This window comes from Burkholderia sp. SRS-W-2-2016 (assembly GCF_001931485.1).
GTDB lineage: Bacteria > Pseudomonadota > Gammaproteobacteria > Burkholderiales > Burkholderiaceae > Paraburkholderia.
Genome location: NZ_MSDV01000026.1, coordinates 113,336 through 171,006, shown reverse-complemented (window position 1 = coordinate 171,006; position 57,671 = coordinate 113,336). Strand labels below are relative to the sequence as shown.

General features: G+C 64.5%; 48 protein-coding genes and 1 pseudogene (1 of these 49 cut by a window edge). 19 read left to right on the top strand and 30 right to left on the bottom strand.

The window, feature by feature from the left end; genetic code table 11:
• The 6 genes from BTH42_RS13450 to BTH42_RS13425 form a co-directional block, all read left to right on the top strand.
• A protein-coding gene (locus BTH42_RS13450) for an intermembrane transport protein PqiB (protein WP_075300008.1) crosses the window boundary here: on the top strand, positions 1-758 show its end. The gene continues 853 nt to the left of window position 1, outside the view; the window shows 758 of its 1,611 coding nt (coding positions 854-1,611); the start codon falls outside the window, past its left edge; the stop codon is at positions 756-758.
• Positions 755-1,369, top strand: coding sequence for a membrane integrity-associated transporter subunit PqiC (locus tag BTH42_RS13445; protein WP_075300006.1), 615 nt, complete (start codon positions 755-757; stop codon positions 1,367-1,369). The genes BTH42_RS13450 and BTH42_RS13445 overlap by 4 nt, the downstream gene beginning before the upstream one ends.
• A gap of 98 nt (positions 1,370-1,467) precedes the next feature.
• Positions 1,468-3,795 carry a DUF3141 domain-containing protein gene (locus tag BTH42_RS13440; RefSeq protein WP_075300004.1) on the top strand — a complete coding sequence of 776 codons (2,328 nt, stop codon included), beginning with the start codon at positions 1,468-1,470 and terminating at the stop codon, positions 3,793-3,795.
• A gap of 95 nt (positions 3,796-3,890) precedes the next feature.
• Positions 3,891-4,673 carry an enoyl-ACP reductase FabI gene (gene fabI / locus BTH42_RS13435; RefSeq protein ID WP_075300002.1) on the top strand — a complete coding sequence of 261 codons (783 nt, stop codon included), beginning with the start codon at positions 3,891-3,893 and terminating at the stop codon, positions 4,671-4,673.
• 46 nt (positions 4,674-4,719) lie between these two features.
• Positions 4,720-4,977: a hypothetical protein gene (locus BTH42_RS13430; protein WP_075300000.1), complete on the top strand. Its 258-nt coding sequence runs from the start codon at positions 4,720-4,722 to the stop codon at positions 4,975-4,977.
• A 19-nt stretch (positions 4,978-4,996) separates the two neighbouring features.
• Entirely contained in the window at positions 4,997-6,037 is a 1,041-nt protein-coding gene (locus BTH42_RS13425; RefSeq protein WP_075299998.1) for a hypothetical protein, read from the top strand.
• Between the two features lie 50 nt (positions 6,038-6,087).
• Here the strand turns inward: BTH42_RS13425 and BTH42_RS13420 are convergent, their stop codons facing one another.
• From BTH42_RS13420 to BTH42_RS13390, 7 genes are all read right to left on the bottom strand, one after another.
• Entirely contained in the window at positions 6,088-6,960 is an 873-nt protein-coding gene (locus BTH42_RS13420) for a GNAT family N-acetyltransferase (RefSeq protein ID WP_075299996.1), read from the bottom strand.
• Positions 6,961-7,176: 216 nt separating this feature from the next.
• A complete protein-coding gene (gene galU / locus BTH42_RS13415) occupies positions 7,177-8,091 on the bottom strand; it encodes a UTP--glucose-1-phosphate uridylyltransferase GalU (RefSeq protein ID WP_075300190.1) in 915 nt (304 codons plus the stop codon).
• Between the two features lie 76 nt (positions 8,092-8,167).
• Complete coding sequence (locus BTH42_RS13410) at positions 8,168-9,319, bottom strand: hypothetical protein (protein WP_178392166.1); 1,152 nt, start codon at positions 9,317-9,319, stop codon at positions 8,168-8,170.
• 115 nt (positions 9,320-9,434) lie between these two features.
• On the bottom strand, positions 9,435-11,687 hold the full coding sequence (locus tag BTH42_RS13405; protein WP_075299994.1) for a polysaccharide biosynthesis tyrosine autokinase: 2,253 nt from the start codon (positions 11,685-11,687) through the stop codon (positions 9,435-9,437).
• Positions 11,688-12,066: 379 nt separating this feature from the next.
• Entirely contained in the window at positions 12,067-13,356 is a 1,290-nt protein-coding gene (locus BTH42_RS13400; protein WP_256702010.1) for a glycosyl hydrolase, read from the bottom strand.
• A 59-nt stretch (positions 13,357-13,415) separates the two neighbouring features.
• Positions 13,416-14,672, bottom strand: coding sequence for a lipopolysaccharide biosynthesis protein (locus tag BTH42_RS13395; RefSeq protein ID WP_075299992.1), 1,257 nt, complete (start codon positions 14,670-14,672; stop codon positions 13,416-13,418).
• Positions 14,673-14,819: 147 nt separating this feature from the next.
• Positions 14,820-15,977 (bottom strand): glycosyltransferase, encoded by a 1,158-nt coding sequence (locus BTH42_RS13390; protein ID WP_075299990.1) that lies wholly within the window; start codon positions 15,975-15,977, stop codon positions 14,820-14,822.
• Between the two features lie 1,071 nt (positions 15,978-17,048).
• Here BTH42_RS13390 and BTH42_RS13385 point away from each other — a divergent pair.
• A complete protein-coding gene (locus tag BTH42_RS13385) occupies positions 17,049-18,140 on the top strand; it encodes a glycosyltransferase (protein ID WP_075299988.1) in 1,092 nt (363 codons plus the stop codon).
• A gap of 148 nt (positions 18,141-18,288) precedes the next feature.
• Entirely contained in the window at positions 18,289-19,518 is a 1,230-nt protein-coding gene (locus tag BTH42_RS13380) for a GNAT family N-acetyltransferase (protein ID WP_083654783.1), read from the top strand.
• A 22-nt stretch (positions 19,519-19,540) separates the two neighbouring features.
• Here BTH42_RS13380 and ydiK read toward each other — a convergent pair whose 3' ends face one another.
• From ydiK to BTH42_RS13365, 3 genes are all read right to left on the bottom strand, one after another.
• Positions 19,541-20,725: an AI-2E family transporter YdiK gene (gene ydiK, locus BTH42_RS13375; RefSeq protein WP_075299984.1), complete on the bottom strand. Its 1,185-nt coding sequence runs from the start codon at positions 20,723-20,725 to the stop codon at positions 19,541-19,543.
• Between the two features lie 70 nt (positions 20,726-20,795).
• Complete coding sequence (locus BTH42_RS13370) at positions 20,796-21,383, bottom strand: hypothetical protein (RefSeq protein ID WP_075300184.1); 588 nt, start codon at positions 21,381-21,383, stop codon at positions 20,796-20,798.
• A gap of 84 nt (positions 21,384-21,467) precedes the next feature.
• On the bottom strand, positions 21,468-21,941 hold the full coding sequence (locus tag BTH42_RS13365) for a glycine zipper family protein (RefSeq protein ID WP_075299982.1): 474 nt from the start codon (positions 21,939-21,941) through the stop codon (positions 21,468-21,470).
• A gap of 273 nt (positions 21,942-22,214) precedes the next feature.
• On the opposite strand from BTH42_RS13365, the gene BTH42_RS13360 reads away from it, so the two are divergent.
• The 6 genes from BTH42_RS13360 to BTH42_RS13335 all read left to right on the top strand — a co-directional run bounded on the left by BTH42_RS13360 (position 22,215) and on the right by BTH42_RS13335 (position 28,596).
• Positions 22,215-23,552: a DUF3300 domain-containing protein gene (locus BTH42_RS13360; protein ID WP_256702009.1), complete on the top strand. Its 1,338-nt coding sequence runs from the start codon at positions 22,215-22,217 to the stop codon at positions 23,550-23,552.
• A 26-nt stretch (positions 23,553-23,578) separates the two neighbouring features.
• Entirely contained in the window at positions 23,579-24,553 is a 975-nt protein-coding gene (locus tag BTH42_RS13355) for a DUF2950 domain-containing protein (protein WP_143752036.1), read from the top strand.
• Between the two features lie 68 nt (positions 24,554-24,621).
• The gene (locus BTH42_RS13350) at positions 24,622-25,020 is read left to right on the top strand and encodes an RT0821/Lpp0805 family surface protein (protein WP_075299978.1); all 399 of its coding nucleotides are present in this window, start codon (positions 24,622-24,624) and stop codon (positions 25,018-25,020) included.
• 121 nt (positions 25,021-25,141) lie between these two features.
• Complete coding sequence (locus tag BTH42_RS13345; RefSeq protein WP_075299976.1) at positions 25,142-25,327, top strand: DUF2964 family protein; 186 nt, start codon at positions 25,142-25,144, stop codon at positions 25,325-25,327.
• A gap of 46 nt (positions 25,328-25,373) precedes the next feature.
• A complete protein-coding gene (locus tag BTH42_RS13340; protein WP_075299974.1) occupies positions 25,374-26,798 on the top strand; it encodes a DUF2252 domain-containing protein in 1,425 nt (474 codons plus the stop codon).
• Positions 26,799-26,835: 37 nt separating this feature from the next.
• On the top strand, positions 26,836-28,596 hold the full coding sequence (locus tag BTH42_RS13335; RefSeq protein WP_075299972.1) for a SulP family inorganic anion transporter: 1,761 nt from the start codon (positions 26,836-26,838) through the stop codon (positions 28,594-28,596).
• 145 nt (positions 28,597-28,741) lie between these two features.
• On the opposite strand, the gene potE is transcribed toward BTH42_RS13335, so the two are convergent.
• The 5 genes from potE to arcD all read right to left on the bottom strand — a co-directional run bounded on the left by potE (position 28,742) and on the right by arcD (position 35,978).
• On the bottom strand, positions 28,742-31,009 hold the full coding sequence (gene potE, locus BTH42_RS13330) for a putrescine-ornithine antiporter (protein WP_075299970.1): 2,268 nt from the start codon (positions 31,007-31,009) through the stop codon (positions 28,742-28,744).
• A gap of 113 nt (positions 31,010-31,122) precedes the next feature.
• Positions 31,123-32,058: a carbamate kinase gene (gene arcC / locus BTH42_RS13325; protein WP_075299968.1), complete on the bottom strand. Its 936-nt coding sequence runs from the start codon at positions 32,056-32,058 to the stop codon at positions 31,123-31,125.
• A gap of 108 nt (positions 32,059-32,166) precedes the next feature.
• Entirely contained in the window at positions 32,167-33,177 is a 1,011-nt protein-coding gene (locus BTH42_RS13320; RefSeq protein WP_075299966.1) for an ornithine carbamoyltransferase, read from the bottom strand.
• 56 nt (positions 33,178-33,233) lie between these two features.
• Complete coding sequence (arcA, locus tag BTH42_RS13315) at positions 33,234-34,487, bottom strand: arginine deiminase (RefSeq protein ID WP_075299964.1); 1,254 nt, start codon at positions 34,485-34,487, stop codon at positions 33,234-33,236.
• Positions 34,488-34,502: 15 nt separating this feature from the next.
• The gene (gene arcD / locus BTH42_RS13310; RefSeq protein ID WP_083654782.1) at positions 34,503-35,978 is read right to left on the bottom strand and encodes an arginine-ornithine antiporter; all 1,476 of its coding nucleotides are present in this window, start codon (positions 35,976-35,978) and stop codon (positions 34,503-34,505) included.
• A 439-nt stretch (positions 35,979-36,417) separates the two neighbouring features.
• On the opposite strand from arcD, the gene BTH42_RS13305 reads away from it, so the two are divergent.
• A complete protein-coding gene (locus BTH42_RS13305; protein ID WP_075299962.1) occupies positions 36,418-37,365 on the top strand; it encodes a lactate dehydrogenase in 948 nt (315 codons plus the stop codon).
• 84 nt (positions 37,366-37,449) lie between these two features.
• Positions 37,450-38,925 (top strand): DASS family sodium-coupled anion symporter, encoded by a 1,476-nt coding sequence (locus tag BTH42_RS13300; RefSeq protein ID WP_075299960.1) that lies wholly within the window; start codon positions 37,450-37,452, stop codon positions 38,923-38,925.
• A 217-nt stretch (positions 38,926-39,142) separates the two neighbouring features.
• Here the strand turns inward: BTH42_RS13300 and BTH42_RS13295 are convergent, their stop codons facing one another.
• A complete protein-coding gene (locus BTH42_RS13295; protein WP_083654781.1) occupies positions 39,143-39,991 on the bottom strand; it encodes an IclR family transcriptional regulator in 849 nt (282 codons plus the stop codon).
• Between the two features lie 45 nt (positions 39,992-40,036).
• On the bottom strand, positions 40,037-40,708 hold the full coding sequence (locus BTH42_RS13290; RefSeq protein WP_075299958.1) for a hypothetical protein: 672 nt from the start codon (positions 40,706-40,708) through the stop codon (positions 40,037-40,039).
• A 196-nt stretch (positions 40,709-40,904) separates the two neighbouring features.
• Here BTH42_RS13290 and BTH42_RS13285 point away from each other — a divergent pair, with 196 nt between their 5' ends.
• Positions 40,905-42,167, top strand: a complete 1,263-nt coding sequence (locus tag BTH42_RS13285; RefSeq protein WP_075299956.1) for an MFS transporter — start codon at positions 40,905-40,907, stop codon at positions 42,165-42,167.
• Between the two features lie 60 nt (positions 42,168-42,227).
• Here the strand turns inward: BTH42_RS13285 and BTH42_RS13280 are convergent, their stop codons facing one another.
• The 6 genes from BTH42_RS13280 to BTH42_RS13255 form a co-directional block, all read right to left on the bottom strand.
• Positions 42,228-42,944, bottom strand: coding sequence for a pentapeptide repeat-containing protein (locus tag BTH42_RS13280; RefSeq protein ID WP_075300176.1), 717 nt, complete (start codon positions 42,942-42,944; stop codon positions 42,228-42,230).
• Positions 42,945-43,003: 59 nt separating this feature from the next.
• Positions 43,004-43,681 carry a carbonic anhydrase gene (locus BTH42_RS13275; protein WP_075299954.1) on the bottom strand — a complete coding sequence of 226 codons (678 nt, stop codon included), beginning with the start codon at positions 43,679-43,681 and terminating at the stop codon, positions 43,004-43,006.
• Positions 43,682-43,702: 21 nt separating this feature from the next.
• Positions 43,703-45,016 (bottom strand): DUF2254 domain-containing protein, encoded by a 1,314-nt coding sequence (locus tag BTH42_RS13270; RefSeq protein ID WP_075299952.1) that lies wholly within the window; start codon positions 45,014-45,016, stop codon positions 43,703-43,705.
• 143 nt (positions 45,017-45,159) lie between these two features.
• Positions 45,160-45,309, bottom strand: coding sequence for a hypothetical protein (locus BTH42_RS35450; RefSeq protein WP_178392164.1), 150 nt, complete (start codon positions 45,307-45,309; stop codon positions 45,160-45,162).
• Positions 45,310-45,435: 126 nt separating this feature from the next.
• A complete protein-coding gene (locus BTH42_RS13260) occupies positions 45,436-46,011 on the bottom strand; it encodes a cytochrome b (protein ID WP_075299948.1) in 576 nt (191 codons plus the stop codon).
• Between the two features lie 154 nt (positions 46,012-46,165).
• The gene (locus BTH42_RS13255; RefSeq protein ID WP_075299946.1) at positions 46,166-46,993 is read right to left on the bottom strand and encodes a helix-turn-helix transcriptional regulator; all 828 of its coding nucleotides are present in this window, start codon (positions 46,991-46,993) and stop codon (positions 46,166-46,168) included.
• 97 nt (positions 46,994-47,090) lie between these two features.
• Here BTH42_RS13255 and BTH42_RS13250 point away from each other — a divergent pair, with 97 nt between their 5' ends.
• Positions 47,091-47,978: an SDR family oxidoreductase gene (locus BTH42_RS13250; protein ID WP_075299944.1), complete on the top strand. Its 888-nt coding sequence runs from the start codon at positions 47,091-47,093 to the stop codon at positions 47,976-47,978.
• Positions 47,979-48,193: 215 nt separating this feature from the next.
• Here BTH42_RS13250 and BTH42_RS13245 read toward each other — a convergent pair whose 3' ends face one another.
• Together BTH42_RS13245 and BTH42_RS13240 are read right to left on the bottom strand one after the other, a co-directional pair.
• Positions 48,194-49,183: a TauD/TfdA family dioxygenase gene (locus BTH42_RS13245; RefSeq protein ID WP_256702007.1), complete on the bottom strand. Its 990-nt coding sequence runs from the start codon at positions 49,181-49,183 to the stop codon at positions 48,194-48,196.
• Between the two features lie 484 nt (positions 49,184-49,667).
• A complete protein-coding gene (locus tag BTH42_RS13240) occupies positions 49,668-50,270 on the bottom strand; it encodes a helix-turn-helix transcriptional regulator (protein WP_075299942.1) in 603 nt (200 codons plus the stop codon).
• 252 nt (positions 50,271-50,522) lie between these two features.
• On the opposite strand from BTH42_RS13240, the gene BTH42_RS13235 reads away from it, so the two are divergent.
• Entirely contained in the window at positions 50,523-52,091 is a 1,569-nt protein-coding gene (locus tag BTH42_RS13235; RefSeq protein ID WP_075299940.1) for a methyl-accepting chemotaxis protein, read from the top strand.
• A 45-nt stretch (positions 52,092-52,136) separates the two neighbouring features.
• Here BTH42_RS13235 and BTH42_RS13230 read toward each other — a convergent pair whose 3' ends face one another.
• The 5 genes and pseudogenes from BTH42_RS13230 to BTH42_RS35445 all read right to left on the bottom strand — a co-directional run bounded on the left by BTH42_RS13230 (position 52,137) and on the right by BTH42_RS35445 (position 57,669).
• Positions 52,137-52,367 carry a hypothetical protein gene (locus tag BTH42_RS13230; protein ID WP_075299938.1) on the bottom strand — a complete coding sequence of 77 codons (231 nt, stop codon included), beginning with the start codon at positions 52,365-52,367 and terminating at the stop codon, positions 52,137-52,139.
• 387 nt (positions 52,368-52,754) lie between these two features.
• Positions 52,755-55,727 (bottom strand): response regulator, encoded by a 2,973-nt coding sequence (locus BTH42_RS13225; RefSeq protein ID WP_075299930.1) that lies wholly within the window; start codon positions 55,725-55,727, stop codon positions 52,755-52,757.
• 98 nt (positions 55,728-55,825) lie between these two features.
• Positions 55,826-56,419, bottom strand: coding sequence for a ParB-like protein (locus BTH42_RS13220; RefSeq protein ID WP_075299928.1), 594 nt, complete (start codon positions 56,417-56,419; stop codon positions 55,826-55,828).
• A 161-nt stretch (positions 56,420-56,580) separates the two neighbouring features.
• Positions 56,581-57,324 (bottom strand): annotated as a pseudogene (gene phbB / locus BTH42_RS13215) (acetoacetyl-CoA reductase).
• Positions 57,325-57,525: 201 nt separating this feature from the next.
• Positions 57,526-57,669, bottom strand: a complete 144-nt coding sequence (locus tag BTH42_RS35445; protein ID WP_178392163.1) for a hypothetical protein — start codon at positions 57,667-57,669, stop codon at positions 57,526-57,528.
• Between the last annotated feature and the right edge of the window lie 2 nt (positions 57,670-57,671).

The following is a 57,671-nucleotide window of genomic DNA, read 5'->3' as shown; positions in this document are numbered from 1 at the left end:
TGAAACAGCACGACCGGATCGTCGACCGCTACGTGGTCGTGTTCAACGATTCGGTGCGCGGGTTGACGGTCGGCGCGCCGATCGATTTCCGCGGCGTCGTGATGGGCGAGGTGAAGGCGATCTACACGCGCTTCGATCCGGCAACCAACCGCTTCAGTATTCCGGTCGAGATCGAAATCTATCCGGAGCGCTTCACGTCGCGCTACCAGGACGGCCAGGCGGGCGGCCGGGTTACCGACGATCCGCGCGGAATGGCGAACTATCTGATCGAGCATGGCTTCCGCTTCCAGTTGAGAAGCGGCAATCCGTTGACGGGCCAGCTCTATCTCGCGTTCGATTACTTCCCGGATGCGCCGAAAGCGTCGATCGACTGGAGCAAGACGCCGCCCGAACTGCCTGCCACGCCGCGCACGCTGCAGTCGTTGCAGGACTCGGTCACGCGGCTGATGACGAAGCTGAACAACATACCGTTCGAGGCGATCGGCAAGGATGCGCGCAACACGCTGCGCACCACCAATTCGATGCTGGCGCAACTCGACAAGGAAGTCGTGCCGAAAGCGCGCGACACGCTCGGCTCCGCGCAGAGCGCGCTCGATTCCGCGAACGCCGCGCTGCAACCGGATTCGTCGCTGCAGCAGTCGACCGAGGACGCGATGCGGGAGCTGACCCGCACCGCCGCGTCGCTGCGCACGCTGTCGGACTACCTCGCGCAACATCCCGAAGCGCTGGTGCGCGGCAAGTCGGAGCAGAAGCCATGAGATGGGGAACGCTACCTTGCATTGGGCTCGCTGTGCTGATCGGCGCGTGCGCGTCGCCGGCGACCAACTTCTACACGCTGGATCCGGACCCGTCGCTGAGCGCGTCGACGAGTGCAGCGACGAATGCGCCGACGAATGCACCGACAAGCAGCCGGCCGATCGTCGCGGTGATCGGTCCGGTGACGATTCCCGACGTGGTGGACCGTCCGCAGATCGTCACGCGGGTCGGCGACCACGGCGTCGCGGTCAATGAGTTCGACCGCTGGGCGCAGCCGTTGAATGGCGACATCGGCCGGGTGATTGCCGCCAATCTCGGCACGCTGCTCAATTCGCAGCAGATTTCGGTGTTCGATGCGACCCGCGATCCGGCCACGGTCTGGCACGTACGGATCGACGTGATGCGCTTCGACTCGGTGCCCGGGCGCGACGTCACCGTCGACGTGCTGTGGGCGGTGCGCCCGCCGGGCAAGGGTCGGGTGGTCACCGGCCGCTCGGTCGCGCATGAGACGGTGTCCGGGCCGGGCTTCGCGCCGCTGGTCGCCGCCCACGACCGCGCGCTCGCGTCGGTCAGCCGCGATATCGCGGCCGCGATGCAGGCGCCGCCGGCCTGAGCCGGCGCCCATACGACCTTGGTCCGATTGCCGCTGCGCGTGCCGCGCCGCACAATTGCGCATCGCCATCGTCTGTCGCCCGCTACAGGAGCCGCCTCATGGATGCGCAAACGCTGTTGTCCCGCAACCAGGACATCGCGACGAAAATCAATCGCGTGCTGCAAAAACGTACGCAAATCGCGCAGGAACATCTGAACCAGCGGCTGGACGAAGCGCTGCACGCCGACCGGCGCGGCGCCGCGGACAGTTCCCCGGCATCGTTCGATCCGTCGCATGCATGGCAATACGCGATGGACGTCGCGCAGCGTTCGCTGCTGTTCTGGGACACGCTGTATCAGCGCGGCAATGAATTCGTTCAACGAAGCATCGGCGAGCCGCCGCCGGTGCTGCACTTCGACTACGACGTCGTGCTCGACGGCCGCAACTTCGCGCGCCCCGTCAACTACGCGTTGCTGCAACTGCGTCCGCTCGAAGGTGTCGGCGTCGACGTGCGCAAACGCCCGTATCTGATCATCGATCCGCGCGCGGGCCACGGCGCGGGCATCGGCGGCTTCAAGGACGATTCGCAGGCGGGCGTCGCGCTGCGCGCCGGCTATCCGGTCTATTTCGTCGTGTTCCATCGCGAGCCCGAACCCGGCCAGACCCTGCTCGATGTCTGCGAAGCCGAACAGCAGTTCGTGAAGAAAGTGCGCGCGCTGCATCCGGACAGCCCGAAGCCGGCGCTGATCGGCAATTGCCAGGGCGGCTGGGCGGCGATGATGCTGGCCAGTTCGGACCCCGGCGATACCGGTCCGATCGTGATCAACGGCGCGCCGATGTCGTACTGGAGCGCCGCGTGGAGCGAAGGCGAGGGCGACAACCCGATGCGCTACGCGGGCGGAATGCTCGGCGGCACGTGGCTCGCGTCGTACGCGGCGGATCTGGGCAACGGTAAATTCGACGGCGCGCATCTGGTGCAGAACTTCGAAGGCCTGAACCCGGCCAATACGTTCTGGGACAAGTATTACCACCTGTTTTCGAACGTCGATACCGAACCGCCGCGCTTTCTGGAATTCGAGCGCTGGTGGGGCAGCTATTACCTGATGAATCGCGAGGAGATCGAATGGATCACCCGCAATCTGTTCATCGGCAACAAGCTGTGGAAGGGCGAGGTGAACAATGCCGCCGGCAACGCGTTCGATCTGCGCGAGATCCGCTCGCCGATCGTCCTGTTCGCGTCGATGGGCGACAACATCACGCCGCCGCAACAGGCGTTCAACTGGGTCGCCGATCTGTACGGCAGCACCGAGGAAATCAAGGCGCGCGGCCAGGTGATCGTCGGGCTGATGCACGAGGACATCGGCCATCTCGGCATCTTCGTGTCGGGGCGCGTCGCGAAGAAGGAGCATAAGCAGATCGTCTCGGTGCTGGAGACGATCGAGACGTTCCCGCCGGGGCTCTACGGGATGTCGATCAACGAGAGCAGGGGCGCGGACGGCGAGATCACTTACGAGGTGGAGTTCAGCGAACATCGGCTCGAAGACATTACCGAGCGGCTGAACCGCTTTCAGCGCACCGACGAAAAGCCGTTCGAGGCGGTCGCGGCGGTGTCGGACTTCAATCAGCGGCTCTATGAAGCGTTCGCGCAGCCGTTCGTGCAGGCGATGTCGAACGAGACCAGCGCGCGGCTGCTGCGTCAGTACCATCCGCTGCGCTGGCAGCGCTGGGCGGTTTCCGGGATGAACCCGTGGCTCAGCTGGCTGCCGGCCGCCGCGCAGTCGGTGCGCGACAACCGTCAGCGCGCGAGCGCGGACAATCCGTGGAGCGCGCTGGAGCACAGCGGCGCGAGCGTGATCAGCGCGTCGCTCGACTATTACCGCGCGATGCGCGATGCGGCGACCGAGGCCGGTTTCTTCGGGATTTACGCGAACCTGTATGCATCGTTTCTGGCCGACCGGCAGGCGGACGGCGCAACCGTCCCGGCGGCCGTCGCCGATCCGCGCGAGCTGCCGTTCGTGCGCACGGCGTTGCAGTCGATGAGCGCCGGCGGCTACACGGCCGCGTTGGCCCGCGCGGCGTTTCTGCTGTCGCGCAAGGGCGCGTCGCTGCCGCTCGCGCGCTTCGAGCTGCGTAAGGAACTGGCGGAGAGCTACGCGCACTATCTGCCGGAGATCGGCATCGACGAATGGCGGCGGATTCGCGGCGAGCAGGAAATCATCGTCACGTTCGCGCCCGACGAAGCGATTGCGACGCTGCCCGCGCTGCTCGCCGATGCGAAGGATCGCGAACGATTCGTCGAGCTGCTCGGCAAACTGTCCGCCGACGAGCGCGTGTTGCAGAGCGCGCCGGACGCGGCTCAACGGGCGGCGTTCGAACGGATTCGCGCGGTGCTCGCGACCAGCGCCGGACGCCGGCGCACCGCGCGGCTGGCGGACCAGGCGCGTTGACTAACAGCGTCCGGAACCGCCGCTAAGGCGCGGGCCGGCCGGCGTTGAGGTCGGCCAGGCACGGTCAGCGCCGCGTCATTTTCGAGGAGTGTCAGATGCCGATCGAACAACCGCGTCAGATCCTGCGAGGAGCGAAGGCGCTGATCACGGGCGTCGCCAACGAGCATTCGATCGCCTACGGTTGCGCGCGAGCGTTCCATGAACTCGGCGCGAGCGTCGCGCTGACCTACGCGAACGAGAAGACCCGGTCCTATGTCGAGCCGCTCGCGAAGGCGCTGGACGCGGAAATCTTCATGCCGTTCGACGTGACCGACGAGCAGCAGCTCGAGGCCGTGTTCGAGCAGATCCGCAAGCGCTGGGGCGGGCTCGACATCGTCGTTCACGCGGTCGCGTGGGCGCCGAAGGACGATCTGCATAGCGGGCTGCTGCAAACGTCGCGGGAAGGATTTCTGACCGCGATGGATATCTCCTGCCATTCGTTCGTGCGGATGGCGCGGCTCGCGGCGCCGCTGATGAAGGACGGCGGCACGCTGCTGACGATGAGCTACTACGGCGCCAACAAGGTCGTGCCGAGCTACAGCATGATGGGGCCGGTGAAGGCCGCGCTGGAGGCGTGCACGCGTTATCTGGCGTACGAGCTGGGGCCGCGCGGGATTCGCGTGCACGCGATTTCGCCGGGACCGCTGAAGACCCGCGCGGCCTCCGGATTGAAGGACTTCGACCTGTTGCTCAACGAGGCGGTGGAGCGCGCGCCGCTCGGCGAGCTGGTCGACATCATGGACGTCGGCTATACCTGCGCGTTTCTCGCGACACCGTACGCGCGGCGGGTTTCGGGTTCCACCCTGTATATCGACGGCGGATTGAACATCGTCGCCTAGGGTCGACGTTAAGCAGACCCTGGCATGACGGTCGAGGAGCGACATCATGGCTGAACTGTATCTGGGCAACGTCGAAGAAAGCGTCACGGAAGAGGAAATCGCCGAGTTCCTGATCCGCTATGGATTTCCGCGCCTGAGTTCGGTGCGGCGGGTGCCCGGCTCGGGCTCGCACCCGGCCGCCGTCGTGCTGTTCGACGACGTCAGCACGGACGGGCTGCGGCTGCTGCAGCCGCGCATTCATAACGTGTTCTGGAAGAACCACACGTTGGTCGCGCAGCTGTTGCCGGAGCGCAGCGAAGACTGACCGTCCACGGGAGCAGGTCATGGGTCTGCTGTCGAGATGGTTCGGACGAAAAGGCACGGCCGGCGCGAGCGATTCCGATCCGCATCGGGCGCGGGAAATCGTCGCGCGCATCGTCGCGCTCAGTCCGCCGTTGCGGCTCGCGCGCGATCATGAAGCGCGTCTGCTGACGGCCGCGCAGCAGGCGGCCGGCTATCTGGGCCATATCGTCGCCGAGATGCCGCCGGCGCGCGAAGCGAGCGCGGCCGCGTGGACCACCGACCCGTATATCCACGCGTTTTTCGGCGCGCCCGCGGACGTGTGCGTGCCGTTCAGCCGTTCGGCGGAACTGCTCGCGTACTTCGACGAGCACCTGGCCGCCGACCACGCGTTCGCGGTGCTCGGGATGGCCGTCGACGAGCGGCAAACCTTCGGCGTCGCGCAGCACGGCGACTCGACCCGCACCGACGTCGCGCAAACGACGATCAGTTTCAGCGATCACCAGGTGCGTTTGTGCGGCGAGTCCGAAGCCGCGCTGCGGCGCGAGATCGTGCTGCGCATCATCGACCAGCTGGTGCTCGAAGGTCTGCAGAAAATCGCCGCGGATACGCAGCGCTACGACTCGCTGGAGCACGAGCGCGCGCTGCTGAAAACCCGGCTGCAGATTCTCGAACGGCAGGGCGCCGGGGTGCGCTCGCTGACCGGCGACGCGGCCGGATCGAATTCCGCGGCGACGTTCGGCGAGGCGGCGCGGCTGCGCGCGCAGATCGAAGAGAACGATAAAGAGCTTGCGCAATTGCCTTTGAAGACCGAGGCGCTGGAGCGGCATCTACAGATTATTTGCGACGTGCTGGCGTCGTCGAATGCGCATTTTTACGTGCTGAAGAACACCTATCTGCTCGATGCGCTCAATGTCGTCGTGCCGCGCGGCGATCCGCGGCCCGCGCGCGAAATTGAGTTGCGAATCGCGCGGCTGCCCGCGCGGCAGGATGCATTGCGGGCGTTTTCGCTGGTGCGGTTTCAGCGCGAGAACCTGCTGCCGGCGCGCGATCTGCACGAGCGGGCGAGAGATCTGCCGATCTGAGCGCGGCCGTTCCACCCAAGGCCGAATTCCATTTCGCCGGCCGGCCCCGGTCACAGATTGGGGGAAGAAAACCCCGTGGCGGAATCCGGCACGAGTCGCCGCTTGAGGATACGCGCAAGGGAAAACATCGTACTCGCGCGCTCGACACAGAGACGCTGCTTCAGCGCACCGCCGAAACCTTCCAGGAACTTGCAGGTGCCCAGGCTATAGAAGCCGTCGACATCGAACGTCAACTTGCGTTCGAGCGCCTGCTGAATCGCGGTCCATACCAGCAGGCTGATCGCGCCGCTATGCGCGCCGGCTTCGCGCGACGACATCAGGTAGTACATCGAATGGTTATCCCAGACGAGGCCGATCGCGGCGACCAGCTTTCCCTGGCTGTCGTAAGCGCCCAGCAGGCGCCCGGCCTTGCGCTCGACAAACGCATTGACGAGTTCGCGCATCACGCCGCGTTCGTACGCGTTCTTGCGCGATCGTTCGAGCAGATTCGTGTCGTAGAACTGCACGAATTTATCCGGCGTATCGACCGGCTCGACAGTCAGACTCTTGCGGGCGCCGCGGATCACGTTGCGGGTTTTGCTATGCATCCGGTCCCACGCGTGTTCAACCGCGCACTGCGACGAGATCTGAAACGTATAGCGCACGGATACCGCGAAACCTTGCAGTGAGAAAGCGAGCGCATCGTCGATACGCGAGTCCAGCAGCTGGTAAAAGCTGTCGAAATGCGGCAACTGTTCGAGCAGCGCCGTCGTGACCGTGTGACGGTGATGCTGTTCGCGCGGGTCGTCGAGACCGAGCGGAGTGACAACGGGACCGAGGGTGTGCGTGAGCGGAGGCAGATGCGAAATCCGCCACCCGCTCCTGCGGTTGGTGCAATACGGCATCTGGCCCAGCAGCTGGTTGCCGTGCTCGACCTTAGCCATGCTCCAGTTCCCGCCGGTTGCAATATCCAGCCACCACGGCTCATGAAAAATGGAGAACGCGGCCGGCTCCGGAAGCGCACGCACGGACTCCGTGACGACCGGTACTACTCTGCCTTTGAGACCACAGCGGGCATCTTTTTTTTCATCGGCGAAAGTATTGAACATAGGGCTCGACGATCAGTTTTTACGGGCGCCTCTTTCGAACCGGGGCGCAGCTCAGATAACCGGCTCACATTCGGAAGTCATGGTCTTCGTCGTGTGGCCGTGCATGTAAGTCTGCAGATACGCTTCGAACTCCGCCTTCAGTTCCGGGTGACGCAGCGCGAACTCGACGGTCGCCTTCAGATAGCCGATCTTGCTGCCGCAGTCGAAGCGCGTACCGTAATAGCGATACGCGAGTACCTGCTCCTCGGTCAGCAGCGACTGCACCGCGTCGGTCAACTGCAGTTCGCCGCCCGCGCCCGGCTTGATCGCGCGGATGTGCTTGAAGATCGTCGGCATCAGTACATAGCGGCCCACCACGCCGAGATTCGACGGCGCGTGCTCCGGCGCCGGCTTCTCGACGATGCGCGACATCTTGATCACCTTGTCCGCCCACTCGCGGCCGTCGACCACGCCATACGAGCGGCTGTCCTCGCGCGCGATCGTTTCGACGCCGATCACCGAGCTGTGATAGTGGTTGAACGTATCGACCAGCTGACTCATTACCGGCTTCGAGCTGTGCAGCAGGTCGTCGGCGAGAATCACCGCGAACGGGCTGTCGCCGACCAGCTTTTCGGCGCACAGCACCGCGTGCCCGAGACCGAGCGCTTCGGGTTGACGCACATAGAAGCAGTCGACGTTGGCCGGTTTGATGCTGCGCACGAGGTCGAGCAGCTTCTGCTTGTTACGCGCTTCCAGCTCGGCTTCGATCTCGTAGGATTTGTCGAAGTGATCTTCGATCGCACGCTTGCTGCGGCCCGTCACGAAGATCATCTCGGTGATGCCGGCGGCAATCGCCTCTTCAACCGCGTACTGGATCAGCGGCTTGTCGACGACCGGCAGCATTTCCTTCGGACTTGCTTTGGTGGCCGGCAGGAAGCGTGTTCCGAGGCCCGCAACCGGAAACACGGCTTTGGTGACTTTCAGCATGGTTGGCATCCCCACATCGATTGAGAGGTTGTGTGTCCACGAACTGGCGTTCGACGGATAAGGTTGGCGAGCATCGTTAGCCGTTGGAGGACTTCAGCCATCTGCGCTCCTTCGGATTGAACTGTAGGCGGGCGTGCCCGGTTTCCGTCAGCTGGGACACGGCGGACTCGTGAGCCAGTCTCGACGACAGCAGCAGATACATCAACAGCGGCGAGATCGGTGAAAGGTGGCGCAGAAACGATCCATAGTCGGGTTCGAAGATCGCTTGAGTCGCGATAAAGCTGACGGCAAAGCAGAAACACAGCCGGTCGAAGCGGCCGGGTTCGGCGACCGCGGCTCGCTTCAGATAGCGGGAGAACGTCGCGCCGAGCGAGAAAAACGTACAGATGCCGCCCAGCGTCTGGGTCGCCACGCCCGACAGAATCAACGGCACCGGCAGCAGAAACGTGCCGAGAATCAGCATCGCATTGATCACATCCGAGACGAGGTTGCCGCCCGGAATGATCTGCACGATAAGCGATCCCACTTCGCTCGGATCCCGGAATTCGTTCACCGTCTGGCGCGCGAAGTCCAGCGGCTGACCGTACTGGATGCGAAAGTCGATCGCCATGCCGACGAACAGCACGACGGCCAGCACAACGAGAAAGGGCGGCTTGCGCACGAACGAAGGGCCGAAGTACAGCAACATGGTCGGCGCGAGCGTGATCGCCCAATAGGAGCGCAGGTACACCGCAATGAGCATCGAGCACACGGTGAAAATCACGATGATGAAGCGCGAATCCTTGCACAGCACGATCAGAAAAATCGCGAGAGAAATGATGATTTCCTTCGAAGGCAGCGCGATGTACACCGTCTGGTCGAATAGCCAGAAGCAGGCCAGCATGAATTCCATATAGCTCAGGCTGCGCACGCCCGAGCGCCAGATCGCGAACATCAGTCCGAACGTCGACGCAAAGAATCCGAGTAGCGACATCGACAGCGTGCCCAGGCCGAGTGTGCGGAAAAGCCATGCAAGGTTGTCGAACGAATCGCCGAATGCCTCGAAGCGGACATCCGCGGTCATCCGTTCGAGAATGAATAGCCCATCGAGCAGAAATCTCTCCGGCAGCACCGTTTCGTGATTGATCGACACGAAGCACAGAAGCCCCAGTACGAGCGCCCAGATGGCGGCGGAGACACCCGGGGTCGCGGTTTCCCCGATCAATCCAGGTAGTTTGACGATACGCACTTTGATTCCCTCGAATCGCGCGGAGTCCGACTGCTTTACAGCGGTTGTCCCGGGTTGCCCGGGTTGCCCTCATAGCTCTGGTAAAACGAGCCGCGAGGGCTGCCGTGGGTCGGCGTCAACTGGCCGATGCCTTGTCATCGGTCGCACTCGCGTACTGATACGAACCGTAGCGGCTGCGCAGCGCAGTCGAGCCCAGACTGTAGCGATAGGCCGACGGATCGAAGCCGTTGAAGATCACGCCCTTCAACTCGACGTTCGCCTGGCGCAGCTGCTTGGCCGACTCGCGCACCTCGTCGACCGAGGTCGTGCCGAAACGCGCGACGAGAAACACGGTGCCGCAACGATGCGCGAGGATCGCCGCATCGGAGACCGGCAGCACGGGCGGCGTATCGATCAGCACCACGTCGTAACTGTCGCCGACCGAATCGAGCAGCGCCGACATCTGGTCGCTCATCAGAAGTTCGGCCGGATTGGGCGGGATCTTGCCGTTCGCAAGAAAGTCGAGACCAGGCGCGACGTTACGTTGCAACGCCTGATCCAGCGTGACGCGCGAGGTGAGCACGTCCGCGAGGCCTGGTTGCGCCTGCTTGCCGAAATACCGGTGCAGGTGGCCTTTGCGCAGATCGCCGTCGATCAGCAACACACGCTTGTCGGCGCCCGTCATCACAGCCGCCAGATTCGCGCACAGAAACGATTTGCCGATCCGTTCGCTCGGGCCCGTGAGCAGCACCCGGTTGCTGCCCGACTCCTGAATCGACAGTTGCAACGCGAGGCGCAGACTGCGCAGACTCTCGACCGACGGATCGGCCGGCGAGTGTTTGGCGAGCAGCAGCAGGTTATCGCTGGACGCCGGAGCGTCCAGCGCGAGCGCGGCTTGCGTGCGGGAAACCGGCACGGTCGCGTAGACGCTCAGCCCGGTTTCGTGCTCGATGTCCTGAGGATCGGTCACGCCGCGGCGAACCACCTGGCGGACGAAGGTTGCGAGCACGCCCAGCACGAGGCCGACCACCGCGGCCGCGCCGATCAGGATTGGTTTGTTCGGCTTGATCGGCTCCTTCGGGACCACGGCGCGATCGAGCAGGCGCACGGTGCCCACCTTGCCGGCGCGCACGAGTTTCAACTGCTGCATGTTGTTGAGCATGCCGACGTAGAGGTCGTTGTTCACGCGCACGTCGCGCATGAGCCGCAGCGATTCCTGTTCGAGTTCGGGCAGCCCGGTCATTTTCCCCGACACCGCCGCGGCTTTGGCGCTCAACGCGGCAATCTGTTCGTCGACCGCGCGGACCGCCGGATACTCGCTCGTGAAATGCCCGGTGAGCTCCATGCGCTTCTGTTTAAGAGCGAGCAGGTTGGTCTGCAGATCGACGCTTTCTTTCAGATAGGTCTTGCCTTCTTCGCTCAGGTCGAACGTGCCGCGCTTGACCCGCAACGCGTTGTAGGTTGCCTCCGAACTTTCGAGTTCTCTCTTCATTTGCGGCAGCAGGTCGCTGAGGAAGGCAAGCGATTTTTCCGCTTCGGCTGCTTTGCGCGAGATATTCGCCGCCACGTATTCGTCGCCGAGATTGTTCAGGATCTGCGCGGTCAGATGGCGGTCCGTGCCGGTCAGCGATACATCGATAATTCCGCTCTGCTTGCCTTTCTCGAGGATGAACAGCTTGTTTTGCAGATCCTCGATCGTCTTCAGGCGCGAGTTGCGCACCAGCACGAATTCGGTGCCGGGATTCGCGTGCAGCGATTGCACGCGCAGCGTGATCGGCCCGTTGCTGCCGCCCGAGACGACGGTCTCGCCGACTTGTCCTTCGATCGGCGTGTCGAGAAACTTCTGCTCGACCCTGAAGCGCCCGTTGCCGAGTGCGATCAGTCTGAAGCTCTCGCCTTCGAGATCTTCGGGAACATCGAAAACGTCCACGCCGATCGATTCATTTGCCCACGCGTAACCGCCGGTGCCGAGCAGGCCGGGTCTGGAGAGTCCCTTGTTCCAGCGTGCAATCGAGTTGCCGATCAGCGGAAAGCGCACCGGGGCGGCATGGATGTAAAGCTTCAGCCTGTCCACCGCGTTGCCCACCACCATGCGCGAGCGCAGCACTTCTATCTGCGCGCTCGTTTCGGTTTTCACGTCGAACAGGCTCGATACGTCGCCTAGCAGACTTTTCGCATTCGTCGGATTTTCCTGTTCCACTTGCACCACGATGTCCGACTGATAGACAGGGCGCGCAAGAAAACTGTAAGCGACACCGAGCAGCAGAACGGTCGATGCGATCGCGAGGACCAGCCAACGATTCGCGAGCACGACATCGAAGTAACGGACCAGACCGATATCGTTCTGGCGTGAGCCGGCAGCCTGCGGGTTACGAGAAAACTCATTCATATAAAGCCCATCGAAGAGGTTTAACCGACTACCTGAATCAAACTGGCAACAGGCCAGCGCCAGCGCGAATCGTTGCATTCGATCCGTCTGCACGTCGAATCGACGGATGTTTCTGCTATCCGGTCGATCTCGTAGCACGCTTTGGAACTGCGGAAATACGGCAAGACGAACTTTCTGTCTCTTTAGTGCAAGCCGACGAAAGTCTTATTCATGATTGGATCGCTATGCGTATTGCAAGGAGGCGCAATCGTGACGGGCGCGTCCAATGGGGCATGTAAGTTTTGGAAAGCTTAACGGGGCAATAAGTGCAAGTTAGTTCGCAAACGCACAAGACTCGTTTTTTTTACTGTGTCGGTCATGCAAATACGGTAATGGTTGCTCACGGAATCGGTGTGAGATAGACGCCCGACAAAAATCGTTCGGAGGCCGGAATGGTCGCGGTGTAGGACTTGATCGCCGCAGCCAGTTGCGGCCTGATCAGGTTGCGGTGGTAGTCGTATATCGCGTAGGTATCGCCTTCGCCGTTTGCCGGATCGCCGTTGCGCACGACGAACCAGAACGCCTTTTGCACCGCATTGCTGCTCATCAACAGCTTCAATTGTTCAAATGCGCTCGTCATACCGGCATCCGTGTTGTCCGTGCCGCTATTGGTCTCCGTGATCCACAGCGCCTTGGTTCTATTCGGGGTGAGTGCCGCGAGCGTCGTGATAATCGATTGCACCATCGTCACGTACACGTCGCTTTTGAAATACGGATGAATATCCACCACGTCGATCACGTCATTTAATGGATTGCCCGCGGTTGCCGAGTGCTTTCCGATTGCTTCGAGAAGATCGGTTGCCTGGATGAAAGGAGCATGATCGGGCGGCTTCCATCCCGCGTTCGGATACGCGGTGTTGTAAAAGTAGGAGATCCCCTGACTATGCAGAACCGCCTTGTAACCGAGCCGTTTCTTGCTGTCGAGAACCCGTTTCGCTTCGGTATAGAGCTTCGCTTCGCGCCTCGGAATGTAGCCCGCAATGCCGTTCGCATCGCCGTAAGAGGGATCGTCCGCGGCGAAGCCCCAGTTCAACTCGTTGAACAATTCGATGTCCGCCGTATAGGGCAGCACGACGTCCATCAGTGCGCTCAGATAACTGACGAAGACAGCATCGCAGAAGTCGAGTCGCGGCGACGCGCGGCGTGGCGGGTTCACGACGCCCGCGCACTGATACGCGCCGGGAGGGGCCAACATGCCCACCTGGAAAAGGATCTTCATGCCGCGCGTGCGGGCGGCATCGAGAAGCGCCTTGGTGAAAGCGACCTTGCCCGGTTCGAGCGTACTGCGCAGACTCATGAAGTCCCAGCTCACGCCGAGACGAACGGTGCCGACGCCTAGCGCCCTGATCAGATCGAGATCCTTCGCGCACTCGTTCAACGCGGCGCGATCCACCGACCAGGGGCTGCAGTTCACGGCCATCGCAAAGCGGTCCGCACCATGTCCGGTCGGCGGCGGCTGCAACGCCGCCAGGTGCGCGGTGGTTCGCGCGCCGGCGAGTGTGCTGTCGAGTGTGCTGTCGAGTGTGCTGTCGAGTGTGCTGGCAAGCGTGCTCGCCTGCGCAGCGGCCGCGGGCGGAACCGGCGCGGCGAGGAGGAGCAGCGCCAGAGCCGCAACGCCATACGTTTTCAACCGGCGCTCGGCGTCAAACGCCGCGCGCGTCGATATCGCAATACGCGCGACGAGACGATTTATCCTCCCCATGTTTTACCCAACTGCGCGGCTTTGGGGTTCCGGCGGACTCCGCCTCTTGCAACGTCATACGCGTAGTAGATTCCCATGCTCGCGACCAGCGTGCCCGACACGCTGAGCAGCGACAGCACCAGCATCAGATCCAGCTTGAAAATGCTGGTCGCGCCAAATATCACGAAGATGCTCGCGGCGTTCATTGTCTGGAACACCACATCGAACTTTTGCCGGCGGAAAACGGTGAACACCTGAGCGAGAGTGCCGAATAAGGCCATGGACAGAAAATACGGCATGAAAAGCAGATAGATGTGCAGCGACGGTTGCCAGAGATCGCCCATCTTGAAGTTGATGATGAGCGCAAGGCCGACGTAGCCGGCGAGCAACAGCACGACGGTAAGAGGGATCAGAATCATCGAAAAAGAAGCGACCGGATTGCGCTCGTTCGCGGCGTTGCCCCTTCCGACAAAATCGATCAGGTCGCGGCGAAACACGGTGCCGAGACTTTGTCCGAGCAACGACGCGGGAAAATATCCAACCCGATATGCCAACGCAACCACGCCGGCGTCGTGCGGCGCGAACACGAGCGGCATCAGCATCGCGATCGAATAGATCACGATCGATTGAAGCAACGTGGCGGGCAGCGAAAACTTCGCGTAATCCAGCTGGAGCCGGGAGAACCTGAAGCACTCGCGCGACAGCAACGAGCGCGCATCGAACAGGTAGAGGAGCAACGGCGGGACGGCCGACGCGAGAAACAGCAGGCTGTATAGCGCGAATACCTCCGAGCCGCTCCACCCGTGTCCGCTGGCGGCCACGAGTACGATGAACAGGATGGTGAACGCGAGATTGGGAAATGCACGCTGCGCCGCGATGTTTGCGTATTTGCGCTCGCTCGCCAGCGCCTGGGAGAGCGCCTGTTGAAAGAAGACCCCCGCGGCGAGTAAGACGGTCAACGCATAGGTCTTATGTCCGCTCAGGACGGCGGCGCCGCTCAACAGTACCGCGAGCGCGGTGGCCACGCCGATCGAACTGACCAGCGCGTGAACGACTTGCTTTCTGTCCGCTGCCATGCAGGCAACGTCGAGCCGCAGGCCGAGCAATGAACCCGCGAAAAAGCCGATCGCAGTCAACTGGCTGAAATAGCCAAGCTCGTCAGGGCCGCAGAACTTCCCGATCAGGATGATCGCGACGAAGCTTGCGATCTGGCTTAAAAAGACGCCGGCGATGCTTAGGACCGAATGCTTTACGTTGACGATCATCTGGAATTGAGGTTCCGTTCGGAAAAATTGCACTTCGGTCCCTGCGGGAACCGGGGGGCTGAAACCCCATCGTGGAAAATGGGCTGCGAGAGGCCCTTCCCACGACTTCTTGTCGTAACAGCTTTTATGGGCAGTCCGTTGGGATAGCTACACAGTCTGATCGGGATTTGCCTGCACTTCCCTGGGGGTGGCCGCCAGACGCTCCCGCGTTCCCTTGCCGGGGTTTTCTTTGGCCGTTTCGTAGAGGCTGAGCCAGCTGCAAAAAATGGTGTCCATCGAAAATTTGGCGATGGCCAGTTCCCGTGCGGCGTTGCCCATTTTTTCCCTGAGCTGCCGGTCCTCGCGTAGGTCCGTCAGGTAGCGGGCCATCTGTTCCTGCGTCGAAGCGACGAAACCGGTGACGCCGTGAACGACGACGTCGCGATTGCCGACCACATCGGTCACCACCGCCGGGATCCCCGCGACCTGAGCTTCGATGAGTGCGACGGGCATGCCTTCCCAGCGCGAGGTCTGCACGTAGATGTCGAGTCCGGACACCAGTTCCAATGCGCGCGAGCGCGTGAGCCAGCCGCTGCACGTGAGCGCCGGGGTTTCGCGCTCGTCTTTCAGGTCGTCGCGATTGCCGCCGATCCACAGAAACCGCGTGCTCGAATCGTGCAGCGTATTCGCGAGCGCAATGAACATCTCGTGGTGCTTCTGAAACGAGGCGCGGCCATTCATGCCGATGACGATGTCGGTGTCTTCGCGGACCTGGCGCACCGGAATGCTTTCGATGTTCACGCCGTTCTCGATCAGCGCCGCGTCTTTCACATGCATCCCGCCTTTGATTTCATTCAATTCGCCGGGCGAGCAGGCGACGACGGTTCCTCCCATCAACGCCGCGACCCGCTCGAACGTAAGAAAGGCGAGTTGCTTGGCACGGGAAACGTCGCTGCGAAGAAATGCGAGGCCATGCGGCGAATAAAAGATCTTCGCGTGTTGCGTCGCGACTCTGGCGGCCGCCCGGCCGAGCACGCTCGCTTTCGACGAGTGCAGATGAATAACGGTCGGGTCGCAGCGCCGGATGTGCGCCGCCATTTCCCACATGCTCAGCCAGTCCTTCCTCGGATGAACCTCGCGGCACATCGATACGTAGACGAGGTCGACGTCGGGATGAAAGAGTTCGCGAAAGTTTTTTGGTGTCTCGGGTCGCATTGAAAAAAGCACTGTGACCTTTGCACCGGTCGCCGCGGTGCGGTTGCACAGCTCGGTGAGCATCGACAGCACGCCGCCCCCGAATGCCTCGGTAATGTGAACAACTCTCATGTGCCTCCCGCGCTTAATAATGACGTCTGGTGACTAACCGTGCTTGGATTTGGCGTTTATCATTGACACAACACCTGCTGACCGGACCTGACTCGACACGCGAATTGCCGGCATTGCGCGTAAAGCCGCAATGTGCCGGTCAAACGTGGCGGGAGATGCGTGGGTTGCTCAGGTAAGTGTTACGTATGACTTATGCGGTTCGGTATTTCTGGGCCACGATAGAAGTTCACAATAGATGGCTCTGTGCGGAAGCACACATCGAACCCTAATTCAAATGTATTATGATTTGAACCGAAGGCAATATTCGCTGACAGCGAATGGGTTTTAAGCTTTAAAACGTAGCTCAAATAAAAACTGACAAAAGCGGCCAATCAAGAGGGCATTAGGTCTGCGTCAATACGCGGGTTCGTAATTCGACTACCCAGCGCGTTTCGATGGGTAGTGCAAGATCGTTCGCTTCATGGCGTACGTGGCGAGGTGCAACATGGTAGATGGTCCGACATGGCAGAAGATACAGCGCGCAGGTTCAGTTGCCTGGGTGTTGTTTCTGTTTCTCACGGTGACCGTGAGCATGTGGGTGTTCCAGAGCGTGGGACGTGTTATCGCCCGGCTCAAACGTGCCCCGCTCAAACGCGCTGATTCTCTCCCCGAGTCGCCGAATAGTTGAGGGCCTGACGGCCTATATCGCATCCGGAAAAACGGCTGGCAAACGTTTGCGCCAGTCGTTTTTCTTGTCTTTTCTTTTCCAGTTCCAGTTCGTCTCCTCTCCAAACCGGAGAGCGGGGCTCTTTTCGTCCGGCCTTAAGGCAAACCAATTGGCCTTATTCCCGCGAATCAAATGTGCGTGAGGTAGAACTTGGTGTGCGCTTGCGCACGGAGCCGGTAAAAACGGAATGCCAGTCTACGCGTGCCTGCCGAATCCTTCGAGCGGCGTACAAAAAAATTCGTAGAACAAGAGGACGACCATGGACGAATGCGCGCACAACTTTCCGGAATTGAATAATTCCACGGCAATTGCCGTGACACTCGTAACGCGCCCGCTCGCGGCCTGACATCGTCCGAATAAAACCGATGAAAAACGCACTGTTTCTGATGCAGGACATCAGGGGTGGGGGCGCGGAACTCGTCACGCTAAATGTGGTGAGCGGGATCGTTGCGCGTGGCGGCGACGTGCGTATCCATACGTTCAACCCTAAGCGCGCGGATCACGCGCTGCCGGAGAACCTTGCGCGCGCGGGCAGATCGGTCTTCGCGGCACGCGGGGGCCAGCCGGTCTCGCTGTGGCGCGCACTGCGCGATGCGGGCGTGGTGATCGGCTCGCTCGAGATCAAGACGCATCTGGCCGCCGTCCTGCTCGGCGCGATCTTTCGCAAGCCCGTCGTGCTGTGGCTGCATAAGGATCTGAAGGTGTTTCTCGAGAACAAGGGCAGCGCGCAGCGCGTGATCTACAAAACGCTGTTCGGCCTGAACCTTCGCTTCGCGCAGCAGACCATCGGCGTGAGTGAAGGCGTAGCGCAGAGCCTGCGCACGATGTTCCCGCGTCACGCTGCCCGGATCGCCTGCATCTACAACCCGATCGACATCGCGCGCATCGACAGGCAGCTCGACCGCGCGCCCGCCGTCGCACCGTGGATGCAAAAGCCGTTTGTACTGTCCGTCGGGCGTCTCACCAGCCAGAAAGGTTTTGATCTGCTGATCCGCGCGTTCGCGGTGGTCGCCGAGCGCGTTCCGGGCGTGGATCTGGTGATCCTCGGGCAGGGTGAGGAGCGCGACGCGCTGGAGCGGCTCGTCGCGCAGTTAGGCATCGCGCAGCGCGTGCATCTGCCCGGCTTCATCAGTCCGCATCAGGCAATGGCGCGCGCTTCGCTCGTGGTTGCGTCGTCGCGCTTCGAGGGTTTGTCGCAGGTGCTGATCGAGGCGCTTTATCAGGGCGCACGCATCGTGTCGACGGATTGCCCGTCCGGACCACGGGAAGTACTCGATGGCGGCCGTCACGGCACGCTCGTCGCCAACGGCGCGATCGCCGATCTGGCCGACTCGATGGTGCGGGAGCTGACGACGGCCGATGCGGACGGCGCGAAAGCGACGCGCCGCGCGCGCGCCAAAGACTTCTCGTTCGATTGCATCGTGCCGGAATGGGAGCGTCTGCTGGGCCGCGTTTGACCTGTGTTTTCACATTGAAACGAGCACGCGCCGAAACACGCTTGCGGCTGCGATTCGTTCGCAAGCACACCGCTAGCGGGGCAGCGCGACCGACCAACAACCGATCAACAACCGATCAACAACCAATCAGCGCGGAGATGGCGCCACCATGGCAACACAGTTCGTAACCGATTTCTCGCATGCTGCGCAAGCCGGCCGATTCACTCACGAAGTCGTTGCCGTTGATTCCATCGACGGGCTCGGCGCGTTGCGCGGTGTGTGGAATACCTTAGCCAGTCAGGCGGAGAACCCCTCGTTATGCGAGGGCTACCAGTACTGCGAACTGGCGGCATCGATGGCCTTCGAGCAACGCCTGCCGGTGCGGGTGCTGCTGATTCGCGAGGGTCGCGAACTGGTCGCGCTCTGGCCATTCGTGATCGAACGCCGCGCGCTGCTGCGGGTCGCGCGGCGCCTGACCTGCGGCGCGCGCGAGGAGTACGGCCAGCCGCTCGTCAAACAGGGTGTCGGCGACGACATCTGGCCGGCGATCATGACCGCGCTCAAGCGGCTCGACGCCGATCTCGTCGAAGTAAGCCGGGTCGCCAACGGCACGAGACTCCAGGCGGCGCTCGACACCGCGCCGCAATCGCGGGCGCATCGTCTGCTGCCATCGAGCAAACGCGGCCACCCCGGTTACGCAATCGGCCTGCGGGGATTTGCGAGCTTCGTCGAGTTCGAGAACGAATCGTTGTCGTCGAGGTTTCGCCAGGTTTTGCGCAAATGTCGCCGGCGGCTCGAACAACTCGGGCGCGTCGAATCGGGTTGGTGCGATACGCCCGAGGAGACCAGGCGGATGATCAGTTGGATCATCGAACAGAAGCGCGCATGGGCCGCCGCGCGGAGCATCGAGAACGAATACCTGGAGGATGACCGGATCGTCGCGTTCTTCTCCGGGCTTGCGCAAAGACTGGACTTGTCGAAGACGCCGCTGGTCGCTTTTCTGACGGTGGATGGCGTGCCGGTCGCCGCGTCGTTGAACATGGTGGGTGGCCAGACTCTGGAGGGCTGCGTCACGACTTACGATCCGGCATTCGGCGAATATTCGGTCGGTTCCCTGCATCTCTACGAACTGCTCAAGTGGGCGCATGCGCGCGGGCTGGATTTCGATTTCCGGCCGGTGCACGTCGACTACAAGGAGCGTTGGGCGACTCACCGTACCTGGCACGAGACGCGGGAGCTGGTGGTCACCGCGCGCGGCCGGCTGGTCGACGTCGCGCACCTGCACAGCTACGCGCAACGAGGCGCGCGCAAGCTCCTGCGTGAGACGGTTCGCCGGATCCGGCCCGCCGCGAAAGCCGCGAATGCCGCGAATGCCGCGAAAGTCGCGCAGCCCGGCTAGGAACCGGCGCCGCCAGGGGGCGTCACTCCTCACGCGGCGCGGCATCGTCTTTAACACCGTCGGCGTCGGCGGCGACCCGGGCGGCGCCGGCCGCGCGGTCGAGCTCCGCCGTTCGATTCGTCTCGCCGACCCAATCCAGCAACAAATGATAAGTAACGGCCAGCAAGACCGGCCCGACAAACAACCCCACCGGCCCCATCGCAATCAAGCCGCCGATCACCCCGGCCAGAATCAGCACCAGCGGTAATTCGACGGCACGGCGAATCAGAAGCGGGCGCAGCACGTTATCGAGCGTCGACACGCAGACGGCCCACACCAGCAGCACCACGGCGGTAATCCGAAAGCCGTGCATGAACAGCCAGACCACCGAGCCGAGCATCGGCACCAGCGGCCCGAGCTGCACCAGACACAGCACCAGCACCAACGCGCTGAGCCCGCCCGCGAACGGCACACCCGCCAGCCAGATCCCCGCCGAGGCGAGCGACGCCTGCACCAGCGCGGTCACCACGACACCGAGCGCGATCGCCCGGATCGACTGGCCGGTCAGATAAACGACGCTGGCGCCGCTATCCGGCGCGACCCGCAACGCAAGCGCGATCAGCAACGCGACCACCGCCTCGCCCTGCGCATACAACAGCCCGCAGACGATGATCATCAACAGCAGATGCAACGCCAACGCGCCGACCACGCCGATATGCAGCAGCAGCCATTTCGCGGCGACCGCGACATAAGGCTCGATACGCGCGAGCAGGCCGCCAGGCCCGGCCTCCGACAGCCGCTGCCATTCGAGTGTCACGGGTTTCAACAGGCGCACGCTGCCGAACCACTGCGGCGGCGCCGGCAGCGTATCGTTCGGCAGCCTCTGAACGAAGCGCATCACTTCGTCCGCGCGGTCGGCGAGCGTATACACGGCGCCGAACGTCGGAATGCAGATCACGACGATCTCGAGCAGCAGCATCACCGACACCGCGAGCCAGCGCCGGCCGCCTAACGATTGCTGGAGCCTGAGCATCAGCGGCCACGTGGTGACCACGATCGTCGTCGCCCAGATCACCGCGGGCACGAACGGACTGACGATGTACAGACTGCCGCCGATCAGCGCGACCAGCACGCCGCCGCCCACGAGAATCTGCGCGAGGTCGAGCGGGGGCCGCGCGATCTTGCGCCGTGCCGCTGGCTCGCTGGGGCGCTGCGCCTGGTCGTTCATCGTCGTCGCCGCGACTCCGGTTCGGGTGGCGGCCGGGGCCGGAAGTCAGCGGCGCATACCCGCCACGCGGCTAATTGCCGGCCTTCGGTTCCACCGAAATAGCCACCGCCTCGTTGTACACCACTTCGAGCTGGTCGCCTTTCTTGATCCGCTTCAATTGTTCGGGATCCTGCACGACCAGCTGTACCGAGTTGCCTTGCGGTCCCTTCAGCGTGAGCATGCCGCTCTGGTGATCGATTGCGGTGACGTTGGCGATCACGGTCACTTCGCGCGCGGCCGAACCGCCGGGCTTCGCGCCCAGCGCGGCGCGCTCGATCGACTCGGTCGCGTTCGCGCTCGGCGCCGTATGGGTCTTCTTCAGCGTGACGGTCACCGCCTGCGAATATTCCGCGCTGACCTTGTCGCCGAGTTTGAGCTGCTCGAAGTTGCGCGCCTCCTCGCCGACCACCACCTGCACGACGCGGTCCTTCGCATCCTTGAGCCAGATCGTGCGCGTCGACGGTTCGATACCGACGATCGTCGATACCGATTTGATCGTGCCGGTCACGGTCACCTTGCCGGGTTCGCTTTGCGTGGTCACTTGCGGCGTGTCCTGCGCAAACGCCGTTTGCGCCGCGCACAGGAACGCCGCCGTACAAATCAGTCGGCTGTATTTCATGCTGTTCTCCTCGAGCGCCGCGCGCACGGAGTCCGCGCGGTCGCAGTTGACGGCACGCGGTACGGCGCGAGGCCGTGCCGCGCGTCAGTGGACTGTGTAGCCGCGCCCCTGCATGCACGCGGCCCATGCGCGATTGAAGGTGTCCATCGCGCCTTGCGTGTTCGCCTGGCTTTGCGCCGCCTGCGCGCGCCGGTTCTGCCGCGCGCGCGAGCCGCCGACCACGGTGCCGGTCGTCGCGCCGATCGCCGCGCCTTTGCCCGCGTCGCCGGCAATCGCACCGATCACCGCGCCGCCGGCCGCGCCGCGCGCGGCGCCCTGCACCCGCTCGCCGCCGCCGACCGCCGGGCCCGAAGGTGGCGGAGGCGCATTGGCGACCGCGGTCGGATCGACACCGGTATTGCTTTTCGCCCACGAATAACAGGCGCCTTCGTCCTGTTGCTGTTTCTGCGCGCTCTGGCCCTTCGCGGGGTACGCGATAGGCCGCGCCTGGCCGATGCCTTCGAGCGGCAGCGCGACGCTCAACGCCGCAACCACCAGATACTTCGTCACCTTTTTCACGACAGCTCCTTGCGTGAATGCACGCGGGTGCGGGTCGTCGGCTGCCGCCCGGCGCATGGCGCGCACAGCATGGCAGGTTCGCTTACATCATGGCGCGGGCGCCGTGGGCCGCGCATCGGACCATGGTCGTATTGGCGGCAACACGTGGCGCTGCTGAAATGATTTCTGAAAAACTGCAGGTATCGTTTCGGTCGCCGCGGTTCGCGATCTCGTCGAAGGTTGCAACGCGCGGTACCGGCCACGCGTGAGGGGGTAACAGCGATGGAGCGCATCATGCATGCTCTCGAACGGATCGTCCCGCTCGCCACGTCCGCGTCGGCGCTCGACGGGCGGCCGGCGGCCCACGCCGCGCGACGCCAGTTCGAGCCGAAAGCGCATCTGAAGACAACGCGCGGCGCGCTGACGCTGACGTTGTGCGCGGCGCTGCTCACGCTCTCCGGGACCGCGCTGTTCAGCCCGGCCGCGCTCGCGCAGGCGCCGGCCGCCAACGTCAACGCCGCGCCGCCACCCGCATCGCCGGCCGAACTGGACAAGCTGGTCGCGCCGATCGCGCTGTATCCGGACGACCTGGTCGCGATCATCCTGCCGTCCGCGACCTATCCGGTCGAAATCGTTCAGGTCGACCGCTTTCTCGATCAACGAAAAACCAACCAGTCGCTCAAGCTCAACGACTCCTGGCACGACCCGGTGAAGGCGCTCGCCAATTACCCCGAGGTCGTCAAGAAGATGAGCACCGATCTGGACTGGACCATCGATCTCGGCGAAGCGGTCGTCGCGGATCAGGGCGCGGTGCTCGAAGCGATCCAGCGCTTCAGGCGGCAAACGCAGTCGGCCGGCAATCTGAAATCCGACGACAAGCAGGTCGTGGTGGTCGAAAAGGAAGTGATCAAGATCCAGCCGGCCGATCCGCAGGTGATCTACGTGCCGCAGTACAACCCGACGACGGTCGTGGTCGCCGGCGCGCCGGCACCGTATGCGTACTATCCGGCGCCGTACCCGGCCTATTACTACCCGTACGCGCCCGGCGCGGCGCTCGCGACCGGCCTGATCTGGGGCGCCGCGCTCGGCGCCGCGTGGAACGGCGGGCACTACGAAGCGCACTACGGTGGCGGCGGCAACAACAACATCAACATCAACCGCGAGAACAACTTCGAGCGCAATGTCGATCGCGGCGACCGCACCGTCAATCGCGGCGATCGCACCAATATCAATACCCGCGACGTGAATCGCTCGGGCGGCAATCGCACGACCTCGTGGACGCCGGACAAGAAGCCCGGCCAGGTCAGCGGTATCTCGGATCGTTCGGCGCGCACGCAGCGGGTCGGCGATCCGCCCGCGCGCGGCGAGGGATCCCGCGGCGACGCGTTCAGCGGTTACGGCTCCGCGCGCGACACCCAGGCGAACAGCGCGCGCGGCGCGGCGAGTCGGCAGTCGTACTCGGAAGCGCGCGGCGGGCACTCGCCCCGCGCGTCGGCGGGCGGCGGCGGCTTTGGCGGTGGCGGTGGCGGTGGCGGCGCTCGCGGCGGCGGCGGCTTTTCGGGTGGCGGCGGTGGCGGTTTCGCGCCGCGTGGCGGCGGCATGGGCGGCGGTCGCGGTGGCGGCCGGCGTTGAGGAACCCTGAAGAACGAGAGACGACGATGACCAAGCGCACCATCAGCGGCGGCAACCCGGACGCGCGCAGCGCGCCGGGCCTTAGCCGGCTAGTCGCGTGGGCCGCCACGCTCGCCAGCGCGGCGCTGCTCGCGCTCACGCTGCCGGATCACGCATGGGCCGCCGGCCAACGCACGTTCGCCACCCCCGAGGACGCGGTCGCCGCGCTCGCCGACGCGCTGAAAACCGACAACGAAACCGCACTGGTCGAGATTTTCGGCGAAGCGCACAAGCGTCTCGTCGTGTCGGGCGATCGCGCGGAAGACGAAGCGAACTGGGCCAACGCGAGCGCCGAGATGCAGGCCTTCCACGCGCTCGACGAAGCGGGCCCGGATCGGCGCATCCTGCTGGTCGGCGACGAGGCGTGGCCGATGCCGATTCCGATCGTCAAGGAAGGCGGCAACTGGCGCTTCGCCACCGAGCTGGGCGAAGACGAGATGATCAATCGCCGCATCGGCGCGAACGAGCGCGCGGCGATCACGGTTCTCAATGCGTATCTCGGCGCGCAGCGCGAATACGCATCGCGCGCGCGCAACCAGGCCGGCGTGCTCGAATACGCGCAGAAGCTCGCCAGCACGCCCGGCAAGCAGGACGGCCTGTACTGGCACACGGATGAGAACAGCGACGAGGAAGCCAGTCCGTTCGGGCCGCTGGTCGCCGCGAGTTCCGAATATCTGAAGGGCCACCGGGCCGGCGATCCGTACCGCGGCTATCACTTCCAGATCCTGACGAAGCAGGGCCGTCACGCGCCCGGCGGCGCGTTCAGCTACGTGATCAACGGCCATATGCTGGCCGGCTTCGCGATGGCCGCCTATCCGGCCGAGTACGGCACCAGCGGCGTGATGACCTTCGTGGTCAACAACAACGGCGTGATCTATCAGAAGAACCGCGGCCCGCATGCGCCGCCGATCACCGAATTCAATCCGGACAGCACATGGCAGCGCGTCGACGATCGTTTGTGAGCCGCACGCCCGTCGCGTGGCCGCTGCGCCGCCGTCCGCATCCGTTATCGATTTCGAGGAGCCCATCCATGTCATTGCGATACCGCCAGGCCGCGCGCGCGGTCCTCGTCTGTTCCGGCGCGCTGGCGCTGCTCGGCGGCGCGGCCGCGAGCCATGCGGCCAACCTGAACTTTCTGAAGGACACGCCGATCACCTACATGCGCGACGCCGACCGCAAGGCGCTCAACAATGCCGCGCAGAAGGCACTGGAACAAGGTAAGGACGGCGAATCGTTCGACTGGAGCAACGCCGGCACCGGCAATCCTGTGACGATCTCCGGCACGGTGACGCCGCACGACACGTCGAAGCAGGGCGAGCGCACCTGCCGGCACGCGACGCTGGTCGCGACCGCGAAAGGGCAGACGCAGACGTGGATGCCGACCGTCTGCAAGACCGGCGACGGTCCGTGGAAAATCCTGCGCGAATGAGCCCCGCGACGGTACGCGGAGCGACGACGACATAACAGACACAGCAGGCGGGACGGCAATCGCAACGGACAGCGGAACGGACAGAGGAACGGCAGGCGCAACGGCAATCGGGACAGCAATCATGGAACGCGTGGAAGGCAGGATCGTACTCGCGGCGATTGCGATATTCATCGCGTTGGGCGGCATTGCGGCGGCGATTCGCGGCTTGCTGTACGAGGATGGCGCGCTGGTCCGGATCGGCGCGCTGGCGATGGTGCTCGGCGTCGCGGGCTTCGTGATCCTGCTCAATCCGTGGGCCAACAAGTGAATCGGTTCCCGCCGCCAGCAGCACGTTCACGCCGGGAGTGGCGATCATGGACAAAGCCGTTTCACGCAGCAAAGCCGCCCGCGCCGGGAAGCCGCCGGCCGCCGCCTATCTGACTCCCGACGAGCGGGCCGCGCAGGGGCGCGTGATTCGCGATTCGATTCCGCGCTCGTCGCAGGCGGGCTGGCGCACGCCCGAGCAACGCGGCGATCCGGTCGCGCTGCTGGAGCAATCGAACGAAGGCCGCTTGCCCGCTCTGGTGCCGCTGCGCTTCGGCCGCATGGCGGCCTCGCCGTTCGCGTTCTATCGCGGCGCGGCGGCCGTGATGGCCGCGGATCTGGCGACCACCCCCACCAGCGGTCTGCGCGTGCAGGCGTGCGGCGACGCTCACCTGATGAACTTCGGCGGCTTCGCGACGCCGGAGCGCAACGTGATCTTCGATATCAACGATCTCGACGAGACGCTGCCGGCGCCGTTCGAATGGGATCTGAAGCGGCTCGCCGCGAGTGTCGTGATCGCCGCGCAGCATCTCGAACTGGCCAATAGCGAGACCGCGCGCATCGCGACCGATCTCGCGCGCGTCTACCGCGAGCGGATGCACGACTACGCGTCGATGCGCGTGCTCGACGTCTGGTACGACAAGATCGACCTGCAACGCTATCGCGACGACGGCGGCGACCCGGACGTCGTCGATGCCGCGCGCAAACGGATCGCGCAGCGGATCGAAACGGAACGGCGCAAGACCGTTCCCGATCATCTGTATCCGAAGCTGGTCTCCGAGGATGGCGCGCAGCCGCGCATCAAGGACGAGCCGCCGCTGATTTTTCATCCGACCGAAGAGATGGCGCCGGGTCTGGGCAGCCGCTACGCGGAAGCGATCGCGGCGTATCGCGAGAGTCTGGCCGAACACGTGCGCGTGGTGTTCGACCGCTTTCATCTGGTCGACATGGCGATCAAGGTGGTCGGCGTCGGCAGTGTCGGCACGATGTGCGCCGTGGGTCTGTTCATGGCGAGCGACAACGATCCGTTGTTTCTGCAGGTCAAGGAAGCCAGAGCATCGGTGCTCGAACCGTACGCGGGCAAAAGCGTGCATCCGAACCACGGGCAACGGGTGATCGCCGGGCAGCGTCTGATGCAGTCCGCGAGCGATGCGTTTCTCGGCTGGACGCGCGGCCAGAACGGCCGGGATTTTTATCTGCGTCAGTTGCGCGACATGAAGATTTCGGTGCTGATCGAAGCGCTCGACGCGGCGCTGCTGCGCCAGTACGCGCGCATGTGCGCGCACGCGCTGGCGCGGGCCCACGCGCGCTCGGGCGACGCGGCGACGATTGCCGGCTATCTGGGCGCGGGCCAGACCTTCGACGATGCGATCGCCGAATTCGCGACCGAGTACAGCGCGCAAAACCGGCGCGACTATCGCGAGTTCGTGCGCGCGATTCGCGAGGGCCGGATTCAGGCGATCGTCGACGACTAGGCGCGCGCGCCGCCGCTCAGCGGACAAGGAGGGTGCGATGGCGCAACCGCGCAATCCCGGCGCCGAAGTCGACAGTCACGCGCCCGCGCGCGGCTGGCGCGCGTTCTTTCCGCCCGCGCAGTGGCTACCCGGATATCAGATGCAGTGGCTGTCCGCGGATGCGGTCGCGGGTCTGACGCTGGCGGCCTACGGAATACCGGTGTCGCTCGCCTACGCGACGTTGGCCGGCTTGCCGCCGCAATACGGGATCTACTGCTATCTGGCCGGCGGGCTCGCGTATGCGCTGTTCGGCTCGTCACGGCAACTGGCGATCGGGCCCACTTCCGCGATCTCGATGCTGGTCGGCGTCACCGTCGCCGACATGGCGGGCGGCGACCCGCTGCGCTTCGCGGCAATCGCCGCGCTGACCGCGATCCTGATCGCGGTGATGTGCGCTTTCGCGTGGCTGCTGCGGCTCAGTTCGCTGGTCAACTTCATCAGCGAGACGATCCTGCTCGGCTTCAAGGCCGGCGCCGCGCTGACCATCGCGTTGACGCAACTGCCCAAACTGTTCGGCGTGAAAGGCGGCGGCGAGCCGTTCTACGAACGCATCGCGGTGCTGGCCGCGCAGCTTCCCGACACCCATCTACCGGTGCTCGCGTTCGGCGTCGCCGCGCTCGCGTTGCTGCTGCTCGGCGAAAAGTTCTTACCCGGACGACCGGTGGCGCTGGGCGTCGTGGTGCTGTCGATCGTGCTGCTGTCGGTCACGCCGCTCGGCGCGCTCGGTTTCCAGGTCGTCGGCGCGTTGCCGCGCGGTTTGCCGGCGCTGCAGTTTCCGCCGCTGCATGTGCGCGACGTGGACGGCATCGTGCCGCTCGCGTTCGCCTGTCTGCTGCTGTCGTATGTGGAAAGCGTGTCGGCCGCGCGCGCGATCGCGCAGCAGCGCGGCTACGAGATCGACGCTCGTCAGGAGCTGCTCGGGCTCGGCGCGGCCAATCTCGCGGTGGGGCTGTTTCACGGCTATCCGGTCGCGGGCGGGCTGTCGCAGTCGTCGGTCAACGACAAGGCCGGCGCGCGCACGCCGCTCGCGCTGGTGTTCGCGTCGGTGGCGATCGGGTTGTGCCTGCTGTTCCTGACCGGTCTGCTCGCGAACCTGCCTAACGTCGTGCTCGCGGCGATCGTGCTGGTGGCGGTCAAAGGGCTCGTCGATGTGCGCGCGTTGCGGCATGTATGGCGGGTGAGCCGCTCCGAGTTTTTCGTCTCGCTGGTCGCGTTCGCCGCGGTATTGCTGCTCGGCATTCTGAAGGGCGTGATTTTCGCGGTGCTCGCGTCGATGCTGCTGCTGATCACGCGTGCCGCGCATCCGCACGTGGCGGTTCTCGGGCGCATTCCGGGCACGCACCGCTATTCGGATATCGAACGTCATCCGGAGAACGAAGCGGTGCCGGGCGTGCTGATTTTCCGGGTCGAGTCTTCGCTGTTCTATTTCAATTGCGACAACGTGCGCGCGGCGGTGTGGCAGCAAATACGCGCGAGCGCGGCGCCGCTCGGGCTCGTGATCTGCGATCTGTCCAGCTCGCCCGCGGTCGATCTCGCCGGCGCGCGGATGCTCGCGACGCTGCACGCCGATCTGGTCAAAGCGGGGATGCGGCTGCGGATCGTCGCCGCTCACGCCGGCGCGCGAGACATCCTGCGCGCCGAGGGGCTCGAACAGCAGGTCGGCGCGTTGGGGCGGCGGGTGGGGGTGGATGATGTGATCGACGCGTTTTTGCACGATGCGGGGCCGCATGGTGCGAGTGCTGGAACGCAGGGAACGTAGGGAACGTAGGGCACGTAGGGAATGCCGGGAATGCCGGGAATGCCGGGAATGCCAGGAATGCCGGGAATGCCGGGAATGCCAGGAATGCCGGCCGCGTAGCCCGGGGCAGGCGGCGAGCGTCCGGTGCGAGAAGCGCCGACGAGCGCTAACCCGGCGCGATCGCGCTTTGACGGAAAAACGCCCGGGTGCGCGCATCCATCGGCCCGAACCAGCGGCTATACAGGTTGTTCAGATCGGGCGACACGAACAGCTCGCTGAGCGTGCGGTCGACGATCAGCCGCAGATCGTCGTCGCCGCGCGCCACGCCGATCGCAATCGACGCATCGGTAAAGCGCCGTTCCAGCACCAGCAACTGGTCCGCCGCCGGACTCGTGCGGGCGAGCGAGACCAGCAACGCCCGCTCCGCAAAAAACGCGTTGACCCGCCGGTCGACGACGCTCGCCACCCCCGCCGTGACGTCCTGCACCGTGACCAAGCGCGCGTCGATATGCAATTCGTTCAGCCGCTTGCGCACCCACGCTTCGGCTTCGGCGCCCGCGATCACGGCGATCGTCTGTTGCGACAGGATCTGTGACGGCGCGCCGCGCCACAGCAGCGCGCTGCGCGTGCCGTTCAGCAGATCCCTGAGCCCTTGCGACGAGTCGCGGCGCACCAGCACGCCGATCCCGCCCGGATAGACGGGAATCGAGAAGCTCGCCTGGCGGCGCGCGGCCAGCGTGTCGTAGGTGCCGCACAGCAGATCGACGCGGCGGCTTTCGAGCGCGCTTTTGCGATCTTCCAGCGCAAGCGGCACCCATTGCAGCGCGAGCTTCGGCATCCCCGGTTCGCCGTGCAGCGCATCGACGATCTTGCGGCACAGCGCGATCGTGTAGCCGGTCGGCTGCCCGGCGGCGTCGCGCCATGCGAACGGCTGCGCGGCATCGATAAAGCCGAGCCGCACGGTCGCCGTTTGTCTGATGCGCGCGAGCGCAGACGTATTCGCACCGGCAGCCGCAACGCCAGGCGCCGCCGCATGCGCGCGATTGGAGCCGGCCAGCGCGAGCGCGCCGAGCAGGATCAGCAGCGCGGCCGGACCGGCCGCGGCGGCACCGGGACGGCGCGCCGCCGGTTGCGCGGCCGCGCGCGCGGCGATCAGCCCATACACGACGTAACCGAGCGCGATCACCAGCATCCCGCCGAGCACCGCATCCTTGCCCGACGCGTACAGCGCGTAGATCGAATAGACGAGCGCGACCACGGTGACGAGCGCGTTGCGCAGATAGACGCGCGCGGGCGTGCCGGCGTCGCGCATCATCACGAACAGTGCGGACAGCGAAATAATGTAGGGCACCACGTTGGTGACGACCGCCAGATTGACGAGCGCCGCGAACTGTTCGCTCAGGTTCGGACTGATCGTCGACAGCGCCATCAGCGACTGCACGATGCACATCATCACCATCCCCGCGAGCGGCGCGCCGCTCGGCGTGACCTTGCTGAAGACGGCGGGGAACAGCTGGTTGTCGGCGGCGTCCTTCGCGGTTTGCGCGAGCGTGAATTGCCAGCCGAGCAACGAGCCGACGCAGGCGAGCACCGCCAGCGCCATCACGACATGGCCGGCGAGCGGACCGATCATCTTCGCGTACGCGAGCCCGAACGGCCCGGTCGATTTCGCCAGCTCGGCGTTCGGCACGATGCCCTGAATCACCCACGTCGAGAGCACGTAGATCACGGCCGCGCCGAGCGTGCCGAACAGGCAGGCGAGCGGCACGTCGCGTTTCGGGTTCTCGACCGCCGACGAATTCTGCACCGCCGATTCCATCCCCAGGAACGCCCACAGCGTCAGCGAGATGCTCGAACCCATCCCGTGCAGCAGACTGAGGCCATTCGGATTCCACGCCTGCTCGAAGGTCGCGCCTTTGAACCAGAACCAGCCGAACAGGGAGATGAAGCCGACCGGCAGGATCACGCCCCACACGGTAATCGAGCCGATCCGGCCGGTGAGCCGCGGGCCGCCGAAATTGGCCGCTGTGGTCAGCCACAGCAGCGCGATCACGCCGATGCAGGTATTGAGCGGCGATGCGGTCAGCGCGGGCACGAACGCCGCCAGATAGCCGAGCGCCGAACTCGCGACCGCGACGTTCGCGATCGCCACCGAAAGGAAGTACAGGAAGAACACCTGGAAGTAACCGGAGCGCCCGTACGCGTCCTCGGCATACGCGGCCATTCCGCCTTCGCGCTGGTTGAGGATGCCGGCCTGCGCGAAGCCGTACGCGATCGCCATCGAGCCGACCGCGGTGACCAGCCACGACAGCAGCGAGATCGCGCCGACCCGCGCCATATTGGTGGGCAGCATGATGATGCCGGAGCCCATCATGTTCACCGCGACGATGAACGTCAGTTGCACGACGTTCATCTTGTGCTGTTGCTGTGCCATGCGATCTCTCCCCGCGCATGAACGGCTTGCCGCGGCCCGGCCGGTCCCGCCGGGACTGAACGCTCACACGCTCGCGCCGCCCATCGCGCCGGGCGCGGGCGGGCGGCGGCGTGCTACGGGTAGTAGCGAATCCCCGGCTGCGCGGTGCTGACCCGGGTGCCCGCTGCGTTATTCGTAATCGCGACGATGTCGGGCAGCGCGCCGATCACCGCGTCGCGGCCGGTATTGCGCGCGAATTCGCAGGCGGCCATCACCTTCGGACCCATCGAGCCGGCCGCGAAGCCGAGCTTCTCCAGCTCGTCCGGGTGCGCCTGCGCGATCGCTTTCTGACCGGGCTTGTTCCACTCGACATACGCGGCGTTCACGTCGGTCGCGATCAGCAGCAGGTCCGCGTCGAGCTCCTGCGCGAGCAATGCCGCGCATGCGTCCTTGTCGATCACCGCCTCGACGCCGTGCAGCTTCTTGTGGTCTTTGTCGTACATCGTCGGAATGCCGCCGCCGCCCGCGCAGATCACGATCGTGCCGTGCTCGAGCAGCCATTTCACCGGCCGGATCTCGAAGATGTGCTTCGGGCGCGGGCTTGCCACCACGCGGCGGAACATGTCGCCATCGGGCGCGATGCTCCAGCCTTTCTCGGCCGCGAGACGTTGCGCTTCCTCCTGCGGATACACCGGGCCGATCGGCTTGGTGGGGTTCTGGAACGCGGGGTCGTTCGCGTCCACTTCGACCTGGGTCAGGATCGTCGCGAACGGCACCTCGTACGGCAGCAGATTGCCCAGTTCCTGTTCGATCACGTAGCCGATCATCCCCTCGGTCTGCGCATCGAGCACGTCGAGCGGATAGCCGGGCACGTCCTTGTAGGCGGCGCCCTGCAACGCCAGCAGACCGACCTGCGGCCCGTTGCCGTGCGCGATCACCAGTTCGTTGTCCGCAGCAATCTGCGCGATCTGTTCGGCCGCGAGCCGGACGTTGTCGCGCTGGTTCTCGGCGGTCATCGGTTCGCCGCGGCGCAGCAACGCGTTGCCGCCGAGCGCAATCACCATTCGCATGATTTACCCCTTTCGCAGTGCAGACGTGACGGGCCGCGTGACGCGCGGCGGCCGCCCCATGCAGGGCGCCACGCCACGCGCACGCGGCCGGAACCCGCTTCGTGATCCTTACAGATCGGCGAGCGTCGAGACGAGGATGGCCTTGATCGTATGCATCCGGTTTTCGGCCTGTTCGAACGCGAGATTCAGCGGCGATTCGAACACCTCTTCGGTCACCTCGACGCCGTTCGCCAGGTTCGGATATTTCTCGGCGATCTGCTTGCCGACCGTGGTCTCGCTGTTATGGAACGCGGGCAGGCAGTGCATGAACTTGGCCTGCGGATTGCCGATCGACTTCATGATCTCCATGTTGACCTGATACGGCAGCAACTGGGCGATCCGTTCGCCCCAGGCCTCGACCGGTTCGCCCATCGACACCCACACGTCCGTATGCACGAAGTCGGTGCCCTTGACCGCTTCCTTCGGGTCTTCGGTCAGCAGCATGCGCGAGCCGCTTTCGTCAGCGAACTTTCGGCACGCGGCGATGTGCTCTTCCGACGGCCACAGGCTTTTCGGCGCCGCGATCCGCACGTCCATGCCGAGCTTCGCGCCGATCAGCAGCAGCGAATTACCCATGTTGTTGCGCGCGTCGCCGAGATACGCGTAGCTGATCTGGGTCAGCGGCTTGTCGGTGCTCTCGCGCATGGTCAGCACGTCGGCCAGCATCTGGGTGGGGTGGTATTCGTCGGTGAGCCCGTTGAACACCGGCACGCCGGCGAATTTCGCGAGGTCCTCGACGATCTCCTGACTGAAGCCCCGGTATTCGATCGCGTCGTACATCCGCCCGAGCACGCGGGCGGTGTCCTTCATGCTTTCCTTATGGCCGATCTGGGACGAGTGCGGATCGATGTAGGTGACGTTGGCGCCCTGATCGTACGCGGCGACTTCGAACGCGCAGCGCGTGCGGGTCGAGGTCTTCTCGAAGATCAACGCGATGTTCTTGCCTTTCAGATGCTGCTGCTCGGTGCCGGTGTACTTCGCGCGCTTCAGGTCGCGCGACAGGTCGAGCAGGTAACGCAATTCGCGGGTGGAGTGATGCATCAGGCTCAGCAGGCTGCGGTTGCGCAGGTTGAATGCCATGTCGGTTCTCCAATGCAGGTTCGGGAAGACTGCGCTGAATTCGGCGGGCGATGCGATCAGTAGTCTACCGGGTCGCGGATGATCGGGCACGTCATACAGTGGCCGCCGCCGCGCCCGCGCCCCAGTTCGCCGGCGGTGATCGTGATCACCTCGACGCCCGCCTTGCGCAGCAACGTGTTCGTATAGGTATTGCGGTCATAGCTGATCACCACGCCGGGTTCGATGCAGACCACGTTGTTGCCGTCGTCCCATTGCTCGCGCTCGGCCGCGAACGCATTGCCGCCGGTTTCGACGACGCGCAGCTTCGGCAGCCCCAGCGCTTCGCCGACCACGTCGACGAACGGCTTGTCCTCGCGCCGCAGGCTGAGCTTCGTCGGGCTGTCGTCGGGGCGCACGGTGAACGGCACGATCTCCTTGACCACTTCCGGGAAGATCGTCACGAGGTCGCGGTCGCAGAAGCTGAACACGGTATCCAGGTGCATCGCCGCGCGCGACTTCGGCAGGCCGGCCACGATCACGCGCTCGGCGCCGCCGCGCGCGAACAGCTGCTGCGCGAGCTGGCCGATCGCGTGACGACTGCTGCGCTCGCCCATGCCGACCAGCACGGTGCCGTTGCCGATCGGCATCACGTCGCCGCCTTCGAGCGTCGCGTTGCCGTGGTCGAGATCCGGGTCGCCGTACCAGACTTCGAAGTTCTTGCCGGCGAAGTCCGGATGGAACTTGTAGATCGCGGTGGCCAACAGCGTTTCCTGGCGGCGCGCCGGCCAGTACATCGGATTGAGCGACACGCCGCCGTAGATCCAGCAGGTGGTGTCGCGCGTGAACAGTGTATTGGGCAGCGGCGGCAGCACGAAGCTCGAATAGCCGAGGTAGTCGCGGAACATCTTCAGCGTGTTGGTTTCGCTGGTATCGGGGATATCCTCGGCCGCCACGCCGCCGATCAGGAACTCGGCGATTCGCCTCGGCTCCAGTCCTTCGAGCCACGAGCGCACCTCGCCGGCGAGCGTCACGCCGACCGTGTTCTCGCGGATCTTGCGGTCGAGAATCCACTTCAGCGCTTCGGGCACGCGCACGGTTTCGGTCAGCAGGTTGTGCATCTCGACCACGTCGACGCCGCGCTCGCGCATCTTGGTGACGAAGTCGAAGTGATCGCGCTTGGCCTGGCTGACCCAGATCACATCGTCGAACAGCAGCTCGTCGCAATTGCTGGGCGTCAGGCGCTGATGCGCGAGCCCTGGCGCGCACACCATCACCTTGCGCAGCTTGCCGGCTTCGGAATGTACGCCAAAACTCGCCGTTTCCGTGCTCATGCTTTTCTCCTCGAATCAGAGGGTCAGAAATCCTTTGTACAGACCGAAAGCGGCGATCAGCGCCGCGATGATCACCGCCGCGAACACGACGGTTTCGATCCCGGTGAAGATCGGTTTGCCGGCCTCGCGTTTGGCCTTCGCAAACAGCAGCACGCCCGGCGCGTACAGCAGCGCCGACAGCAGCACGTATTTGACGCCGCCCGCGTACAGCAGCCACAGCGCATACACGACCGCGATTCCCGCGATCAGCAGGTCCTTGCCGCGCTCGCGGCCGTCCTCGTAGGTCTCGCCGCGCACCGCGAGCAGCAGCGCGTAGGCGGCCGACCAGAAGTACGGCACGAGGATCATCGAGGTCGCCAGATAGATCAGCGACAGATAGGTGCCTTTGGAAAACAGCGTGACGATCAGGAACAGCTGGATCATCCCGTTGGTCAGCCACAGCGCGTTGGCCGGCACGTGGTTCGCGTTCTCCTTGCGCAGGAACGCCGGCATCGTGTGGTCGCGCGACGCCGAGAAGATGATCTCCGCGCACAGCAGCACCCACGACAGCAGCGCGCCGGCCAGCGAAATCACGAGGCCGACGCTGATCAGCACCGCGCCCCAGTGGCCGACCACCCGTTCGAGCACGCCGGCCATCGACGGATTTTTCAGCGCCGCGAGTTCGGGCTGCTTCATCACGCCGAGCGACAGCAGGTTCACCAGCACCAATAGCAGCAGCACGCCGACGAAGCCGATCACGGTCGCCTTGCCGACGTCGCTGCGCTTTTCGGCGCGCCCGGAAAACACGCTCGCGCCTTCGATGCCGATGAACACCCACACTGTGACCAGCATCATGTTGCGCACCTGGCTGCCGACGCTGCCGAGCTTCGGATTCTGCAGGCCCCAGACGTCCGACGAGAACGTCGACCACTTGAACGCGAACACGCAGATCAGGATGAACACGCACAACGGCACCATCTTCGCGATCGTCGTGATCACGTTGACGGCCGCCGCTTCCTTGATGCCGCGCAGCACGAGAAAGTGCACGCTCCACAGCAGCACCGACGAGCACACGATCGCGATCGGCGTATTGCCTTCGCCGAACACCGGGAAGAAAAAGCCCGCGGTACTGAATAGCAGCACGAAGTAACCGACGTTGCCGAGCCACGCGCTGATCCAGTAGCCCCAGGCCGAGCCGAAGCCCATGAAGTCGCCGAAGCCGGCTTTCGCATATGCGTAGACGCCGCCGTCGAGATCGGGCTTGCGGTTGGCGAGCGCCTGGAACACGAACGCGAGCGCCAGCATGCCGACCGCGGTGATCGCCCAGCCGATCACGACCGCGCCGGCGTCGGCGCTGACCGCCATGTTCTGCGGCAACGAGAAGATCCCGCCGCCGACCATCGAGCCGACGACCAGCGCGGTCAACGCGCCGAGTCGCAGCTTGTTCGCGGAGACGGGGGCGGCCGCGCCGGAGGCGGCCGGGGAACCGTGAGCGGAGGTCGAATCGGACATGGATAGTCTCAGGGCCGCGCGCAACACCGGGATGGCCGCCGAACTTCGTGCGCGATGCGATGGCTCGGCGACCTGATTCCGCGACTCGATATGTGCAGGCTCCCCTTAACCTCTCAAGCTTCTTAACCTTGTCGGCTTGTTAACCACTACGCGAACTCGGGGGAGTCGGCTGACGTCGCCGCACAGGGCGCGACGCGTCGAGTTTCATGCACCAATCTGGGCTGACCGGCACGTTCGTGCAATAAGACCTTGGTCCGATACATGCGGAGCGGCGCGAATGGCGCGGGCATCCGGCTCGCAGTCCTGTTCGCACTCCCTTCGCACCGCCGTTTGCACCGCCCTTCGCAGCGCCGTTCGCATCGCCGTTCGCACCACGACGGGAGCAGACATCGCGCGGCGGTTCGGGCATGATTAGGGCCAGACAAGACGGAGGCATGCGATGCGGCAACCGAAAATCGTCATGGTCGGCGCAGGTCTGGTCGGCGGCTCCGCGGCGCTGTTTATCGCCGCGGCCGTGCCGAGCGCCGAGATCGTCATCATCGACCTGGAGCGGATACGCGCGGAAGGACAGGTACTCGACCTCGCTCACGCGGCCGCCTTCTGGGGGCACAGCGGCTTCGTCGCCGGCGACTACGAGCACGCGCACGACGCCGACATCATCGTGATCACCGCCGGGGTCGGCGTGAAACCCGGCCAGACCCGCCTCGACCTCGCCCGCACCAATGCGCGGATCGCGCTGGAGATCGTCGAGCGCACCGCGCCGATCGCGCCCGACGCGATCTACCTGGTCGCGACCAATCCCTGCGACGTACTGACCGGCGTGATCTTCGACCGGCTGCGCTGCGCGCCGGAGCGCGTAATCAGCACCGGCACCTCGCTCGACACCGGCCGTCTGCGCTCGCTGCTGTCCGAGCGGCTCGGCGTGGTCGCGCCGGCAATCCATGCTTATGTGCTCGGCGAGCACGGCGAATCCGCGCTGATCGCGTGGTCGGGCGCGGCGGTGTGCGGGATGCCGCTCGAAGTGTTTCTGTCGCGCAGCGGCAAGGAGCTCGGCCCCGCGAGCCGCGATCTGATCCTGCGCTCGGTGCACGAGGCGGCCAAGCTGATCAAGGAAGGCAAGGGCGCTACGCACTACGGAATCGCCAGCGCGATCGGGCGGATTTGCGAAGCCATCGTGCATAACACCGACCTGATCCTGACGGTCGGCACCGTGCACAGCGAAGTGGAAGGCGTGCCCGACGTGTGCCTGTCGCTGCCGATGGCGATCAATGGCCGTGGCGCGCGTCTGCTGGCGCCGCCGGCGCTCGATGCCGGCGAGCAGGAAGCGTTGCGGCGCAGCGCGCTGATCGTCAAGGAAGCAACCGGCAACCTACTGGGCGGCACCTGAGCGCCCGGGCATCGCCGCCACGACATCCCCACGACCCACCACCCACCACGACCAAGGCGCCGAGCGCGGCGCGACGAGGTGCATATGGCTCCAACCCCCGCGAAGACTTCACCGCCCCCGAACTCGCCGCCGAGCTCGCCGCCGGCGCCCGGCAGGTTCGCGAACGCGTGGAAATACCTGGTGCCGATCGCCATCGGCGTCGTGCTGTGGCTGCTGCCTCCGCCCGATGGCTTGCCGCCGAAGGCATGGCACATGTTCGCGGTGTTCGTCGCGACCATCGCCGGGATCATGACCGCGCCGCTGCCGATGGCGGTCGTCGCGATCATCGGCGCGACGGCCGGCGTGCTGCTCGACGTGCTGACCTTCGCCGACGTCACGCGCTCGACCGGCACCGATCTGGTGTGGCTCGTGATGCTGGCGTTTTTCATCTCGCGCGGCGTGATCAAGACCGGGCTGGGGCGGCGCGTCGCGCTGCTGTTCATGCGGCTGCTCGGCAAACGCACGATCGGGCTCGGTTACGGGCTGGTGCTGACCGAGCTGGCTATTTCGCCGGCGATGCCGAGCATCACCGCGCGCGCCGGCGGCGTGATGCTGCCGATCACCCGTTCGATCTCGGAGGTGCTCGGCAGTCACGCCGACGACCCCGAATCGCGCGGCAAGGTGGGCACCTATCTGATTCTGTGCGCGTTCCACGCGAACATCGTCGCGGCCGGGATGTTCATCACGTCGATGGCGGGCAATCCGCTCGCGGTCAAACTGGCCGCCGACCAGGGGGTGACGATCAGCTGGCTCGACTGGGCGGTGGCCGCGTCGGTGCCGGGCCTGCTGTGTCTCGCGCTGATTCCGCTCGCGATGATGTGGATCGCGCCGCCGCAGATCCGCAATACGCCCGACGCGATCACGCTCGCGCAGCGCGAACTCACCGCGATGGGGCCGATCTCCGTCAACGAAATTCTGATGGCGGTGATCTTCGTTGCGCTGCTGGTGCTGTGGGTGTTCGGCGAGCAGTTCAACATCGGCGCGACGCTCGCGGCGGCGCTCGGCGTGTCGCTGCTGTTCATCACCGGTGTGCTCACCTGGCAGGATGCGCTGAACGAGAAATCGGCATGGGACACGATGATCTGGATCGGGCTGCTGATCATGCTCGCGTCCAAGCTCAACGAGTACGGGATGGTCGCGTGGTTCGGCAAGGAATTCGGCGCGCATCTGGAGGGCTTCCCGCCGCTCGCGGTGTACATGCTGGTCGCGGCGATCTACTTCTACATCCACTATTTCTTCGCGAGCGCGACCGCGCATATCAGCGCGCTGTTTCCGCTGTCGCTCGCGCTGATGGTGGCCGCCGGAATTCCGCCGTTCACCGCGGCGGTCGCGCTCGGCATCATCAGCAACCTGAATGGCTGCCTGACCCAGTACGGGATCGGCTCCGGTCCGGTGATGTTCGGCGCCGGCTATGTGTCGCAAGGGCGCTGGTGGAAGGCGGGCTTTCTGATGAGCCTGATCTATATGGCGGTGCTGCTGGTGATCGGGCCGCTGTGGTGGCGGGTGCTCGGGCACGTTTGAGCGTGTTGGGCGTTTGAATGTTCGAATGTCTGGGTGTAGCGCGCGACGCTGAGGACTTGGGGACTTGGGGACTTGGGGACTTTGGGACTTTGGGACCTGAGGACCTGAGGACCTGAGGACCTGAGGACCTGAGGACCTGAGGACCTGAGGACCTGAGGACTTGAGGACTTGAGGACGGCGGCGCGCGCGACCGCCGTATGCCGCTTGGCGGCTGACCTTACTTCGGCTGCGCGCCGCCGAGCAGTTGCGACACCTTGCGGGCCGCGTCGGTCAGCGCCGCGACGGTCTGCGGATTCGCGTGGGCCGGCAGGTAGTGAATCGAGCCGACGATCGCCAGCGCGCCGAACAATGAGCCGTCGCCTTGCCGGATCGGCGCGGCCAGCGCATTGACTCCCAGGAACACTTCTTCGGGCGCATCCGCCCAGCCGCGCTCGCGCACCAGCGCGAGTTCGTGCGACAGCCGCATCGGGTCGGTGATCGTATGCGGCGTGCACGCTTCGAGCGGCGCCGCGAGCGCGGCTTCGCGCCGTTCGGCCGGCCCGTATGCGAGCGCGATCTTGCCTTGCGCGACGGTATGCAGGCGGAACTGCGTGCCCGGATGCAGCAGGATCTCCAGCGGACTGCGGCCGCGCACGATATCGAGCACGACCACGTCGCTGTCCGTGAACGAGCTGATCACGATGGTCTGGCCGACCGCGTCGCGCAGCTCTTCCATGATCGGCCGCGCGAGGCTGATCACGTCGAACTGCCGCACCAGCTTCTGACCGAGCAGAAAGAGCCGCCAGCCGATCCGGTAGCGGCTGGTGCGCGCGTTCTGCACCACGTAGCCTTCCTGGCGCAGCGAGGTCAGATGGCGGTGCACGCGTGCCTTCGGCACGCCGAGCGCGTCGGCCAGATGCGTGACGCCGCATTCGGCGTCGCGCTCGGCCAGCAGTTCGAGAATCCGTAGCGAAATCACGGAGGTCGACGACGTGTTGAGTTCGTCGCCGACCGCGCCGCTCACGTGGGTCTGGGTTTCATCGGCGAGAGCGGTGTCGTCGGGCGTATCGCGGCCGGTTCTTTTCACTTGCAGTCCTCTGGTTGGCTCACGCGGCGTGGCACGTTGCGTCGCTTAATCGAGCGTGATGAAACGCTCGCCGAACACGTGATAGCGCTGCGGTTTGTTCTTGCCGGCGTCCTCGGGCTGCACGTAGCGGATCGAACTGCGTCCGCGGCACGCACGAGGCAGGATGAAGCAGCGGATGAACGTGGTTGCGCGCGCCTCGGTGGTGGGCGCGAGCACCGGTGCGTGACCGAGCTCCAGCCAGGCGGAACCGGGTCCGTGGGTATGCGAGTCGCCGAGCGTTTCGATGGTGATTTCGCCTTCCAGCGTGCAGCGCACGCCCGGGCCCTGATGCACGTGCGTATGCGCGACGCCGCCGGGCGGAAATTGTACCTTGTCGCAACGCATCAGCCAGCGCTGGCGCGGCTCCAGCTCGACCGGCGCGTCGATCTTCAAGGTGGAGCGCGCGCCGGGCGCCGAACTGATTTCTCCGGCCGATGCCGCTTCGCCCGACACCAGTTCCCAACGCCACAACGTGACCCCTTCGGCACCGGCGAGCAGCGCGAGATCGTCTTCGCCGAGCCACGCGCCGTCGGCGCGTTGATGCTGCGCGCCGTCGCCGAATTCGATCGTGACGTCGCCGTTCACGACATACAGCGCGCGTCGGGCGGACGGCAGATAAACCGGCGGATGGTTCGGCGCGATGACGTCCTCATACAGACGCAATTGATAGTGCTTCACAGGGCTAGCCTCCTTGAACAGGGATAGGAACGAGTCATGGTGACTAGTATCGACTATCGATACACGATGATCTATTTATGGTTTACCACAAGCCCGCGCATAAAAATGCCCTGTTAATATCGGATCCATAATCATTTAGCATCGTATCGATCATCGATACGACGAAGATTCCGGGTGACCGGGAAGGAGACGGCGAATGGACAGAGCGGCGAGCGCAGTGACGAGGGCGGCCCCGGCCGGGCAACCGTGGTACCGGGGCGCGACCCGCGCGCAGTGGCGCGCGTTCGGCTCCGCGTATATCGGCTGGATGCTCGACATCATGGATCTGATGCTGTTCGCGATGGTGATCCGCGAAATCAGCGTCGATCTGCATTTCGACAAGGGCGTGGCCGGTGTGATCGCGTCGCTGACGCTGGTGTCCACCGCGATCGGCGGGCTGGTGTTCGGTTATCTGGCCGACCGCATCGGCCGCACCCGTTCGTTGATGCTGAGCATTCTGTGTTACTCGATCGGCACCGCGTTGTGCGGCTTCGCGGGCTCGGTCGGGCAACTGCTGGTGTTCCGTCTGTTGCTCGGCCTTGGGATCGGCGGCGAATGGTCGGCGGGCGCGGCGCTGATCACCGAAACGTGGCCGGCCAGGCATCGCGCGAAGGTGATGGCGTGGGTGCAGAGCTCGTTCGCGGTCGGCTATGCGCTGGCCGCGGTCGCGGCGGCGCTGGTGCTGCCGCACTTCGGCTGGCGCTGGGTGTTCGCGGTGGGTCTCGTGCCGACGCTGCTCGCGTTCTGGGTGCGCCGCCATGTGGAGGAACCGCAGATCTGGCGCGAGCAGCGCGAGCGGCTGTCGCTCGGCGCGACGCTGGCCACGTTGTTCGGGCCGTATGCGCGCAGCACGATCGTCGGGCTCGCGTTCACCGCCGCGGCGATGTGCGGCTACTGGGGCTTGTTCACGTGGATTCCGACGTATCTGTCGACGCCGGTCGCGCAGGGCGGCCGCGGCTTCGACCTGGTGCATTCGACCAGCTGGATCGTCGTGATGCAGCTCGGCGCCGGCGTGGGCTTCATCGTGTTCGGCTATCTGGCTGACCGGATCGGCCGGCGGCTCGCGTTCCTGCTGTTTTTCCTGCTGTCGGCGGCGGCGGTGCCGCTGTATGTGTCGATTACGTCGCCGCTGTTGCTGCTGCTGTTCGGCCCGGTCGTCGCGTTCTTCGGCACGGGTTTCTATAGCGGCTTCGCGCCGACCTTCGCGGAGATGTTTCCGACCCACGTGCGGGCGACCGCGCAAGGCTTCATCTACAACACCGGGCGGGCCACCAGCGCGCTCGCGCCGGCCGCCGTCGGGCTGCTGTCGCGCAACGGCAACGTGGCCACCGCGCTCGGCGCGACCGCCGGCTTCTTCCTGCTGGCCGCGCTGATCGTGCTGTTCTTCATGCGCGAGACGCGCGGGCAGGCGTTGTCCTGATGGCGCGAAGGCCGGCGTGGGCCGGCCTTCCCGTTGCGACTCAACGCATTGCGCGCGCGGTCACAGCACCCGCACCCCGCAGTCACCGATCAGCATCACCGCCTGCTCGACCGACAGGATCGCGCCTTTCAGATGCTGCAGCACGTCGGCCAAGCGGATCCCGCTCAGTTCGGCCGAACGCAGATCGGCGCCGTCGAAGCGGGTGTCGCGCAGCCGCACGTTGCGCAGGCTGCCGCCGTCGAATACCGCGTCGCGAAAGTCGCACTCGGTCAGATCGGCGTCGGAGAAATTGATCGATTCCAACGTCTGTTTGCGAAACGACAGACCCTTCAGGTTCGCGCCGACCAGCAGCGAATCCTGAAAGGTCAGCCCGAGCGTGCGGGCATCGACGAAGCGCGCGCCGGTCAGCTTCACCTCGGTAAATACCGTGGATGACAGCCGCGCGCCGGTCCAGTCGGTATTGTTCAGATCGCTGCGGCTGAAGCGGGCGTCGCTCGCGTTGCTGTAGCGGAATTTGGCCGCCGCGCCTTTGCACGACACCCATTGGCTGCGCGCGAGGTCGCAGTGCTCGAAGCGGGTTTGCTCGAAGCTGCAACGGGTGAAGCGGGCGGCGCGAAAGTCGAGGTTCGACAGGTCCGCGCCGTCGAAATCGCAGTGCTCGAAAGACGGTTCGTCGCCGCATTGGCGCAGCGGGCGGGCCAACTCGTCGCGGTTGAAGGTCTGGCCGCTGAATACTTGCGCGTCGCCGCTCGATGTCTCGTTCATATTGCTGCTCATCTTATTTTCGGCGGGACGCGATTTTATCGTCGTCGCGGCGACCGGCACAAGCGCGCCGGTTAGCGCGCCCGCGCGGCCAGCCGCGCGATCATCCGCTCGGCCATTGCGCGGTCGATCACTTCGAACGAGCGGCTGCCGCGCTCATACGCGTACATCGCGCCGGTCGCGATGTCGAACCACCAGCCGCTCAGCACGAGCGCGCCGGCCGTGACCTGCTGGCGCACGATCGGGTAGGTCATCAGATGCTCGAGCTGCACCAGCACGTTCAGTTGCGACAGTTGATCGTGCGGTTTGAGCGTCGCGTCGAGCGGGCCTTCCTGGTCGAGCCGGAACGCCGCGTTATTCGCGTGACACAGCCATCTGTCGAGGTTCGGCGCTTTCAGTTTGGCGCCGCGCGAATACACCGCCTTCATCGCGCCGCATTCGGAATGACCGCAGACGACGATGTTCGCGACTTTCAGCACCAGCACCGCGTATTCGATCGCGCTGGCTTCGGAGACGTCGCCGGTGGAGATGCCTTCGGCGGTCGCGGGCGGGATCAGGTTGCCGACGTTGCGCATCGTAAACAGGTCGCCCGGATGGGTCGACGCCAGCAGGTCGGGCACGACCCGGCTGTCCGAGCAGGTGACGAACAGCGCGTCCGGGGTCTGCGCGAGCGCCAGTTTGCTGAACTGCTGCGCGTATTGCGGCAGCATCTTTTCGCGGAACTCCACGATGCCCATGATCAGTTTGCGCATGATCTGTTCTCCGAATCACCGCTAGTCGCCGGCCGACGAGGTCACCGAACCGCCGAGGCCTTGCGAGTCGGCAATGCGGGCGAGCGCCCGGTCTTCTGGAAATAGATGCTGCTTATCGATCACGCGATCGAGCAGGTCCAGTTCGACGCGCAGAGCGTGATGGCGATGTTCGGGCAGGCTTTGCAGCAGGTTCTCGATCGCCGCGCGCAACCGCCGCGCGATCTGGATGCTGCCCGCGCCGTACTGGCGAATCTCGCGGAAACTGATGTGCACGTAGTTTTCCCAGTTGGGTGTCCGAAATATCACCCGCACCTGTCCCGACGAGTCCTCGATTTCTTCGAGGTACAGCGAGCGTTTGCCGACCACGCTCAACAGCCGCTGCAACTGGTCGATCGCGAGGACCGCGGTGGTCGGATCGTTGATCGCCGCGGACAGCGCCTTCAGCGCGATGTCGACGAGAATCCGGAACGCGAACATCGGGTCCTGTTCCATCGTGCGTTCGGTGCCGAGCGCCACCAGCGTGCGCAGCCGGTTTTCATCGATGGCGTCGGCGTTGCCGTACAGATAGAACAGCGGCTCGCCGACCGCGACGAAATCGCCGACTTGCGGCACCAGCTCGATCACCGAACCGGTGCGCCGTCCCTTGGCGACCAGCCGTTTCAGATTCACCGCCAGCACGATGCCGGATTTGCCGCGATGGCGCACGATGCGATCGGGCACGCGCAGTTCGCCGGCGGCTTTCGGCGCCGCGATGCGGCCGGTGGCCGGCGCCGGGTAGACGCTTTCGATCACCGCGATGCCGAGCGCGCCGACCCGGGCGACGAGGCTGACCGGCCGCAGGAAGCGCGCCGCGTAGTCGATCAGGAACAGGAACGCGACGACCGACGCGAAACCGAACAGCGCGGCAAGAAACACCTGCAGCTGATGGACCTGTTCCTCGCCCATCCACGCGAGGGTCCGGTTCGCGAACAGCAGCGCGAAGACGAACAGGCCGGACGTGCCGCGGATCACGTTATCGCGCAGCAGCGTGGTCGCGATGATACGCGGCGTGTACTGGCCGCCGGCGACCTGGATCGCGACCAGCAGCGAGCCGAACGTGAACACGAGAAACGCGAGATCGGCGGATACGATGTCGCCGACGAGCGAGCGGGCGCCGGTCATCGAGAGCCCGAAAAAGCCGGTTTTGGGATCGAGCAGCTGTTGCCCGATCATCCAGCGGCCGAGCAGTTCGGTCAGCGGTTTGATGAGCGCGTAGATCGCGACCGCGATCAGCGGCACTGTCCATAGCGACGATCTGAGGTAGCTCTTCAGGCTGTACCAGCGATTCCAGTCCATGATGGCGAGCGCGCGGGGCGAGCGGCGGTTTGCGACCCGCGCGGATGGAGCCGGGGCCTTTCTGGACTATCAGATACGCAAACGTTGGGGTGGGCAATCAGACCTTGGTCCGACGTCTGCTGGCGCAACAGCTCCGCGGACGATTACGCGCCCGCGGTGAGCGAGCGGTTTTCCTGCGTGAAGATCACGATGTGTTCGACATCGTCGAGCGTGCCGGTCGCGGTTTTTGCCGGGGCGGCCAGCGCTTCGCGCAGCCACGTGGGCAGCACGATCGCGGCTAGCGATGCGCCCACCGAGCCTGCCGTCCTGCGCAGGAATTCACGGCGTGGTTCCGCGGCGGCGCGGCTATTTTCGCGGGCCGCGCAGGCGGGCTGCTCCGATAAGTTGCTCCGGCCTGCGCGCTTCATCGCGGCACCCGCCTAGCGATCGCGCGCCGGGTTCCGCGACGCGCCGGCCTCGGGCAGCATCCGCTGCAATACCCGATCTTTCAGAATGAACTGATGGAACAGCGCGGCGGCGATGTGCAACGCGATCAGCGCAAACAACACCCAGGCGAGCACGCCGTGCACGTCGCCCATCGCGTGACCGAACGACGAGCCGGTTCGGCTCAACGCGGGCAGCGGCAATGCACCGGCGAGGCGCACCGTCCAGCCGCGCGACGATGCGTTGATCCAGCCGAGCAGCGGCACCAGCAGCAGGCACAGATAAAGCAGGAAGTGGGTGGTGCGCGACAGCACGCCGAGCAATGGCGGCAGTTCGTGCGGCGCGGGCCGATGCGTCAGACGCCAGAGCACCCTGAGCACGATCACGGCGATCAGCGTCGCGCCGACGCCGAGATGCCACGCGATCAGCCCGACGGGCTGCGTGTCCCGGTGGACGTCGGGCATCGTCCAGCCGATCGCGAACTGCGCGGCGATCAGCAGGACCGTCAACCAGTGGAGGGTGCGCGCGAGGGCGTCATAGGCCGGCGCTTGGGTTGCGGATTGTTTGTTCACTTCGACTCCCACTTTAAGCCGGGCAGTCACGCGCGATCAGGCGTTGCCCAGGCTAGCTGGAGCGTACCGATAATTTCTTAAGGAACCCTGATGTCTGTGCGGCTGGGGGTGTTAGCGCGTTGTTATCGCGCTGTTATCGCATTGAAGCGGCGCGTCAGGTTTGTGCAACCCGCTGCCGGATGCGCTCGGCCATTTCACTATCGAGCGGCATGTAGACGATCATGCCGAGGTCCGGACGGCCATCGACGGAGAACGCCGAATATTCCAGTTCGATCGATCCCAGCTCCGGATGCGTGAGACGCTTCACGCCGCCGGCGTCGCCGTGCGCGAGCACTTCATTGCTGCGCCACAGCGCTTCGAATTCCGGACTGACGGCGATCAGTTCGTCGACGAACGCGCCCACTTCGGAGGCCAGACCGGCGCGCGCGACATCCGCGCGGAACGCACCGACGACGAAGCGCGCGACGCTGTCCCAGTCATGCTGCTTCGCGCGCGCGGCGGGGTCGCGAAACAGGAAGCGCAGGATGTTGCGCTGGTCGGGAGGCAACGCGCCGTAGTCGGTCAGCACGACGGCCGCCGCGCGATTCCATGCGACCACGTCCCAGCTCGCGGTCTTGATGATGGCGGGGCTCGTTTCGAGCGAATCGAGCAGCCGTTGCAGGCGCGGATTGACGGTTTCGACCGAGCGGTAACGGACTTCGGGCGGGCGCCCCAGGCCGAGCATGAACAGATGCTCGCGTTCGGGATCGGTCAGCAGCAGCGCGCCGGCGATGCGCTCCAGCACCTCCGGCGACGGCGCGCCGCCGCGCCCCTGTTCGAGCCACGTGTACCAGGTCGGACTGATATGCGCGCGCTGCGCGACTTCTTCGCGGCGCAGCCCGGGCGTGCGTCTACGCCCGGAAAAACCGAAGCTCGCGGGGTCGAGCCGTGCGCGGCGGCTGCGCAGAAAGTCGCCGAGCGATAGAGCCGAATTGACCGACATGAGAACCCTGTTAGTCGTTTTACTATGATGAGATCACTACTTTAACGGGATAAGAATTGATCGGATAGTGAACGGGTGATCAACAAGGAGAGTTCACATGCGTATCTTTCTGACGGGCGCGACGGGTTTCATCGGGTCGGCCCTCGTTCCCGAACTGCTCGCGGCCGGCCATCAGGTGCTGGGGATGACGCGCTCGGACGCGGGCGCGCAAGCGCTTGCGGCGGCCGGCGCCGACGTGCATCGCGCGACGCTGGAGGATGCCGCGAGTTTGCGCGCCGGCGCGGCGCAAGCGGACGCGGTTATTCACGTGGCGTTCGACCACGACTTTACGAACTTCGTCGCGAACTGCGAGAAGGACCGGCGTGTGATCGCCGCGCTCGGCGCGGAACTGGGCGGTTCGCAGCGGCCATTGCTGATTACGTCCGGGACTGGGATCGGTAGCGGCACGCATGGCGAGCCGGCCAGCGAGGATGTGTTCAACGCCGCTCATCCGAATCCGCGCATCGGTTCCGAGCTGGCCGGTCAGGCGCTGCTCGATGCGGGTGTCAATGTGTCGGTGATGCGGTTGCCGCAGGTGCACGATCCGTTGCGGCAGGGGCTCATTTCTCCTCTCGTCGCGATTGCTCGCGACAAAGGCGTGGTTGCGTATGTGGGTGAGGGGCTCAATCGTTGGCCGGCCGGGCATCTCTCCGATGTCGTGCGTCTATACCGGCTCGCAATCGAAAAAGCTCAGCCGGGTGCGCGTTATCACGCGGTGGGGGAAGAGGGCGTGACTAGCCGCGCGATTGCCGAGTCGCTGGGGCGCGGGTTGAAGTTGCCGGTCGTGTCGATTGCGGCGGAGCAGGCGGGTGAGCATTTCGGCTGGATGGCGATGTTCGCCGGTCTGGATATGCCGGCTTCCAGCGCGTTGACCCAGGCGCGGCTCGGGTGGAAACCGAGCGGGCCGACGTTGCTCAGCGACCTCGATCAGGCGCGCTACATCTAGTGAAGTTCGTGGCCGGCCCTTACAATCCGTTTCTAAAAAATACATAACATTTCCACATTAACGGATTTACGAAGTCGGGGAAGTCGGTCGATGAAGCGCGCTGTAAAGTCGGTGTTGGTTTTTATTGCCGTTGTGGTTGGGGCGGTGGTGGTGAAGGGTGGGTTTGCCGCGTTTGAGATGGTTTTCAGACGCGGGCGGGATGACGAGCATTTCACTCACGCGACAGACGCGACAGCCTCCCGCCCAACCGCCCGCGAGCCGGCCTGAGTTTCCACCCCCACCTCCGGCCGCCGCAACGTCCGGCTACGCCGCCCATCCACCGAAACCGCGCGCTCCCCGGCCACCGTCACACGCCGCACCAGCCGCTCCTGGTTGCCATAGTCGTTCACCGCGTAGTGCTGGGTGGCGCGGTTGTCCCAGATCACCACATCGTTCTGCCGCCACTGCCAGCGCACGGTGTTCTCCAGCCGAATCACGCGGTTCTGCAGGATGTCGAAAATACGCGCGGATTCCGCACTCGACAAACCGACGATCCGTTTGATGAAGTGCCCGAGCAGCAGCGCCTTTTCTCCCGACACCGGATGCACATGCACGAGCGGATGCTCCGCCTCGTACACGGTCGACACGAACACGTTCTGATGATGCGCGAGGCGCGCGTCGGCGGACTGCGCATCGGTGCCCGCGACGCGCTCGGCGCCGTAGTCGTAGTCATTGGTATGCACGGCCCACAGCGAGTCGGCTAGCCGTTTCAGCTCGTCGGGCAGGCGCTCGTACGCGACGGCGGTGTTGGCCCACACGGTATCGCCGCCATAGGCCGGAATCTTCACGCCGCGCAGAATCGAAATCTTCGGGAACGCGTCGAGGAAGGTGATATCCGTGTGCCACGAATCGGCGCGCCCGCCGCCTTTCGACGCGTCCAGCTCGAACAGCCTCGTGCCTTCCGGCGACGGCACGGTCGGATGCGCGATCGTCTCGCCGAAGCGCGCGCCGAATGCCTGGTGCGACGCGTCGTCGAGATGGGACTGGTCGCGCAAGAACAGCACCTTGTACTTCACCAGCGCGCGGTGCAGCGTGTCGATCGCGGCATCGTCGAGCGACGCGGAGAGTTTGAAATTCTGCACCTCTGCGCCGATCAAGCCGGCAACACGGCGGATGCGAAGATTTTCGAATGACGTGTCCAGATCGGTTTGGGCGGAAAGACTCACGGATCACACTCCTGTATAGATAGCCGGGCAAAGAGCTATCGAGTGTAGAAAAGCCGCCGGCACGCTCAAACCAATCGATCGGAATATGGATTCCGCACGCGGGCTGATAAGTATTCGGACAGGTATTCGGGCGAATGAACGCGCGGGTCGCGGAGAGAACGGCAATACGGTGCCGATGTAATTTCGCCCGTCACCCCTCTGATTAGAAGGGTGCGGAGCGCATCGCGTTTCGAGTAGTATTCCATCCGGAAATGGGTATGACTGTTTTACCGGGCGACGTGAAAGCGCGCACAGGAGACCACCCTCCATTCCGATAAAAAAAGCTGAAAACCTGAGAGCAAAAAACTAAAAGCGTAGGAACCGGCGGGGCCTGCTTCTAATCACCGACGAGACCCTGCTTACGGGCGCGGGCCGACACGTCGGTCCGCGCGCGGCATTGCGCATACGAAACCCGCGTCATGCGCGGTTGCGATAAAGACGCAAGCTATTTGTTGCCGATCCCGGCGATATCGCCGGATAGATGCTTGAGCCACAAACTCATCAAGCCGGCCCGGCCGCGCACGCCATATTTGCGGAAAATCCCGGTGATATAGGAATGGGTCGTCGAAACCGCGAGACCCAGTTGTTCGGCGATCTGTTTTTCGGTCGCCTCGGTCAGCAGCAGATCCAGTACCTTGCGCTCGTACGGCGCCAGCACGGCCAACAGTGTCGCGGGCATCGCTTTCCGGCGATGAAACTCGGTCACGTCGCGCGCCACCCCGACGCGCAATTGCTCGTGCTCCAGCCAGCGTGCCGACCACGACACGTAGACGTCGCTGCCGTCCTTGTGACGATAGCGGTTCTCGAAACCGACGCGTTTGCGTCCGGCCAGTACTTCCTTCGCCTCCCGAAGCGTCGCGTCCTGATCGGCCGGCACCACGAAATCGATAATGAACTGATCGACGAAATCGCCCGGCGCATAGCCGAAGATGTCCTCGCACGCCGGGCTTACGTGGCGGATTCGGCCCTGCGGATTGACGAGAAAAATGGCATCCGGCGAATAATCGACAGAGGTCGCAACCAGGTCTTCGGAGAGTTCTTTTTTCATGGCGATAGTCCGGCCCGGTGCGTCCGGGCCGCGCAACGAAGACGGTCTCAGCGGCAAGCCCGCTGTATGGGAAACGCATCAGCGCGACAGCGTAGCGCGATCCGAATTAAGGGTCAATTTTCATCGAGCTTTCAAATACCCGACTAAGCTACTCAGATAACCATAAAGTTTTTAGGGGTATTGCCGTTAAGCGGTCATTGAATGACATTCCGTCGCTTTCAAATAAAGCGCGGTGCTTCGGAAAACATTTTCATGCGCAATAACCAGCCGGTAACTCAACGCGAATTCGATTATTCCGCGTCGGACATGCTTGTCTCCGCGACCGACGTGAAGGGCAGAATCCAGTACTGCAATCCCGCTTTCATTGCGATCTCGGGCTTTTCGCGCGAGGAACTGCTCGGCGCGCCGCACAACATCGTCCGCCATCCGGACATGCCGCGCGAGGCTTACGCCGACATGTGGGAGACCATCGGCGCCGGCTACCCGTGGACCGCGCTGGTGAAAAACCGCCGCAAGAACGGCGACCATTATTGGGTTTGCGCGAACGTGACGCCGGTCGTCGAAAACGGCCGCACCGTCGGTTATCTGAGCGTGCGCACCAAGCCGTCGCGCGACGAAGTAAAACTCGCCGAGTCGACCTACGCGCGGATGCGCGAAGGCACGCTGCGCTCGCACCGGTTGCGCCGCGGCCAACTCGTGCGGACCGGTTTCGCCGGCAAATTGCAGGCACTCACGCGTTGGTCGGTCGGCGCGCGGCTTGCGAGCGGCTATGCGGTCGCGCCGCTCGCGTTGCTGGCCGTCGGCGCGGTGCAGGCGGGCGGGCTGCCGCCGCTGCCGTACTGGAGCGCGGCGGCCATTTCCGCGTTGCTGGCCGGGCTCGCGTGGTTCACGCTCAGCAGGCAGGTGGGCGCGCCGCTCGCGGGGCTGTCCAGTTTCGCGACCCGGATGGCGGCCGGCGATCTGACGGTCGAAATGAGCGGCGCGCGCCACGGCGATTTCGCCGACGTATCGAGCGCGCTGAATCAGCTGAAGGCGAACCTCGGCGCGATCGTGCTGGACGTGCGCGGCCAGATCGGCGGGGTGATCGATGCGGCCGGCGAAATGTCGAGCGGCAATGCCGATCTCGCGCGCCGTACCGAAATGCAGGCGGCCTCGCTCGAGGAAACGGCGGCGACGATGGAGCAATTCACGACCACCGTCAAAGCCAACGCGGACGCCGCCGCGTCAGCGTTGGCGCTCGCCAAAGAGGCGCAGGACGCCGCGGCGCTCGGCGGCGAGATCGTCGGGCACGTCGAGAGGACGATGTCCGGCATCACGTCGGCGTCGCAGCGGATCGCCGATATCACCGGCGTGATCGACGGAATCGCATTTCAAACCAACATCATCGCGTTGAACGCAGCCGTGGAAGCGGCCCGCGCGGGCGACGCCGGTCGTTCGTTCGCGGTCGTCGCGACCGAGGTGCGGATGCTCGCGCAGCGTTGCGCGGAGTCGGCGCGGCAGATCAAGTCGGTGGTGGATCTGACGGTCGCGGAGGTGTCGCAAGGCACCGGATTGATCGAGCGGACCACGTCGCAGATGAAAGTGATCGACGACACCGTTCGCCGCGTACTGAAGATCATCGACGACGTCTCCAACGCCAGCGACGAGCAGGCCAAAGGCATCACCCAGGTGAATCAGGCGATTACGCATCTCGACAGCGCGACCCAGCAGAACGCCGCGCTGGTCGAGCAGGCGGCGGCGACCGCGCAACGGCTGATCGATTCCGCGCATGTGCTCGATGAGACGGTGCGGTTGTTTACGGTGGCGAAGGCGCCGGCCTGAGCGGGCGGCGGCGGGGCGGTGAGAATCCGCCAGTTTCACCCGCCGTCAGCGATGCATCCGCGAAGCGCGTGAACAGCGGCGAAGTTCGCGCGCCGAATAGACCAGCACGAACACGCCGGCGAGCAACGCGGCGATCGCGAGCAGATCATCCGCGCGATCGAGTGCTGCGTGCGCATGGAGCCATAGCCCCCCGCCGGCAACGGTCAGAACCAGACCGAGCAGCAAACCCCAGGCGGGGCCCGCCGGAGATGATCTGAGTTTGTGCGACATTTTCATTGCTTCACCTGCCAGTACTTCGAAATCCACGACGCGTCCTTTGCATCGTCAGTGAATAGCAAGTTATGTTCCGCGGGGCACCGAACGAAAGCGGCGAGTTCCCCACGGAAAAAGGCGACCGGCCCGACGAGCGGCCCGGTCGCAATACGCCCAAGGGAACCTTGCTGCTACCCCAAATGGGGCGCAACCAGTATAAGCAGACGGTCTCGCGAGCAGAGATGTACGGAACGCGGGCCAATCGGACGGACAGCGCAAGTACCCGGAAATACAGGGATTAAGCGAAGCACGAGGCGATATCGGGCGCGCGGCCTATGCGGTGCGAGCAGCGCGAACGGCGGGAACGGCGCAAGCGCTCGCGCAACCCTGCGGGCGCAATTCGACGGCGGTTTAATCCTCGCCGCTGAAGCTGGCAAGCAGCGTTTCCAGTCCCGCGAACGTGTAAGGCTTCGGCAGAACCGTGCCGAGGCGATCCGCGCCATCGCCGATCGCATGCCCGTATCCCGACGCGAAAATCACGTGCAGTCCGGGCTTCACGGTGACGAGCTGGCGCGATAGTTCGACGCCGTCGATGCCCGGCAGTCCGACGTCGGTCAGCAGCACGTCGAAGCCGCTCCGCGCGAACACCTCGATCGCTTCTTCGCCGCTCGCGGCCGCTTGCGCGTGATGGCCCATCATTCTGATCAGCTCGACGGCCATCTCGCGCAGGTCCGGCTGATCTTCCACGACGAGTACGTGCAGCGCCCGGCAGGGTGAGGGCACAGCCGCCTCGGTTTCGGCGGCCGGCGGTTCGGCGCGGGCGAGCGCCGCGGCCTGGCCGTTCGACAGCAGATGCCGGATCTTGCGCGCCAACTGTTCGCGCCGGTAAGGCTTGGTCAGCAGATGCACGCCGGCGTCGAGACGACCGCCGTGAACGATCGCGTTCTGCGTATAGCCCGACGTGAACAGAACTTCGATGTCCGGCAGCAACGCCTTCGCGCGCCGGGCCAGATCCGGACTGCGCATCGTGCCGGGCATCACGACGTCCGTGAAAAGAAGATCGATCGACAGGCCGCTTCTGAGGATCCCTAACGCGCTCTCGGCGTTGTCGGCTTTCAGCACGTGATAGCCGAGTTCGCGCAGCATTTCGACGACGGTCGCCTGCACCGCGAGATCGTCTTCGACAACCAGAATCGTCTCGCTGCCGCCGACCACCGCGAGGGTGACCGGCGGCGCGGTTTGCACGACCGCTTCATGCGAGCGCGGCAGATAGATCTTGATCGTCGAGCCGTGCCCGGGTTCGCTATAGATCTTGAAGTGGCCGCCGCTTTGCTTGACGAAGCCGTAGGCCATCGACAGCCCCAGTCCGGTGCCCGTCCCCTCGGGCTTGGTCGTGAAGAACGGATCGCAGGCCCGTTCCATCACTTCGCGGGTCATGCCCACGCCGGTATCGGAAATCGCCAGTAGAACGTATTGACCGGGCAGCAAGTCGTCGTCGGAGGCGACGTAATCGTCGTCCAGCATCGAGTTGCCGAGTTCGATGGACAGCTTGCCGCCGTCCGGCATCGCATCGCGCGCATTGATCGCGAGATTCAGCACGACGTTTTCGAGCTGGTTGGGATCGACCAGCACGTTCCACAGGCCGCCGGCCAGCACCGTTTCGATGATCACCGATTCGCCCAGCGCGCGGCGCAGCATGTCGTCCATGCCGGTGATCACCGGTGCGAGATTGGTCGCGACCGGCTGCAACGGCTGGCGCCGCGCGAACGCGAGCAGTTGCGACGACAGTTTGGCGCCGCGCTCCACCGCGCTGGTGGCGGTATTCACGCGGTTCAGCGCCGGGCAGTCGTCGATCAGGTGCGATTGCAGCAACTGAAGATTGCCGCCGATCACCTGCAGGATGTTGTTGAAGTCGTGCGCGATGCCGCCGGTCAGCTTGCCGATCGCCTCCAGCTTCTGCGACCGTTGCAGCGCGGTTTGCGTATGTTCGAGTTCGCGCGTGCGTTCCTGGACCAGTGCTTCGAGGCTCGTCTGGTAGCGCTGCAACTCGTCTTGCGCGAGCTTTTGCGCGGTGACGTCGTGCCCCTGCACGAAGATGCCGATGACCTCGCCGTCGGGACCGCTGATCGGTTGATAGACGAAATCGAGGAAGCGTGTTTCCAGTTTTGCGCTATCCCGCGGTTGAATCTTCACCGGTACCGAGGTGCCGACGAACGGCTGACCGGTGCGGAATACCCGGTCGAGCAGTTCGATAAAGCCCTGTTCCGTCACTTCCGGCAACGCGTCCTGCACGCGCCGGCCGACCAGATCGCGTTCGCCGACGAGGCTACGGTAGGCCGAATTGGCCAGTTCGAAGATGTGCTGGCCGGTTTTCAGCACGCAGATAAAGCCGGGCGCCTGCTCGAACAGTTGCAGCAGATGCGCTTTGTCGAGATGAAGTTCTCTGGCCAGTTGCAGCGTCTGACTGGTCTTTTCCAGTGCCGCGGTGCGCTCGAGCACGAGTCGTTCGAGTTCTTCCTGCTTGTGTTCGAGCGCCTGTTGCGCGAGTACCTGCTCGGTGACGTCATTACCCTGCGAGAAAATGCCGACCACGGCGCCGTGGTCGTCGACGATCGGTTGATACACGAAGTCGATGAAACGCACTTCGCCTTCTTCGTTTTTTTCGGCCGCGAGCGGATCGACTCTTAGCGGCAGCGCACGGCCGACAAAGGCCTTACCGCTGCGGTAGACCTCGTCGAGTAGTTCGAAAAACCCCTGGCCGACGAGTTCGGGCAGCGCCTGCCGGACCGGCTTGCCGAGAATGTCGCGAAAGCCCGCGAGGCGGTGATGCGCGCTGTTCTGCAACTGATAGACATGCTCGGGACCCCGAAAGAAACAGACGAATCCCGGTGCCTGTTCGAACAGGCGCAGCAGTTCCTGATACTCGCGATTGCGCGCATCGAGCGCGAGCTGATTCTGTTGTTCGGCGGAGCGGCGCGCTTCGTATTCGGCGGTGATGTCGCGCGTGATCTTCGCGTAGCCGATGTGATGTCCGGCGTCGTCGAACAGCGCGTCGAGCACGACGTGCGCGCGAAAACGCGAGCCGTCTTTACGCACCCGCCAGCCTTCCGATTCGAATTTGCCTTCGCGCACGGAGATGTCCAGCGCGCGGGCCGGCAGATCGGTTGCGCGATCCTCGGCGGTGTAGAACAGCGAAAAGTGCTGGCCGATGATTTCGGCGGCCGAGTAGCCCTTGATGCGTTCGGCACCTTCATTCCAGCTTTTGACGAGGCCCGCCGGCGTCAGCAGATAGATCGCGTAATCCCTCACGCGCTCGATCATTAGTTCGAAGTGGCCGTTGCCGGACAACGTCGCGCCGGCGACGCTCTGATCATTAACCTGCATGGGTAGGCACCTTGCACCGACGACTGTCGATTGGGCGCTCATTTTAATGCACTCGGTAATGCACGCGGAAGCGATTCGGCCGCACGGGTGCGGGCGGATTAGCGGTCCTTGCCGAGATAGCCGGGCAAGCCGAGCGCGACCGGCGATTTCGCGAGCGCGACGGCCCGGCTAACGAGCGCGTCGAATTCGGCGTCGCTGGTGGGAACCTCGAATTGTCGACGGAACAGATCCGCCCAGCGGAATTCCGCCAATGGAACCTGCGTCTTTTCGTAACCGCCCGCGTCGCGCACGGCCGCCGACAGGCTGCGGAATTCGTCGTCGATCAGGTCCCACACGTGGCGGAACATTTCGGAGTAGGGCACGCGCTGACCGTGGGAATCGTACGGATAGGTCCAGCGGTTGTTTTCGAGGGTGAGCCAGAAATCCGCAGTCGTTAGCGTCGACAGGTCTCGCACGAGTACGACGGGCACGCTCCTGATGCCGGTTTGCCACAGGGCGTTGGCGACGTGGTGATGGTCGATCAGATGCGCGATCTCGCCGGGACCGTACACGATGGGGACCGGCTTTTCGGCGATCGCCATGTCGAGGTCGTGGCCCGACAGCGCGCGGTACTGTTTCGTCTTGCCGCGCACTTCCCTGAGGCCGTGCGTGTATTGAGTCGGTCGCAGTTGCTCGATATCCAGCGTCTTCATTCGATACCCCCGGTCGCGGGCCGGCACGCGCGGACATCTGCTGCCGCGCTGCGCCGGCCACTTCAAGTCGTGCAACCGTGCATTAGCAGACGGCGTGCCGCGACCGGCCGGGCGCGACGCGCGACACCGCTTCTCGCGGCGGCGCGCGTTGCGCTTCACGTTCAATGCATGTGCTGGCCGCCGTTGATCGCGATATTCGCGCCGGTCACGAAGCCGGCATCGTCCGAGCACAGATAGGCGACCAGTGCCGCGACTTCCCCCGGTTTGCCCAGACGCCCCATCGGAATTTGCGGCAGGATTTTGGTGTCGAGGATCTGCTGCGGAATCGCGGTGACCATTTTCGTTGCGAGGTAGCCCGGCGAAATCGTGTTGACGGTCACGCCTTTACGCGCCACTTCGAGCGCCAGCGATTTGGTAAAGCCGTGCATGCCCGCCTTGGCCGCCGCGTAATTGGTCTGGCCGACCGAACCTTTCGAACCGTTGACCGACGAAATATTGACGATACGTCCCCAGCCGCGCGTCACCATCGCTTCGCACAGCGGCTTGGTCATGTTGAAGACCGAGTCGAGATTGGTGCGGATCACCGCGTCCCAGTTGACCTTGTCCATCTTGCGCAGCGTCATGTCCTAGGTGATGCCGGCGTTGTTCACGAGAATATCGACCGCGCCCACATCGGCGCTGATTCTGGCCGCTACGTGCTGGCACGAATCGTAGTCGGCCACGTCGACTTCATACGCGAGAAAATTGCGGCCCTGCTTTTCCATTTCCGCCAGCCACGCAGCCGCGTGGCGATTGTTCGGCGAATGGGTGACGACCACCGCATAACCCGCGTCGTGCAGTCTGATACTGATTGCTTCTCCGAGGCCGCCCATACCACCCGTCACAACGGCAATTCGCTTCGTCATCCTGTCCATCCGTAATAGTCATAGCTGCGAGGATCATGAAAACCCAATGGCTGCCTCGCACGACCCGCCATTGCGTTGTCGCAACACAGTGCCGGCGCTCTCCTCGTGAGAGGCGTCGGCTTCAGCGTTGATTCAACTGCGCGGGTTTTTGTAGGCTTTGCTATTGCGCGAAGATAGTTTCGAAGTACGGCGAGCGACGGCTTATCGGGGCCGTGCGCTGCCGCCAGTCGCGAGAAGCGAGCGGCCTGCCTGCAGGTTCCAGTCGGTCAGCTTGCGCGCCCAGGTGAACGCGTCGTCGGCGGACGCATAAAAGGGCGCGACAAGCGCTTCATAGAAGAGCGTCATGG

What these genes read in the sequence shown, in the direction of transcription:
- arcD (WP_083654782.1), bottom strand. Translation starts at nt 35,978, where the DNA reads ATGTCCGATTCGACCTCCGCTCACGGTTCCCCGGCCGCCTCCGGCGCG.
- BTH42_RS13385 (WP_075299988.1), top strand. Translation starts at nt 17,049, where the DNA reads ATGAAAAACGCACTGTTTCTGATGCAGGACATCAGGGGTGGGGGCGCG.
- BTH42_RS13350 (WP_075299978.1), top strand. Translation starts at nt 24,622, where the DNA reads ATGTCATTGCGATACCGCCAGGCCGCGCGCGCGGTCCTCGTCTGTTCC.
- BTH42_RS13390 (WP_075299990.1), bottom strand. Translation starts at nt 15,977, where the DNA reads ATGAGAGTTGTTCACATTACCGAGGCATTCGGGGGCGGCGTGCTGTCG.
- BTH42_RS13440 (WP_075300004.1), top strand. Translation starts at nt 1,468, where the DNA reads ATGGATGCGCAAACGCTGTTGTCCCGCAACCAGGACATCGCGACGAAA.
- BTH42_RS13335 (WP_075299972.1), top strand. Translation starts at nt 26,836, where the DNA reads ATGGCGCAACCGCGCAATCCCGGCGCCGAAGTCGACAGTCACGCGCCC.
- BTH42_RS13300 (WP_075299960.1), top strand. Translation starts at nt 37,450, where the DNA reads ATGGCTCCAACCCCCGCGAAGACTTCACCGCCCCCGAACTCGCCGCCG.
- galU (WP_075300190.1), bottom strand. Translation starts at nt 8,091, where the DNA reads ATGCTGAAAGTCACCAAAGCCGTGTTTCCGGTTGCGGGCCTCGGAACA.
- BTH42_RS13430 (WP_075300000.1), top strand. Translation starts at nt 4,720, where the DNA reads ATGGCTGAACTGTATCTGGGCAACGTCGAAGAAAGCGTCACGGAAGAG.
- BTH42_RS13340 (WP_075299974.1), top strand. Translation starts at nt 25,374, where the DNA reads ATGGACAAAGCCGTTTCACGCAGCAAAGCCGCCCGCGCCGGGAAGCCG.
- BTH42_RS13225 (WP_075299930.1), bottom strand. Translation starts at nt 55,727, where the DNA reads ATGCAGGTTAATGATCAGAGCGTCGCCGGCGCGACGTTGTCCGGCAAC.
- BTH42_RS13280 (WP_075300176.1), bottom strand. Translation starts at nt 42,944, where the DNA reads ATGAGCAGCAATATGAACGAGACATCGAGCGGCGACGCGCAAGTATTC.
- arcA (WP_075299964.1), bottom strand. Translation starts at nt 34,487, where the DNA reads ATGAGCACGGAAACGGCGAGTTTTGGCGTACATTCCGAAGCCGGCAAG.
- BTH42_RS13425 (WP_075299998.1), top strand. Translation starts at nt 4,997, where the DNA reads ATGGGTCTGCTGTCGAGATGGTTCGGACGAAAAGGCACGGCCGGCGCG.
- potE (WP_075299970.1), bottom strand. Translation starts at nt 31,009, where the DNA reads ATGGCACAGCAACAGCACAAGATGAACGTCGTGCAACTGACGTTCATC.
- BTH42_RS13395 (WP_075299992.1), bottom strand. Translation starts at nt 14,672, where the DNA reads ATGATCGTCAACGTAAAGCATTCGGTCCTAAGCATCGCCGGCGTCTTT.
- BTH42_RS13235 (WP_075299940.1), top strand. Translation starts at nt 50,523, where the DNA reads ATGCGCAATAACCAGCCGGTAACTCAACGCGAATTCGATTATTCCGCG.
- BTH42_RS13405 (WP_075299994.1), bottom strand. Translation starts at nt 11,687, where the DNA reads ATGAATGAGTTTTCTCGTAACCCGCAGGCTGCCGGCTCACGCCAGAAC.
- fabI (WP_075300002.1), top strand. Translation starts at nt 3,891, where the DNA reads ATGCCGATCGAACAACCGCGTCAGATCCTGCGAGGAGCGAAGGCGCTG.
- BTH42_RS13255 (WP_075299946.1), bottom strand. Translation starts at nt 46,993, where the DNA reads ATGTCGGTCAATTCGGCTCTATCGCTCGGCGACTTTCTGCGCAGCCGC.
- BTH42_RS13345 (WP_075299976.1), top strand. Translation starts at nt 25,142, where the DNA reads ATGGAACGCGTGGAAGGCAGGATCGTACTCGCGGCGATTGCGATATTC.
- BTH42_RS13270 (WP_075299952.1), bottom strand. Translation starts at nt 45,016, where the DNA reads ATGGACTGGAATCGCTGGTACAGCCTGAAGAGCTACCTCAGATCGTCG.
- BTH42_RS13275 (WP_075299954.1), bottom strand. Translation starts at nt 43,681, where the DNA reads ATGCGCAAACTGATCATGGGCATCGTGGAGTTCCGCGAAAAGATGCTG.
- BTH42_RS13305 (WP_075299962.1), top strand. Translation starts at nt 36,418, where the DNA reads ATGCGGCAACCGAAAATCGTCATGGTCGGCGCAGGTCTGGTCGGCGGC.
- BTH42_RS13250 (WP_075299944.1), top strand. Translation starts at nt 47,091, where the DNA reads ATGCGTATCTTTCTGACGGGCGCGACGGGTTTCATCGGGTCGGCCCTC.
- BTH42_RS13220 (WP_075299928.1), bottom strand. Translation starts at nt 56,419, where the DNA reads ATGAAGACGCTGGATATCGAGCAACTGCGACCGACTCAATACACGCAC.
- BTH42_RS13420 (WP_075299996.1), bottom strand. Translation starts at nt 6,960, where the DNA reads ATGGCTAAGGTCGAGCACGGCAACCAGCTGCTGGGCCAGATGCCGTAT.
- arcC (WP_075299968.1), bottom strand. Translation starts at nt 32,058, where the DNA reads ATGCGAATGGTGATTGCGCTCGGCGGCAACGCGTTGCTGCGCCGCGGC.
- ydiK (WP_075299984.1), bottom strand. Translation starts at nt 20,725, where the DNA reads ATGAACGACCAGGCGCAGCGCCCCAGCGAGCCAGCGGCACGGCGCAAG.
- BTH42_RS13445 (WP_075300006.1), top strand. Translation starts at nt 755, where the DNA reads ATGAGATGGGGAACGCTACCTTGCATTGGGCTCGCTGTGCTGATCGGC.
- BTH42_RS13360 (WP_256702009.1), top strand. Translation starts at nt 22,215, where the DNA reads ATGCATGCTCTCGAACGGATCGTCCCGCTCGCCACGTCCGCGTCGGCG.
- BTH42_RS13320 (WP_075299966.1), bottom strand. Translation starts at nt 33,177, where the DNA reads ATGGCATTCAACCTGCGCAACCGCAGCCTGCTGAGCCTGATGCATCAC.
- BTH42_RS13285 (WP_075299956.1), top strand. Translation starts at nt 40,905, where the DNA reads ATGGACAGAGCGGCGAGCGCAGTGACGAGGGCGGCCCCGGCCGGGCAA.
- BTH42_RS13355 (WP_143752036.1), top strand. Translation starts at nt 23,579, where the DNA reads ATGACCAAGCGCACCATCAGCGGCGGCAACCCGGACGCGCGCAGCGCG.
- BTH42_RS35445 (WP_178392163.1), bottom strand. Translation starts at nt 57,669, where the DNA reads ATGACGCTCTTCTATGAAGCGCTTGTCGCGCCCTTTTATGCGTCCGCC.
- BTH42_RS13230 (WP_075299938.1), bottom strand. Translation starts at nt 52,367, where the DNA reads ATGAAAATGTCGCACAAACTCAGATCATCTCCGGCGGGCCCCGCCTGG.
- BTH42_RS13370 (WP_075300184.1), bottom strand. Translation starts at nt 21,383, where the DNA reads ATGAAATACAGCCGACTGATTTGTACGGCGGCGTTCCTGTGCGCGGCG.
- BTH42_RS13380 (WP_083654783.1), top strand. Translation starts at nt 18,289, where the DNA reads ATGGCAACACAGTTCGTAACCGATTTCTCGCATGCTGCGCAAGCCGGC.
- BTH42_RS13240 (WP_075299942.1), bottom strand. Translation starts at nt 50,270, where the DNA reads ATGAAAAAAGAACTCTCCGAAGACCTGGTTGCGACCTCTGTCGATTAT.